Annotated in this window: 36 protein-coding genes, 1 tRNA gene and 1 pseudogene; 4 read left to right on the forward strand and 34 right to left on the reverse strand. The window is 46.4% G+C overall.

The features are described from left to right. Positions 1–175: 175 nt before the first annotated feature. The 14 genes from BUA34_RS11185 to BUA34_RS11250 form a co-directional block, all read right to left on the reverse strand. Positions 176–2,071, reverse strand: coding sequence for a hypothetical protein (locus tag BUA34_RS11185; RefSeq protein WP_072829590.1), 1,896 nt, complete (start codon positions 2,069–2,071; stop codon positions 176–178). Between the two features lie 113 nt (positions 2,072–2,184). Continuing rightward, positions 2,185–2,874 carry a hypothetical protein gene (locus BUA34_RS11190; RefSeq protein ID WP_072829592.1) on the reverse strand — a complete coding sequence of 230 codons (690 nt, stop codon included), beginning with the start codon at positions 2,872–2,874 and terminating at the stop codon, positions 2,185–2,187. A gap of 301 nt (positions 2,875–3,175) precedes the next feature. Then, on the reverse strand, positions 3,176–5,896 hold the full coding sequence (locus BUA34_RS11195; protein ID WP_254794441.1) for a helicase C-terminal domain-containing protein: 2,721 nt from the start codon (positions 5,894–5,896) through the stop codon (positions 3,176–3,178). A 7-nt stretch (positions 5,897–5,903) separates the two neighbouring features. Further along, positions 5,904–7,631 (reverse strand): Ig-like domain-containing domain, encoded by a 1,728-nt coding sequence (locus BUA34_RS11200; protein ID WP_254794442.1) that lies wholly within the window; start codon positions 7,629–7,631, stop codon positions 5,904–5,906. Positions 7,632–7,675: 44 nt separating this feature from the next. Further along, positions 7,676–9,028, reverse strand: coding sequence for a signal peptidase I (gene lepB, locus BUA34_RS11205; protein ID WP_072829596.1), 1,353 nt, complete (start codon positions 9,026–9,028; stop codon positions 7,676–7,678). A gap of 12 nt (positions 9,029–9,040) precedes the next feature. Next, positions 9,041–9,805 carry a LytR/AlgR family response regulator transcription factor gene (locus BUA34_RS11210; RefSeq protein WP_072829598.1) on the reverse strand — a complete coding sequence of 255 codons (765 nt, stop codon included), beginning with the start codon at positions 9,803–9,805 and terminating at the stop codon, positions 9,041–9,043. 12 nt (positions 9,806–9,817) lie between these two features. Continuing rightward, positions 9,818–10,201 carry a copper resistance protein NlpE N-terminal domain-containing protein gene (locus tag BUA34_RS11215; RefSeq protein ID WP_254794443.1) on the reverse strand — a complete coding sequence of 128 codons (384 nt, stop codon included), beginning with the start codon at positions 10,199–10,201 and terminating at the stop codon, positions 9,818–9,820. Positions 10,202–10,292: 91 nt separating this feature from the next. Beyond that, on the reverse strand, positions 10,293–11,192 hold the full coding sequence (locus tag BUA34_RS11220; RefSeq protein ID WP_072829603.1) for a formylglycine-generating enzyme family protein: 900 nt from the start codon (positions 11,190–11,192) through the stop codon (positions 10,293–10,295). Between the two features lie 21 nt (positions 11,193–11,213). Continuing rightward, positions 11,214–14,582 carry a hypothetical protein gene (locus BUA34_RS11225; RefSeq protein WP_254794444.1) on the reverse strand — a complete coding sequence of 1,123 codons (3,369 nt, stop codon included), beginning with the start codon at positions 14,580–14,582 and terminating at the stop codon, positions 11,214–11,216. A gap of 142 nt (positions 14,583–14,724) precedes the next feature. Continuing rightward, positions 14,725–15,504, reverse strand: coding sequence for a hypothetical protein (locus tag BUA34_RS11230; RefSeq protein WP_072829607.1), 780 nt, complete (start codon positions 15,502–15,504; stop codon positions 14,725–14,727). 6 nt (positions 15,505–15,510) lie between these two features. Further along, positions 15,511–17,427 (reverse strand): tetratricopeptide repeat protein, encoded by a 1,917-nt coding sequence (locus tag BUA34_RS11235; protein ID WP_072829609.1) that lies wholly within the window; start codon positions 17,425–17,427, stop codon positions 15,511–15,513. A gap of 20 nt (positions 17,428–17,447) precedes the next feature. Further along, entirely contained in the window at positions 17,448–18,209 is a 762-nt protein-coding gene (locus BUA34_RS11240; protein ID WP_072829611.1) for a PASTA domain-containing protein, read from the reverse strand. A 17-nt stretch (positions 18,210–18,226) separates the two neighbouring features. Next, a complete protein-coding gene (locus BUA34_RS11245; protein WP_072829613.1) occupies positions 18,227–18,937 on the reverse strand; it encodes a Crp/Fnr family transcriptional regulator in 711 nt (236 codons plus the stop codon). A 22-nt stretch (positions 18,938–18,959) separates the two neighbouring features. Further along, entirely contained in the window at positions 18,960–20,243 is a 1,284-nt protein-coding gene (locus BUA34_RS11250; protein ID WP_072829615.1) for an adenylosuccinate synthase, read from the reverse strand. 209 nt (positions 20,244–20,452) lie between these two features. On the opposite strand from BUA34_RS11250, the gene BUA34_RS11255 reads away from it, so the two are divergent. Continuing rightward, positions 20,453–20,887 (forward strand): hypothetical protein, encoded by a 435-nt coding sequence (locus tag BUA34_RS11255; RefSeq protein ID WP_072829617.1) that lies wholly within the window; start codon positions 20,453–20,455, stop codon positions 20,885–20,887. Here the strand turns inward: BUA34_RS11255 and dacB are convergent. From dacB to aroA, 3 genes are read right to left on the reverse strand one after another with little or no spacing between them, the layout of a single operon-like run. Beyond that, on the reverse strand, positions 20,884–23,025 hold the full coding sequence (gene dacB, locus BUA34_RS11260; RefSeq protein WP_072829619.1) for a D-alanyl-D-alanine carboxypeptidase/D-alanyl-D-alanine endopeptidase: 2,142 nt from the start codon (positions 23,023–23,025) through the stop codon (positions 20,884–20,886). The two genes, BUA34_RS11255 and dacB, sit on opposite strands and share 4 nt — an antisense overlap. Continuing rightward, positions 23,025–24,629 (reverse strand): extracellular solute-binding protein, encoded by a 1,605-nt coding sequence (locus tag BUA34_RS11265; protein ID WP_072829621.1) that lies wholly within the window; start codon positions 24,627–24,629, stop codon positions 23,025–23,027. The genes dacB and BUA34_RS11265 overlap by 1 nt, the downstream gene beginning before the upstream one ends. Next, complete coding sequence (aroA, locus tag BUA34_RS11270; RefSeq protein WP_072829691.1) at positions 24,626–25,933, reverse strand: 3-phosphoshikimate 1-carboxyvinyltransferase; 1,308 nt, start codon at positions 25,931–25,933, stop codon at positions 24,626–24,628. The genes BUA34_RS11265 and aroA overlap by 4 nt, the downstream gene beginning before the upstream one ends. An 89-nt stretch (positions 25,934–26,022) precedes the next feature. On the opposite strand from aroA, the gene BUA34_RS11275 reads away from it, so the two are divergent. Then, complete coding sequence (locus tag BUA34_RS11275; RefSeq protein WP_072829623.1) at positions 26,023–26,769, forward strand: acyl-[acyl-carrier-protein] thioesterase; 747 nt, start codon at positions 26,023–26,025, stop codon at positions 26,767–26,769. A gap of 95 nt (positions 26,770–26,864) precedes the next feature. Here BUA34_RS11275 and BUA34_RS11280 read toward each other — a convergent pair whose 3' ends face one another. The 4 genes and pseudogenes from BUA34_RS11280 to BUA34_RS16190 form a co-directional block, all read right to left on the reverse strand. After that, positions 26,865–27,635, reverse strand: a complete 771-nt coding sequence (locus BUA34_RS11280; protein ID WP_072829625.1) for a hypothetical protein — start codon at positions 27,633–27,635, stop codon at positions 26,865–26,867. A 326-nt stretch (positions 27,636–27,961) separates the two neighbouring features. After that, complete coding sequence (locus tag BUA34_RS11290) at positions 27,962–29,701, reverse strand: hypothetical protein (protein WP_072829629.1); 1,740 nt, start codon at positions 29,699–29,701, stop codon at positions 27,962–27,964. A gap of 165 nt (positions 29,702–29,866) precedes the next feature. Then, positions 29,867–30,394: a ComEC/Rec2 family competence protein gene (locus BUA34_RS16095; RefSeq protein WP_254794447.1), complete on the reverse strand. Its 528-nt coding sequence runs from the start codon at positions 30,392–30,394 to the stop codon at positions 29,867–29,869. Between the two features lie 75 nt (positions 30,395–30,469). Next, a pseudogene (locus BUA34_RS16190) lies at positions 30,470–30,772 on the reverse strand (MBL fold metallo-hydrolase); the annotation flags it as partial. A gap of 135 nt (positions 30,773–30,907) precedes the next feature. Here BUA34_RS16190 and BUA34_RS11300 point away from each other — a divergent pair. Together BUA34_RS11300 and BUA34_RS11305 are read left to right on the forward strand one after the other, a co-directional pair. After that, a complete protein-coding gene (locus BUA34_RS11300) occupies positions 30,908–31,264 on the forward strand; it encodes a hypothetical protein (RefSeq protein ID WP_072829633.1) in 357 nt (118 codons plus the stop codon). A 92-nt stretch (positions 31,265–31,356) separates the two neighbouring features. Next, positions 31,357–31,430, forward strand: a tRNA-His gene (locus BUA34_RS11305). 233 nt (positions 31,431–31,663) lie between these two features. Here BUA34_RS11305 and BUA34_RS11310 read toward each other — a convergent pair. From BUA34_RS11310 to BUA34_RS16290, 13 genes are all read right to left on the reverse strand, one after another. Continuing rightward, complete coding sequence (locus tag BUA34_RS11310; protein WP_072829635.1) at positions 31,664–36,808, reverse strand: M26 family metallopeptidase; 5,145 nt, start codon at positions 36,806–36,808, stop codon at positions 31,664–31,666. A gap of 48 nt (positions 36,809–36,856) precedes the next feature. After that, the gene (locus tag BUA34_RS11315; RefSeq protein ID WP_072829637.1) at positions 36,857–38,767 is read right to left on the reverse strand and encodes a hypothetical protein; all 1,911 of its coding nucleotides are present in this window, start codon (positions 38,765–38,767) and stop codon (positions 36,857–36,859) included. A 24-nt stretch (positions 38,768–38,791) separates the two neighbouring features. Continuing rightward, complete coding sequence (locus tag BUA34_RS11320; protein ID WP_175545454.1) at positions 38,792–41,056, reverse strand: fibrobacter succinogenes major paralogous domain-containing protein; 2,265 nt, start codon at positions 41,054–41,056, stop codon at positions 38,792–38,794. A 40-nt stretch (positions 41,057–41,096) separates the two neighbouring features. Further along, positions 41,097–43,433 carry a fibrobacter succinogenes major paralogous domain-containing protein gene (locus BUA34_RS11325; protein ID WP_072829639.1) on the reverse strand — a complete coding sequence of 779 codons (2,337 nt, stop codon included), beginning with the start codon at positions 43,431–43,433 and terminating at the stop codon, positions 41,097–41,099. A 43-nt stretch (positions 43,434–43,476) separates the two neighbouring features. Continuing rightward, positions 43,477–45,897: a fibrobacter succinogenes major paralogous domain-containing protein gene (locus BUA34_RS11330; RefSeq protein ID WP_072829695.1), complete on the reverse strand. Its 2,421-nt coding sequence runs from the start codon at positions 45,895–45,897 to the stop codon at positions 43,477–43,479. A gap of 4 nt (positions 45,898–45,901) precedes the next feature. Then, on the reverse strand, positions 45,902–46,789 hold the full coding sequence (locus BUA34_RS11335; protein WP_072829641.1) for a TIGR02147 family protein: 888 nt from the start codon (positions 46,787–46,789) through the stop codon (positions 45,902–45,904). Positions 46,790–46,975: 186 nt separating this feature from the next. Next, on the reverse strand, positions 46,976–49,390 hold the full coding sequence (locus tag BUA34_RS11340; protein WP_139255931.1) for a hypothetical protein: 2,415 nt from the start codon (positions 49,388–49,390) through the stop codon (positions 46,976–46,978). A 47-nt stretch (positions 49,391–49,437) separates the two neighbouring features. Further along, positions 49,438–51,432, reverse strand: coding sequence for a fibrobacter succinogenes major paralogous domain-containing protein (locus tag BUA34_RS11345; RefSeq protein ID WP_072829644.1), 1,995 nt, complete (start codon positions 51,430–51,432; stop codon positions 49,438–49,440). Next, a complete protein-coding gene (locus BUA34_RS11350; RefSeq protein WP_072829646.1) occupies positions 51,429–52,283 on the reverse strand; it encodes a TIGR02147 family protein in 855 nt (284 codons plus the stop codon). The genes BUA34_RS11345 and BUA34_RS11350 overlap by 4 nt, the downstream gene beginning before the upstream one ends. Positions 52,284–52,521: 238 nt before the next feature. Continuing rightward, positions 52,522–54,888 carry a fibrobacter succinogenes major paralogous domain-containing protein gene (locus tag BUA34_RS11355; RefSeq protein ID WP_254794445.1) on the reverse strand — a complete coding sequence of 789 codons (2,367 nt, stop codon included), beginning with the start codon at positions 54,886–54,888 and terminating at the stop codon, positions 52,522–52,524. Positions 54,889–54,933: 45 nt separating this feature from the next. Then, positions 54,934–55,773 carry a TIGR02147 family protein gene (locus BUA34_RS11360; protein ID WP_072829650.1) on the reverse strand — a complete coding sequence of 280 codons (840 nt, stop codon included), beginning with the start codon at positions 55,771–55,773 and terminating at the stop codon, positions 54,934–54,936. Positions 55,774–55,971: 198 nt separating this feature from the next. Next, positions 55,972–56,685, reverse strand: coding sequence for an FISUMP domain-containing protein (locus BUA34_RS11365; RefSeq protein WP_072829652.1), 714 nt, complete (start codon positions 56,683–56,685; stop codon positions 55,972–55,974). A gap of 101 nt (positions 56,686–56,786) precedes the next feature. Continuing rightward, on the reverse strand, positions 56,787–56,874 hold an 88-nt coding region (locus tag BUA34_RS16290), incomplete at its 5' end, for an IS3 family transposase (RefSeq protein ID WP_139255906.1).

Here is a 56,874-nt window from a genome sequence, read left to right on the forward strand (position 1 = left end):
GACGCCTACGGCGTCAGCGGCTTCACTCGGTTATGCCGGTCTGCAAGCAGCCCGTCGCAACACTCGTTTTGCACGCAACTGCGAAGGAATAGCCTTGGCCGACGCTTTTTTTCAAAATAAAAAAGTCACCCTATTAGAATAGGATGACTGATTTTTTGCATTTAAATCAGGCTAATTACACTTGCGGGGCGGCGGCTTTCTTGCTCAAGACCTTGATTTCTTGAATAAACGAAAGGTCGAGCGAGAACTTTTCTTCCTTGCCGCTTTCCTGGATTTCGACCATCGACGGGGACTTTGCCAAATGGAGCGCATGCACATAGAACATCTTTTCTTCGAGCTTTGCGTTTCGCTTGGACTTGTCCATAATTTTTGCAGCAAGCGGAGTGCCCACCGTCTTTGCATAGCGCAAGACCTTCACAAGATCAAACGTGCTCAGTTTCTGATAAACGCTACCATACTTGGTTGAATCCATCGTTGCCTGGGCAGAAGCTTCGTCAGCCTCGTCTCTCAAATCGTAGTCGATTTTCTTGGATTCCGGCCATGCAATCGAGAATTCGGCCTTCCATTCATCTTGGGCAGCGGGCGTGCGATTTTCGGTCGATTCGCCAGCATACGGGAAGAAGCCGTAGTTCTCGAGAATTTCGAATGCGCGAGATTCCAGTTCAGGATTCAAAATAAAGCCGTAACCCGGGATGTATTCTTCGGTACATTCCATGAACTGCGGGAAGCGAGAAAGTTCGCTAAGCACTTCGGCACTTTCGACCTTGAGGAGTCGAGCCGTGCGCACCTTGGCACCATAGAAAGAAGCATTCCATTCGGCAAGTGTCGAAGAAACGTTCTCAGGCGGCTTGAGCCAGTTGCGAAGATTTTCAACTTCGGATTCGGGGAAACCGCACTTGAGGCCAGCAACGTACGTTTCTTTTTCGAGCGTGAAACAAAGGAACGTTTCGTCGTTCTTGACTTTAGCAAGGCATGCGAGAGAGTAAAGCACGCGCGGAGCCATGCCGGTAGAAACGACCAAGTCAAAGTTCGGAAGCGCCGTAAGGTTTGCTTCGGGTATAGACGCAATAGACGTATCAAGCCAATCCCTACCCGACTTGCTCAGAACAACGGAAGTAATCTTGCCTTGTGCCATGCGGAAATCGACAAGGCCCAAAATCCAAAGTTCGCAAAGCGGACGCGGCATGAATTCCCAAGGCAACACCTTGTTCTTTTCTTGAATGCGGTAAGACGGATCCATCACCCAGAAGAGGAGGGCTGCATCAGCTGCGGAAAGGCCTTCGCCCAAGCCGCTCAGCAAGCGAGCGCAAAGATTACGGTCGCCATGGAAGCGTTCCTTGATCCACCAAGAAATTACATCTTGATGCAAGCGGAACCCGTTCTTATGAATAAAATCAATTGCGGTTGCCGACGGAAGCAAGAAGGAGTTTTCGCGTTCAAGCCAACCGTTCTGCACGAGAAAACTAAAGATAAGCGAAATTTCGTGTTCGCAAGCCTTTTCGGAAACATGACGAGACGAAGTAAACGCTTCGGCGCAAATCTGGCGGCCACGGCGATGGAGCGTCCCGTTCGCGTTGATGCGGAGTTGCTTTTTCTTGGCGTTCGCAAGCACAATGCAAATATGCCAATCCAAAAGGTTCTGGAAAGAAATCAACGGGGATACCGTGTCGATTTCGCCTTCGGGCTTGATGTCAAAGCAACCGACAAAATCGCCAAAGCCCATGTAAATCGGGGTGCCACCTACGAAAGAGCGGTAAATCACGTATTCACGGCACATCGTAAGGAGGAACGTCTGGAGTTCGCGATTTTTGCTTACAGGGACCGTCAGTCGAAGTTCGTTAAATGCAAGTCCTCTAGACCCGCTATTATAAATCAAATTCAGGCAGCGGCGCTGCCACATTTCCATCTTGGAAAAGAGTCCCGCAACGCGTTCCTTGTCGGAATAAAAAGACAGTGTTTCGGACTGGATGAGAGCATTGTTTAAAAGTCCCTTTTTGCCGAACGCCTTAGCATGGGCGTTGCGAAGCAAGGGCTTGGACATACCATCAAAAAAAGCGTTTAAATCAAACATTATGCACCTTAAAGCAGGGTGCCAAATATAATAAAAAATGGGCCGTTAGTTAAGGGGCTACACACGTGAACAGGTATTGAACAATGGGGGAGGGTTCCGCCCTTAGGGGTATGTTAATCATTGTTCAAAGGTCCACAATGCAATTCAGGATTCTTTTCCTTTTTTTCCCAGCATTTTAGCAACTCAATTTTCTTTTTTACCCGAATTTCATCACCTCTGCATCTACCAGCGTACAAATCTTTTAGATACGCATAATAATCTTGTTCAGACCTAGGACTATAGTATATATTGCTGACAATAATGAAATCAAAATGTTTATTTTTCGAGGCCCCGTATTTTCCACGCCATAGCAACAATCTACCCATATATTCTCCTGTTACAGGTTTTTCAGCAGATTCTGCTATTAGTTTTTTCTCTAGGCTATCAATAATTTTTATTTGCTCTTCATTTAATTTTATATACGATTCACAATAATCAGACCATAGTATATCACCACCAATTTTATTTTTCGAATAAATAAACGATTTACTACCATATAAATAAATCAACAAATCATCCTTTAAAGAAAAAACACTATCATTAGCTGCATAAGTATTTAAGAAATCTTCTATTGCCACACCCATATAAAATTTGAAACGTTCTTTTTCATATTTGCAATATTCAGGCAAATCCCCTTTTGTAAAAAAGCCATGTTCCTTGCATTCTTCGTTTAGAACCTCTACATCTTTTTCGCCACATCCAGCAACAAATAGAGAATTAAACAACATAACAATAAAGGCAAAAAGTCTAACTGCATTCTTCATTTTCTATCCACTTTAAATATTCAACTACTTTTTACACATTCATTTTAACAAATCAATATACAAAAATTCGTTTTTCCTACAAAAAAGGCGATGCCGCAACAAGTGCGGCATGACAAAGCAGCAGGAATATGTATGACAAAGTCAGCGCGGTGGCCGGCATGTCAAGTCACTGGATCCTTCGACTTCCCCTATCGCTACGCTCCAGGGTTCGCTCAGGATGACACCTTGCAAAGCATCCTCGATTTACTTCGACAAGCTCAACACAGGTCGCGAGGATAGCTGCTTAGGATAATGTTCGAGATTACTTCACGAATCTTTCGATATCGGAGACGGAGCCTGCGATGCGCTGCTTGAAGTTCCAAATGCGGGAGAAGGTCTTGCCGTAGCGTTCGAGGATAACACGGTTATCCAAAATAAGGACCTTGCCGGAATCGGAATCGTTGCGCAAGAGGCGCCCCATACCCTGACGGAGTTCGATGTAAGCTTCAGGTACAAAGTAATCCTTGAAGAAGTTCTTGTTGGCAGCCTTCATCTCGTTCGTGATACCAGCGACAAGCGGATCTGTCGGGTTCGGGAACGGGAGCTTCGTAATGACGAGCAACTTGAGCGCATCACCCGGGAAATCCACGCCTTCCCAAAGGCTTTGGCAGCCCAAGAGGCAAGCGCCACGTTCCTTGCGGAACATCGCCACGAGACCGTCAAGCGAGCCATCGACATGCTGGCAAAGCAAAAGCTTGTTGCGTTCGGCAAATGCCGGAGCAAGTGCAGCCTGCGCCTTCATCATCGTTGCGACACTTGTGAAGAGCACCATCGTATTTTCTTCGACATTCGGAAGCACCTTCAAAAGCGTATCGTTCAAGGCATCGCCAAATTCCGGAGCCGAAGGCTTCGGGAGGAACTTTGCGACCATCACAGAGCGGCGTTCATTCACATCGGACTGTTCCGTATAAACGCGAACAAACGGCTGTTTTACCCTGAGCGTATCCATACCCATTTTCTGCAAGAAGTACGAAAGGTCTGCCTGCACAGAAAGCGTTGCAGACGTGAACGTCGCAGACTTGATCCACGGGTAGAATTTTTCTTTCCAGACTTTACCGGAGTGGAGCGGAACTGCATGCAGCTTGATGGTATGCGGATTGAACGGCTCTTCCATGTAGAAGACCCAATCATTGCGGCCAGCCTTTGTGACAAATTCAAAGTCCGAAATGAAATGTCCAATTTCGGCCATACGGCCATCGAGATCGCTCACGACACCCTTGAGAGCATCAATGTTCGCAGTCGCGGCAACGAGCTTTTCAGCAAAGCCACGGGCATTGTTGTACTGTTCGAGGAACGTAGCCGGGTCTGCTTCGTATTCAGCGAGAATGCTATTCGTGTACGTAAAGCCGCTACGGCCATTCTTCTGTTTGGCAAGCTTTTTGCCAATCTTCATGAAGAAGCGGTGCAGAGCCTTTTCAGCTTCGGCCAAGGATTCAGAAAGTTTGTCGCAAAGTTCGTGAAGTTCCGGCTGTTCTGCCGGGATACGGCTTGCAATTTCTGCAATGAGGCCATCGCCACCAGCTTTGGAGGGTTCAAGCGTTTTCGCAATATTTCTGAATCCGAAGAACGAGATAGAACGACCAAATATCTGGTTGCTGATTTCGGGCAAGCGGTGCGCTTCGTCAAAGACGATGTGCTCGTAAGACGGGAGCAACGCAAAATCAAGTTGCAAGTCCGAAAGGAAGAGCGAATGGTTCACGAGCACCATGTTCGCATTCATGGCCTTGCGCTTTGCAATGAGCGCTGGGCAGTTTTCGTGACACGAGTGATTTTCGCCATTGCAGCAAGAGGCACTGCACGAAAGCTTGGACCAAAGCACACGATTGCGGCTCTGGCTAAAGGAATTACATTCGTTGATGTCGCCCGTTTCGGTTGTGAGCACCCATGGTATCAGAGCCATGAAGGAATCACGTTCTTCAGCGGAGAGGAGCGTTTGCGGATGCATCAACAATTCTTCGAACTTGCGAAGGCAAAGGTAATTGTCGCGGCCCTTCAAAATTGCGGGGCGGAGCTCGCCATTGTAAATCTTTGCAATCTGCGGGATAGATTGCGTCCAGAGCTGTTCCTGCAAAGTGCGAGTTGCCGTACTGATTAAAACACGTTCGCCAGTAATAGCCTTGTTCGCTGCGGTAATCAAGTACGAGAGTGTCTTGCCAGAACCGGTCGGAGCTTCGAGCACGCAGAGGCCGCCCTTGTACATGTTGCGTTCCATGACCGAGGCAAAATCTTGCTGGTTGTGGCGCGGCTTGTAATCATCGACAACAAACGAAATGAATCCGCCTTCCTTGAAGAACTCACTCACGCGCGGAGCCCTGGACTTGGGCAAAGCTTCCGGAGCAGGAGCGGATGGCAGCTTGTACTTCGGAGCAGCAAGTTTTTCGACTTTTGAAGTGAAAAGCGTCTCGTAGCCAGAGCCCTTGGCAACTTGAGAAAGAGCATCGTAGATCCACGGGTCCATCGTAGAAATCTTTTCAAGAGCCTTTACAAACAAGCGACCGCATGCATCGGCATCGGGCAAAGCGCGGTGAGCACGGCTACGTTCAATATCGAGTTCCTGCACAAGAGTATCAAGGCGATGGTTCGGAACATCCTGGAACGCAATGCGCGAAAGCGTAAGCGAATCCCAGAACACATGGGAATCGTAAGAAATGCCGACCTTTGCAAAAGTCTGCTTGAGGAACTTGGAATCAAAAACGGCATTATGGGCTACAATCGGAAGATCCCCGACAAACGAGCAAATCTGCCCTGCAACCGTTGCAAAATCCGGAGCACTTTCCAAATTTGCCTTGTTAATGCCGGTAAGCGTCTCAATAAAGGGACGAAGTTCTGCAGAAGTCGGCTTCACCAGAAAATCGAGATTTTCCTTCGGTTCGCCATTTTCAAAGCGAACTAAAGCCACCTCGATGATTTCGTCTTTCTCGAAATCAAGTCCGGTCGTTTCCAAGTCTAGCGCCACAAATGCGGGAATTTTTTCCATCTTCATCCATCCTTTAAGGCAATGCCGGCAAGTTCGGCATCAGTTGTTCTAAATCGTTTGCACCACTCTTGATTTTCAACGTATCAATCGGGGATCGCCATGCAGAGCCAAAGCTAAAGGGATTCAAAGAACCGCCATTGGGAAGTCCAGTCCCTTTATCTGCATAATAATAATCAATAATGTAACCACCTTCAACAAGGTCGTTAAAGGAAAATACTCCATAAGGAGAGCACTTTGCATATTCAAACTTGCCAGTTTCTACAGACTTGAGACGAACAACAGCACCCGTCTTTGCACCAGGAATTCTGCCTGCCATAGAAGCAAGCTTCAATTTGGAAACGGATTCAAACGTAAGTTTGTTTTCGTACTTTGTCTTGATTACTGTATCACGGACGCCATTGCTATCGGCCTTGGCCAAAGTCGTATCGGCATAGCCACGCAACAAGTTGAACTTGGAATCTGTCGGCCACGGGGCATCGCGCTTTACAAGGTAGCGGACCGGATCGAGCTTTTTCGCAGCAACTTGAACGGTATCCTTATTTTCGACAATAAAGAACATATCCTTCAAGGAATCGACAACAGGCTTGTTGTAAATAACAATCAAGGAATCTTTCGGGAATGCATTTTTAGCCTTTCCTGTAAGCTGAACAGTCTGGATTTTCGGAGCAAGCGTATCGCCCTCCATTTCCTTCCATTCAATTTCAGCATAATTTCGAGCGGTATCCAGCACATGATTCAAAGAATCCTTGCCATTGGAGCAAACAAACTTGTACAAAACCTCGTCTTTCGGCTTCGGGTCAAAGTAAAAGCGCGGAGCGCTAGATGTGCTGAGATAAACAAGTCGAGGATAAAGCGTATCGCCATCCTTCGAAGACAAATAGCAATTGGACGTATCCGCAAAAGCAGAATCAAAATAAACACGGCGCGTGAAATTCGCTTCGAGCACATCCTTAAAAGGCTGCGTTACGTTGTCCAGTTCCATTAAAGACGTATCTTGGTTCGCAAGCGCAATCCACAAAGTATCATGCACCGTTTCATTCAACTGCAAGTCCGAGACCCAAACACCGGCAAGTTCTGACGAAGGTTCAATCTTGTGGTTGCCATTCCCATCGACAAATGCGACTACGCGATAATGCCCAGCTTTAAGCCCCGTAAACGTAAAGTTTCCAATGCTATCAGCCGCCGTGATGTAAAGCGGTTCTTCTTTTGTAAGCATCGGGAGCGAATCTAGCACATGCGTGACCGTATCGCGGTACTTTTCAAGATAGCGCTTGGATTCACGTTCAGCACCCATCAAATAAAGCCCTACGCTCGGGTAATTCTTTTTGCGGACAAGAGAATCCGGCACCATCACTCGGCCCGAAAGCGTCAGGGAGTCAATGATAGCTCCTGTCGAAAAAACAACCTGGAAGGGCTTTGCAAGTGCATTACCGCGCAAGTCCTTGATGCCACCCGCAAAAGTAACCGTATAAGTCGTACCGGTATCGAGTTCCGCACGCGAATAAACTTCGAGCATTTTGCCATGAACTTCGTAGCGCAACTTCTTTTCAATCGGAGGCGAAATCGAAATTGCACCACGCGGAATCGAAGCGTTAATCCATTCGTCGAATTCCAACTTCACCGACAGTTCATTCGGATGGTTCGTAGTCATTGGCGCCGGAGACACCGCCGCGACACGCGGCGGGAGCTTGTCTTCGGGTCCACCCGAAGGAGCCACCTGCGTTGCGCAAGCAGCTATCATCAGGCATGACGCCAATAAATATGTAACCTTCGAGAACTTCATTCTCACTTAATCAAATCAATAATCTTGCCAATGCGGGTGAATCGAACACGGAACGGAATGCGCCACCAAGTAAGCGGATTGCCGAGAGCAAACTTTCCATCATCATTTTCAAACGAGAAGTAAATGATAAATGCCTTTGCACGAATATTGCGCAGCGAAACAAGTCCCCAATAACGGCTATCGGCGGAATTATCGCGATTATCGCCCATCATAAAGAATTGCGGATACTTAACAACATAGCGGTCAATTTTTTCGGAACCCAGATAAAGGTTGCGCTGGATTTCAAAATGGTTCTTTTCTTCAACTTCAGTAGAATCCGTAGAATCAACCGGTGCCGGAGGCACCATGTTAAGGCGCTTCACGTTACCATCGAGATCCTGAAGAATAGAGCCTTCAAAGGACACGTAGCTTACAGGGCGCGTAAAGCCGCGGTTCAAATCAGGATCATGCGGGTCGAGCATCGGCAAAAAGCCAATCTTCGCAAGTTCCCTGAAATAGTTGAACGGCATCGCTCCGGACAAAGAATCGCCAAGAGTGAGACGCTGCTGGAGCACGGTCTGGTTTCTCGAAAGCATCGCATTCAGCAAGAGAGAGCGATCGTTCTCGACCGGGAATTTGAAATCATTGAACACGTAATTGTTGTTTTCACGGCCATTACGCAAAAGCGAAAGTTCCAGGCGCACAGAAGAATCCGGATTTTCCTGAGCCACAAGCGAACGTAGCCACCAGAGTTTAATCATCGGGAGAGAATCTACGTACAGCGTATCGCCAACGGAGGGCACCACAAATTCTTCGACTTCGTCTCTCGGCGAAAGCGTGCGAACGCTAGCGGTCCACTTTCCGAATGCGGGGAGCGAATCCTGACGCTTGCCGTTCAAGAAAAGTCTGCCGCCATGAACAGCAACGGTATCGCCACTTACAGCAACACAACGCTTGATGTAATCCTTCGGACCATCGGCGTAATGCACCAAGTGCGGCTGTCCATTTTCGGGGGCATGGTCCCAATAGTAATTGCCCAGCATAAGTGCGTTGAACAAATGCGTGTAGCGCTTGGGATTGTTATCGGGATATTCCGGTTCGCCCGGATAGCGGAAGATGACGACATCGCCATGTTTAGGCACTGCGTATCCCGGGAAATTCTGGTTCGAGAACGGAATCGGCGAACCATAAGTAAACTTGAGGCCAAGCAAAAAGTCGCCAGTCTTGAGCGAATCTTCCATGGAGCCGCTCGGAATCTGGAAAGCCTGGATAACGTACTGGATAACAATCAGTGCAAGGATAACCGGTACAATAACTTCACGTGTAAATGATTTAAGAAACTTCTTTACGTTCTTTTTTGGAGATGTCTGTTCCATCAATACTCCCAATTACAAACTCTTGACCGTCTTTACAAAGTTACGGCTAACGGTAATCTGTGTTTTATTCTTGTCTCGAAGCACAACGCAAAGGCGGCCACTGTCCGTCTTACGTATTTCGGAGATATAGTCAATTGCCACCAAATGCGCACGATGCACGCGAACAAACTGGCGCGGGTCAAGCCGCTTTTCCAATTCCACAAGCGTAAGGTCAATAATGTACTGCGATGTGGTCGTGTATGCGGTCGTGTACTTTTCTTCGCTCTGGAAACGGATTACTTCGTCCATGTTCACAAGCAAAATGCGGTCAGGTTGCTTGACCTGCAAGCGCTGCATGTAGAGTCCGCTCGCGCTCATCATTTCCTTGAACTTGTCCCACGAGAAATCTGCCGGAACGCCTTGTCCGCTTTCGTGCGGCATGCGCTTATGGAGTTTCGCCATTGTCGCCTGCAAACGCTCGGGATCAATCGGCTTCAAAAGGTAATCAACGACATTTTCTTCGTATGCACGGAGCGCAAAGTTGTCGTAGGCCGTCGTAAACACGATGAGCGGAATATCATCTTCGTTCAGAGACTTCAATACTTCGAAAGCATCCATATCCGGCATCTGGATATCAAGGAAAATGACATCCGGATCGAGTTCATGAATCTTTTCAATCGTCTGCGCGCCAGAAGCCGCTTCGCCCAGGATTTCAATTTCGCCCGAATAAGCTTCGAGCAGGGAACGCATGCGTACGCGTGCTAGAGGTTCGTCATCGGCAATTAAGGCAGTAAACATATCGATAAGCTCTTACTTTTTAAGTTTTTTATAAAAACGAATTAGCACAGCCTTCATGCCATCAGAATCACGATAGACATCGCCAAGCTTCATAAAGGCAAGATTCCCTACCCTATCACGCTTGAACGCCCAATTTATCGAATTCTCCGACAAGCTGACCTTAACAATACTATCGGCATACACGAACGTTCCGCGGAGCGTATCGACTTTCGCGGAATCTTTGAGGATAGTCTCGACAGCAACAACCTTGCCGTCATTGAACAAGTCCATATCTACAACACGCTGCCTGCAATCATCACAAGGCATTTTTCCTGAATAAAAGCCAAAAACATCCGCAGGAATTTCTACGGGCGGCAAATCAGGAAGCGGCTCCGTTTTTTGTTCGGAACATCCCAAAAAAAGTCCACACAGCATTACAGTTAGCGCATAGGCATACTTCATGCATAATAATCTAAAAAAATTCAATCAAGACAAAAGGAAGGCTGCTTTAAAAACCGGTAGAATAGACCAGTCTAAAGCCAATCGTCACTTTGGATTGCACAGGATTTAGCTTTTCACGTTCCTTTGGTGCAAGTGCGGTTACCTTGTCCGACCAGCCGCCACCGCGGATAACGCGAAAATCACCAGTTTTGGGGCCCACGTAATTATTGCTCCCGTTTTTCGGATAAGTGTCATACCAGTCATTTACCCATTCAGCAACATTACCGGCCATATCGTAGAGACCAAAAGCATTCGGCAACTTTTGAGCCACTTCATCAGGACCCGTAGTTTGTCCATAATATGCATACTTTGTTGCAACGTCGGTATCCCAATAATACGTCGTCGAGGTACCACCGCGAGCAGCCACTTCCCATTCATTTTCAGTCGGGAGGCGGATGGATGCAACGGAGTAATTGATGGTCAAATCTACTAAAGAAGAATCACCGGCAATGGACTTGTAAACATAGGCCGTATCAAGCCCAACAAGCTTTGAGAACGCATTGCAGAAGAGTGCTGCACGGAACCAGTCCACATCCGAAACGGCGCGATTTTCGCCACTCTTAAGCTGTTTCGGCAAACTGTTCATGACAAATTCATAAGTCTTTTGAGTCACTTCCGTTGTTGCAATTGCAAACGAATTGACACCAAAAGAATTCACACCACGGGTAATCGTCGCCTTGGGAATAGTCGACCATTCGAACATGGTAAAGACCGTGGAGTCCACTTGCGGCGAACCTTTACTCGAAGACGACTGATTCACTGGGGACGAACGGCCATTATCACTAGGGATAATAGCTTCGCCTTCGACAGACTCACCACTAGCCGTGCAGGCTCCAAGCGCAAAGCACATTCCAAGCGATAAAACCGCTACCGACACGCCATGCGATAAAATCTGTTCCAGACGCATAGTTCACCCTCCGTTTATCGACTAACGAACGACACCCACGCGGTAAAGTTTCTGCTTCGTCTTGCCGCTTTCGAACTTGACCTTCAGTCGAGCGGTATAGATATCGCTACCGAGATTATGCAAGTCGAGGTTAGCTTGGTTCATGCCAGCAACGCCATCCGGGATATCCTTCTTGAACACGCACAAACCCGTAATGTCATAAAGTTCAAGCTTTATCGAGCGCGGCTTAGCACCAAGTCCCATGCGGACCTTCGCTTCGCCACCGCGAACCGGGTTCGGGAAAATGAAGAATTCCGAAATTTCATCCTGCGATTTTACAGCATCGACATCGCCAAGCTTGGATGCATCGAAGAATCCCGTGCGTTCATTGCCTGCAGCCGGGAGTGACCATGCCGACGCAGCCTTTTCGGCGCCATCGGCGGCCTTATCCAAGCGGAACGCAGTCACGCGATTCCTGTGGAATGCGTAAAGTTCAGGGCCTTTGGAATTCTTGACCGCATCTGTTACAAAAATGCTCATCGGCGCAATCTGCGATACAGAATCGATTATTTCAAAACCGCCTGCAGCAATCGGGAAACGGTCAGAAACGCGCTTGCCCTTGCCCATGTATGCGTAAACAAGGCCATCGTTTGACGGCACCAGAATTTCAGGAATCTTATCACCAGTCACATCGACCACAAGCGGGTCACTATGGAATCCGTAAATCGGAGTACCACGATTAATCGTTACCGGGAATCCATCAATCGGGAGGCCAAAGCGATCAAGAGCATAGACCAGATTGTCGCCCAGGAATACAATTTCCGGATAAGCATCGCCATTCAAATCGCCAAAGGCAATTCCAGAATTTTCATCATAGAGACCACTTGTACCGGAAGCCCCGCGCTTATAGACATGCGTCCATTCGGCAGACTGCTTACCACCTTCACCAAGTTTAAAGCTAGCCACCGTACCGCGACTGCCAAGCATCACCGCTTCAACAGTTCCATCGCGATTCAAGTCCGTACATGCCACATGGAACTTTTCATTCTTGGATGCATTCACCTGCGCAATTCCGGCATTTTGCTTGCTAAAGCTCGGCTTTGCATCGGCCTTGTTTTCGAGCGAGAACTTGCGCATAAAGATTTTGCCATCTTCACCAACAACAACCGCGAAGTAATCTTGCTTGTCCACCTTGCAAAGAGCCATGTCTTGCGGGTGAGCGATATTTTCGGTCGAGGTAAATGAGCGAGTCATTTCGTCAGTCAAATTCACAGTCCAGAATCCCGAATCTGAAGCAAAGAACAAGTGCGAACTTGCAACAATCGGGCCAACCAATGCGGACTGAATTGAAGGAGCGCCCGAAACGGATTTTTGCAAATCCATCACGTCTTGCATCGGAACGCCAGAATTAAACGATGTACGCACCAAATGCTTTTTGTGCAAGGAATAAACGCGTTCGCCATCGCCTGCAAGCCCGACAAGAGGGCCATAGCTCGGGCCCAAGCGGTACAGCGGCACATCTACAGTCTTATTCTTTTGCGAGACCTGCTTTTGCACCACAGACGTATCCGAAACAAAAAGCGTATCGCCAAGTGCGTTCAACGCCTGGAGCGTTCCATCTTCAGAAGCAAACACAATAGCCTTGCCCGTCGATTCATCTTCGTAATTGACGAACACGGCTCCGCGCACAGCACTTGCAAGCCCGACATTCTTCGGGAACTTCGAATTTTCGATGCTGCCGTCATCAACGCTAATCGTCACACGAATAACAGGCGCCGCAAAGTTAATGACACTATCGCCCATGAACGCATTTGCTGTCTTTTCGATGCGAGCGTCCTTCGGAATTTCTACAGAAATCTTGAAACCGGTATAACCACCCTGCGTTGTCGCTGTATTGGCATAACCTGTCGGCAGAATCGTCTTGACCGTATCAAACTTCTTGTCCTTAGCGTAGCGCAAATGCGGGAGCAAGTCCGCACCACTACCATAATCCTGAGTATCTTCGCCAATTGCATTCTTGAACATTTTTCCAATGCTCAAAACATTGTCCGATTCCACAAGCGTAAGTCCAAACTGGTGATCGCGATTGAACTCGCCACCCCACTGGTTTGCAGACCCATAGCGCAACGATTCGCGCAAATACCAGTCATTCACCTTCCATACGGCAATCCCGCTCGCCGGGAGGCCCGCATCAAAGCTGTTCACGCCAAGCACAAGGCCACTAGCCTTTTTCTCATTGCGCTTGCATTTGCCATCGTTGCAAATACTATCCTCGAACACCGTATAGAGGCTATCTACAAGAATAGACTTAAAAGTCGTATCGTTATTTTGCTTTGCCTCGCCAAGATAAACCTTTATCGAGCCATCCTTATTCCAGGAACGCTGGCGGTTTTCTATCAAGATGTATTCGCTTGCACTCAAAGGGACCTTCACAATTTCGGTCCCGAGACCGCTACCTGCAGCAGCAATATCGACCGTTACCGGATGCCCCGCCGTCGGGCGGACTTCCTTGACGTTGGACCAGCCCATGTATGCGCGTTCCCAAGCCGCAGGCAACACTGGGAAGAATCCGTTACCCGCATTGTAGCCCGCAAAGTCCATAATATCAAAATAGCCGAGACGCGATGTTCCCTTGACATCGTCGAACGTATTGGGCAATCCGAGCTCGCGACCGATCTGGTTCACTACGATACCGTTGATACCCCAGTTAAGTCCATCCTGCGAAGCCGTTTCGCTCACCACCATCATGGACTTGATGGTATCAACCGCAGCACCTTTCAGTACAATACCGTTATTTACGGAATCCTTTGCAATTACGACACCCGGGAGAGTGTCCGGCAAAAAGACCCATTCGTTACGTGAAATATAGACGTCAAAAAAATCGCCCGGCGTATTCGCACCCTTCGTACCCATACTGCCGCCATCCAGCAAGCTACTGGAACCGGCATGTGCAATCATGAACGCACGCTTGGTATTCGGATTCTTGGAAAGCGGAATATTGAACGGAGAACCGTTTTCGGACTTGTGCGCCGCCATCACGGCATCATAGACAAAGCGCAAGTAATCGCAACTGCGAGCAGAATCGTACTCGGCCGTTTTTTCGCCCTTCATCTTTTGCGTGCGGTTATAGTCAATCATCTGCTTGTCGAGCGTGTAGACCGTAGGAAGGATGCTATCCTTGATGATAAGCTCGCCACCGCTTGCCGCCTTGTAATAAGCGCTAGCAAAATTCAAATGTTTTTGCCAATAGTATTTATTGCCGCGGCTTTCGGACGGATCCAGGTTGTAAGTCCCGGTATCGGAGCCAAAAACACCCGTACCCGTAGTAAGCGAGTTGTCGGGAGATTCTTTCTTGAACTGCACGCGCAGCACGAAAACTTCAAGCGTGTCAGCGGCATGCGCCAACGACATTAGGGAGAATACACCTAAAAACAATGCGAAAAACTTGGCATTCAACTTCATGATTATAATTTACAAAAGTAGGCCGTAAGCAGTAGGCTGTAGGCAGAAAAAAGTTACTCGTTAATTGTTATTAACTAATAATTTTTAGGATTTACTCACCGATGAGCTTATAACTTCTCGGGATATTGAGGCGCCAGGTACCTGAGCCAAAAGGTTTTCCGCGATTGACTCTTCTCACATCCAAGTCGAGGAAAGTCGTCGTATCACGAACAAAAGAAATTTTCGACGGAGTTTTGACGCCCTTGAATTCCTTGTATTCCCCGATAATAATCCGTTCGCGACTCCCATCGCGGCCAGGCATTTCGAGCCACTGCACTTCGCCATTCTTTTCGGCATACGCAAAATGGCGGCCCGACATTTCACGGGCTTCAACAATTTTCATAGCGACAGAATCGGCACCAACGGTATCGCGCGACGATTTGACTTCGAACTTTTCAGGCAAAACCTTTCCGTCAAATAGCCCCGCCACCTGATGAATATGTACCAGCGGAAGCGACGGATCGTTCAAAAGCCCGACCATGTAGCCGGCGCCCTTCGTGTACATCTTTTCTATGGGGAACACCATCTGCCAGCCATCCTCAAGCCACAAGAGCGAGGCAACGCCTATGCCAAGCGTGCCAGTCAATTCCATGCGATAACGCTTTTTCGGCACAGAAAAGAGTACGGCATCCAAATCTTGAGTCTTGCCATCCGGCAAATAAATCGTGAGCGAGAAAAAAGCCTTCAAGCTGTCAGCAGGGGCCTCGGCACCGGGAACAGCAGGAGCAGTCGATTGCTTTCCGCCAACGCACCCAGTCAATAAAAGCGACAGCAATAGCAGTAAAAACAATCCCCGCACAAGGGCAGAACATTTCGCCACATTGAAGGTCATACGAACCTACTTCTTTTTGCCAAAGAACTTCAATACAGCGGGGTGCTTTGGATTCAGCTTTTGCAATTTCTTATAAGACTTGCGAGCGTCTTTTTTCAGACCAAGAGCTTCCTGAATGGCGCCCATGTGTTCCCAGAACACATCGTCGCGGCTCATCTTTTTACTGTCGATGAGTTGCATCGTCTGGTAAGCTTCGTCAAAGCGGCCCATGCGGTACAAGCCCCAAGCCTTGGAATCCAAATAAGCGTCCTTGCCTTCGCCATCTTTTTCAAGCGTGAGCGCTTCAAGCACAAGCTTATATCCCTTCTCGACTTCGGCAGGAGTGCGGTTGATTTCGATCAACGAATAGCCGTAATAGTTCAAGGTCGAAGCCATTTCGTGCGGCGAGAATTCAGGCAGTTTCAATAACGCTTCAAAATGGCGGAACGATTCGTCATAGCGCTTGAGGCGTTCCAAGTTCATCGCCATCGAAAGGCGCACGCGGCTGTACGAGGAATCCTTTGCGAAGAACTTTTCGAGCATGGATTCTGCTCTTGTGCGATTGTCGACTGCACGAGCCTTTTTCGCAGAATCGGCACGCAAATCCTTTTCAATGTCCAAAGCTTCACCGATAAGCGCTCTCGAATAGATGTCCAAAACCTGCAAGTACTTGATTTGCGCTTCGTTCTTCATCTGTACGAGATTTGCAGAATCCACAACGCCAGGGAGCGGTTTCCACGTTTCCCAAAATGTCATGAGAGAATCGAGCAGCGGGAAAGCCTTTTCGTATTTATCGGCAAGAGCATACACGGAAGCAAGCAACATTCTGGTATCGCCGTTCGATACGGAGTCGGACTTTTCGGCATACTTGATAGCCTCTGCATAATTCTGCTCGCTTGCGAAAATATTCACAAGTCCAAGGTAAGCGCGGTTTGCATATTTCGGCTGCCCTTGCAGTTTATCGACAGATGCGAGCAAATGCACCTTTGCGCTGTCGCGCATGTCGATATCGTATTCGTACTGGCCAATAAAGCACAAAACCGCAGGCGTACGCACGCCATCTTCGTAATACTTCTTTTTGGCAAAGGCATAGGCGCTGTCCCCAGGAATCGAAGAAAGTACCATAATCGTCATTTCTTCATCTTCGGGTTTTGCACTTGTGAGCGTATCGACAACAGCAACAGCTTCCTTAAAGCGCTTCATTGCCATGAGACCGCGAACTTTCTGCAAGAGCATTTGCTTGTCGCCGGTAGCATCATGAGCCTTTCCGAAAAGGTCAACAACAGCGGAATCGCGACCCATGTCCAAAAGGAGCGAAAGCTGACGCTGGAACAATGTGGAAATGTAATTGACCTTGGGCAAAAGCAAGTCGTAAACGCGAACAAGTTCCTTTTCATCGCGAACCATTTCAAGGAACAAGCTATAATCATAAAGGAGGCCCATGTCCTGATAGCGCGAGGAATCAAGGCCCATCACAAAATACTTGCGGCAAGAATCAACTTCGCCCGCCTTTACATAAAGACGCGCAAGCAAAGCATACTGAGCAGCGGTGCGTTTACCCTTGAGCTTGGAAGCCTTTTTTGCTTCGACGAGGGCAAGCGAATCTTCGCCCGCGGCAACTAGACGTTCGGCAACGCCAAATCCCAAATAGCGGCTCGTCGGATCGGCCTTGTAGGCCTGTTTCCAAAAGAAATCCGCCTGGCGATGTTCACCGCGCATTTCCATGGTTTTTGCAAGGAAGAAAAACTCATGGGCGGCTTCGAGATCCACCTCGACCTTGGGCTGCTTGGAATCGACATCCTCAGCGACTTTTTTCACCAAGGCTGAATCAGCTGCGGTTAGAGTTTTTGTATCAACGTCACTCTTTTTGGCAGGAGCAGAGCTACAGGCGCACAAAGCCGCCATTCCCAAAGAAAGCACCCACGAAAAAAGTACATGACGCATTACAAACTCCCAAAAATATCTTAGTCAGCAATAATAAAGTTCACGCGAGTACCCGGCTTCAGATAGTCACCGTATTTCGGAGACGTTTCAATAACAGAACCAGGACGTGCGCCTTCTTCATTCTTTTGACGCTTTACAGAACCAACCTTAAAACCAAGCCTATCCATTTGCGGATAAACTTCATCCATGAGAATTCCTTCGAAATTGGGGAGCAAAATTCGACCTGTCGTAACACCGGCAGAAATCACAACCTTCACCGTATCGCCAACACGAACAGTATCGCCAGCAATCGGGATTGTACGAATCACGACACCGCGCGGAATACTCTGGTGGGCGCCCTTCACAATTTCACCTTGAATAAGGCCAGCTCGGGCAAGCGAAATATCGGCTTGCTTTTGGCTCTTGCCGCGCAAATCAGGAATAACGACCTTGCGGAGCCCGAGGCTTTTCGTGAGCTTTACCGTGCGTCCAATTTTTGCAGTGCGGCCAGCTTTGGGCATTTGCACAAGCACCATACCTGCAGGCACCTGCGTGCTGTAGCGGCCTTCTTTTATCCATTCGTACTTAAAGCCAGCCGAAGTCAAAGCCGCTTCTGCAGCTTTTTCGGAAAGGCCTTCCAAATTCGGAACTTCACCTGTACGGGCGAATGCACCTGCAAATGCAGGCATCAAAAGCTTATCGACCATAAAGACAAGCGCGACAACAACAACAATCCAAATGACGAAAGCCTTGAAGAAAGCTGTTTGCCTTATCTTATTCCAAATCGATTTTATTTTATTCATAACAATTCTTGTCGGGCTTAGCCCTTAGTAGCTTTTTCTTGGAGCGCATCTTCGTCAAAGATGACAATATCCTTGCCGGTCATCGCAATGGCGTTCGCCCTGACAAGCAAGGAACAAATGCGGCTTACCGTTTCGCGAGTCGTTCCCGACATATCGGCAAGTTGCTGCTGCGTCGGACGGTTATGGATAACAGTCACCATGTTTCCGTTGTCCGTATGGATGCGCACGCCACGTTCCTGCATCAAGTTCAGGAGCGTTCCTGCCACACGGCCAGACACAGACATTGTCGAAAGCGAGCCAATCTGCTTGTTCGCCTTGCGGAGCCTCTTGCAAAGTTCGCTCATGAGCGCCATTGCAATTTCGGGAGTCTTGCGAATCAAGCTAAGGAAAGATTCACGGTGAATGACAAGCAAAGTTGCATCAGTCACCGTACGGACGGAGGCAGACCGGGGTTCGCCGTCAATGAGCGACATCTCCCCGAAAAAGTCTCCACGTTCAAGGAAAGACAAAATGGTTTCGCGGCCATCGATGCCCGTCATGTAGACTTGCACGGAGCCGGTGGCGATTAAGTACAAAGCCTGCACGGAATCGTCACCTTCCAAGACCACAGTCTCATCGCGATTGAAGTTTTTAACGATTACCAGGTTGGCAATCATTCCCAACTGTTCTTCGTTGAGCTCCGAGAAGAGTTCAACTCCCTTCAACAAATCAACTGCGGTCGTATCCATTTTATTTTCCCCTTTTTTTGTTTTAGTCCAGATCAACGACGATGCTCTGGTCGCGCTTAGCACCGATAGAAATCATACCGATCTTCACGCCAACAAGTTCAGCCATGCGATCGAGATACTTGCGAGCGTTAGCCGGCAATTCTTCGAGCTTACGGCACTTGGTAGTATCGCACTTCCAGCCCGGCATTTCTTCGTAAACCGGCACGCAACGTCCGACCTTGGAAAGCTGGTTCGGGAAGTTTTCGATCTTTTCGCCATCACATTCGTAGTGAGTGCAAATCTTGATGGTATCGAACGTATCGAGCACGTCAAGCTTGGTAATTGCGAGGTGCGTGAGGCCATTCACCATGGCAGCCTTGCGAACCACCGGAGCGTCGAACCAACCGCAGCGGCGGTTACGACCGGTCGTTGCACCGTATTCGTTACCGATCTTGCGGAGCGTGTCGCCCGTTTCGTCCAAAAGTTCCGTCGGGAACGGACCGTTACCCACGCGGGTCGTGTAAGCCTTGACGACACCGACAACCTGGTTGATAGCCGTAGGGCCAATGCCTGCACCGCAGCTTGCATAACCGGCAACAGTGTTGCTGGAGGTCACGAACGGGTAAGTGCCCTGGTCGACGTCGAGGATTGTACCCTGAGCACCTTCGAACACGAGGCGCTTGTTTTCCTTCAAAGCCTTGTAAAGCATTTCGCTCACGTCGGCAACGAACGGCTTGATTTTCTGGCCGAGTTCGAGGTAGTCCTTGATGACCACTTCCGGATCAATTTCCGGAACATCGTACATCACCTTGAATTCTTCGTTGTGAACCTTGGCCATAGCTTCGACACGCGGACGGAGTTCGCGTTCGTCCATGAGGTCACCCACGCGCACGCCAATGCGGTTCACCTTGTCGCTATAGCACGGACCGATACCGCGACCCGTAGTACCGATAGCAGCCTTGCCGGCCTTCTTTTCCTTGGCCTTATCCAAGGTGGAGTGGTACGGGAGCACGACGTGTGCGTTGTTAGCGATAAACAGACGACCTTCCGGGTTGATGCCCTTCGTGTGGAGGTCTGCAATTTCGTTCAATGTCTGGATCGGATCGAGCACAACGCCGTTACCGATGACGCAAATCTTGTCCGGGTGCATAATGCCCGAGGGAATCAAGTGGAATACGAACTTCTTGTCGCCTACTTCCACGGTATGGCCGGCATTAGCGCCGCCCTGGAAACGCACGATAATATCTGCATCGAGCGTTAAGAAATCAACAACCTTGGCTTTTCCTTCGTCACCCCACTGGGAGCCGATAACAACACGATTTGCCATAAATCCTTCGTTTTATTCTTTGACAATCGAAACGGTTGCCCCAAGGTACTTCCCTGGAGCCCTTTTTCGCCATAAAGATAAAAAAGTGACTAGTAAATAGTGGTTAGCAGTCAGGACATATACCTTAAAAATGCATCCAAAACAAGCATAATTTAAGACTCTCCGTTCCGCGTCACGTCTGTAAAATACAAATTTCTTATTTTTGGACCATGGCTGAAGAAATAAAAACGCTTATCAAAAAACTCGCACCGCTTCTCGATGAAGATTCGGATGTTTTCCGCGAACTCACGACATTCTTTAGCAAAAGTGCAAAAATCGACATGCACCATGGCGACCTTGTAAAATTTCTTAAGGACAACAGAACATACCAAGTCATCCGCGTGAACGGAAAGAGCTACAAAGACTGCGTTTACGAACTCATAGACAACTATCCCGAAATGATGGACAGCAATGGCATGCTGCGCTACTACAAGGCGCCCGCCGGAAACATCAAGTGGGAAGAAGTCGAAGCCGCCGAAATCGCAATGGGCAATGAACTCACGATGAATGCCTACGGTTGGGAACCGGACGCATGGACGATTTTTGAATCGGACGAAAGCGAGCACAGCCTCGTCGCCATCGTCGCGCTCGATTCACTGCTCTAGTGCTGTATAAACTTGAAGTAAGTAACGCCGGGGATTTTGCGGGTTTGGAGGTATTCGGCGAGCGGAACTTCTACGACCTGCTTCTTTTGCGATGAGGCGTGACGCAGCACCGGCTTTTGTCCCGGATAGAAAATCACAAAGCCCGTATGCGTCAAGTCAATCTTGTCGGACGTCCCCACAATTCCAACGCCGAGAACTTTCATTGTTCCTTTGTATGTTTTCTTCGCCATTTCAATCGCCTTGTCCAACGGCATATAGCGAATCTTGAGCGGAGTTTCCTTGCCCGAGTACGTGATATTGTGATTCTTGAAAAATTCCTTCTTGGGCATGGTGCGCGTCACCGAGACTTCACCTTCCATCGGGATGACCTTGGCATACTTGCCTTCGCCAACCCAATCTTCGAGCAAGTAATGCTTGCGTGTCAAGAAGCTCACCTTGCTTCCTTTATAACGGAGGCGCTGCAGCTGTCTGTACAAGGACTTTTCACTTTTTGCCATCGCAAGGGCAACAACATGTTCCAAGTACGTCACGCAATCGACTGAGTCAAGATAAACTAACGGTTTATCTTCAACAGTATCTAAATGGCCTTCACCCATCGGGCCAAGCTTGTAAGGAGTTCCAATCAAACGCTTCGAGAAATAATCCAAACGCTTGTTGAGTCCGCTAACACCTTGGGCATCCAGCCACAAGTTTTTCATTTGCAAAAGGGAATTGTAATTATTATTGGTATAACTAATCAACCGCATCCAAAGCGTATCGAGGACATCCTTGCTCTTGGCATCTGGATTGGTGTTCGTGCCGTTCAGGTACATGGATGCGGTAAGCGTATCGCCATCTACCGTATAGATATAACCAACCAACGCATGGACTTCGGCAATGTAGCCCGTCTTGAATCGCGTGAGCCATGGAGCTTCAAGATTCAGCATGCGCTTTGCACCGGAGCCCACGCCAGGACTTGCAAAACTATTGATATAATAATTGCCCTTCGGATGGCGAGCCATTTTCGCAAGCATCTTCGAAACGGTAGAAGGCTTTACCTTGTTTTCCGGAGAAAGGCCGCTTCCATCCCAGACATCAAAATCGGTCGGGTTGAGATCCATATCCAAAAGGAACTTGCGTTCGGCCTTGCGGCCACCTTCGACACTGCCTTCGCCAGAAATTTGCGCACCAAGATTTCTGAGCAACGTTTCGGCATGGAAATTCTGACTACGCTGATTGATTTCATCCAGAATACTCAACAAAGGAGCAGACGAGAACGAGAACTTTTTCAATTCCGTATTCGACTTCGATTTGCCTTCCTTGAAAACGATTCCGCGATTTTTGAGCGCGTACATGAATGCGGCCCTAAAATAGCCAATCGGGTTGCGGATCGGGAGCACCATGCTTGCCGAATCCAAATCTTCGCCCATCGTTCCGCCAAGCGTAATGATAGACTTGTCGGGGTCAATTCCATAGACCCATTTCTTTTTCTTGCCCTTGACCGTTTTTAAGTTGTTTATAACCTTGACGTAGCCTACATCGGGCTGGATAGAAACAACCGCCGTATCGCCACGGAAATACCCCGGCCAAAAACGAATCGTCACACAGTTGTCATTGAACCCGAGCGGACCAATTTCAGCTCCATACCAAGAATCATAAAAGTTGCGGCGCCAGTTTTCAGCTTTCCACGGGCCCTTATAATAACTCGTATCCAAATCAATTTGGCCTACGATGGTATCTATATCCATTGCACGAACGGAATCCACCATGGCATTCAGCATGTAGAACGGGTCATCGTAATAGCGCGCCGAAATGTTCGGGTCACCTTCGCCACGAATCTTGAGCGAGCCGGTCAACGTGCGTTTTTTAATGTCGCCAAATACCGTTATTTCGGTTTTCGGTTCGTAATTGAGCGGTAAAAAATGAATTGCAGCGGCAGTCGTCAAAGTCTTGAGCGTACTTGCCGGCGTGAACATTTCATCGCCATTAATGTTGCCGATTTCTTTGCCCATTTTCACAGAGCGCAAAGACATGCCAAATGTAGTCCCCGGAAGAAGCGAGTCCACATAGGTCTTAAACGAAGCCACGTTCACATGAGCAAACAGCGGTGCAACCAAGAACGGCAGCAACCCAAAAGCAATTTTAAGCACCTTATTCATCAGCGAGATTTATTTTTCCTTCGTCTTACAACGCAAACAACAATTACACAAAGTACTAAAAATCCCGCACCAATAGAAGCAAACAAGAATTTAGACGAAACGAATTTATACTTAATTTCATCGGCCGTAGGCATTTCATTTCGTCCAATCAAGTTCGCCGCATTTTTAGGATAAGTTTCTTTGTAATCTTCCAAGAAGAAACGCTGGGTCCAATGGAGTTTTTCGGCATAATTCAAGCTATCGGAATAAGCAAGTATTTCATTAATCCGGGCATTTGCATCATAAACTATCTGGGCTAGAGCCGCACTGCGTTTTTTCTTATGCTTTGTACTTGCAAACAAGGCACCCATTTTATTTGAAAGGTCAATCAAGACATTTTCAATCTCGCCCCATTCCGGAATATTCGGGAAACTGCGGCTATGTTCCAATTCTGCAACAAGCTTAGAATAGCGGGAATCGCGGTTCCAAATGTGGAGGATACTTCTGTCTGCAGGCAAGAATCCAACCTGGCGAGAGAAGGCATCTATGTTATCTGCACGGAGCATGTAGGCAAGCAGCTGTTCTGCAAGCGCGTACTTTGACGAATCCTTTTTATGGCCAAGCGCCAAATGGCTACCGCCCATGAACGAGAATCGACCATGCGTGCCCGACGGCAAATTCAAAACCTTGATACCATCTTTTGCAATTGCAGAATTAGCAAGGCCTCCGACTTCTACCGGATAATCCAATTGCTTAATCAGTTCCGATGTACCATAATGAATGACGCGTTCCGCACGCACAAAGCCATCGGCATTGTCCGAGGAATTTTCATACAAGCTATGGGGCGCCATCTGGGCATCGCCCATAATCGTTGCATAAAGAGCAAGCCCGACAAGCGTATTCGAATCCAAGAGAGCACTGCGATAGCCCTTGCCCGCCGGTACCACGAAATCGCCACCATGACTCCACACAAACGGAGCCATGCACTGCTGCCCCGCCCAGTCATTCTTGCCCGGGAGCGCAAAAGGCGTGACCTTGACACCAGCTTCAGTGGTCAAGTCGGTATTTGCAATCGTCTTCAGAACGCCAAGGAAATGCGAGTACGATTCAAAATCAGAATCATCGAAACCCAGTTCCTGCCAAATGCGTTCATTCACAAAAAAGCCGCGAACATCAATGAACCACGGCACCGCGTACGTTCCGGGGCGCCCTGAAATATGCGAACTGCGAAGGCCTTCGCCCAGGAATCGAGCCGAATCAATTTTCGACATCATGAAATCGATAGGACGGATGTGACCAATCGATGCAAAATGCGGAACCCATGTGGAACCCAGCTGAATGACGTCAGGAGCAATCTCGTTCGAATCCGCAAACGTGCGCGTAATTCTACTGAACGCCTCGCCCCAACTCAAAGAAGTCAACTTGACCGGAATACCCGTCTCGCGATAGAACTTTTTCACAAGCCGGTTCATTGCATTTTTCGACCCGAGCCCATTGTCCATGACCCAAATCGAAAGCGTATCTGCAGCCGCGGCCTCGGTCGTGAAAGCTCCAAGCATCAAGCCCACACAAAGTGCAAGCCGTGCAAAACCAGCATGTCCTATCTTCTTGACGAGTCCAATCATTGAGCGAGTCTTCCGAAGTCTTCAAAGAAATGGGGATAAGTCTTATTCACACACGCGGGGTCGAGAATCTTCATGGGCACACCACCGAGCGATACAAGGCTAAAGCACATGGCCATGCGGTGGTCGTTGTAAGTTTCAATCGTTGCCGGTTGCAACGTTTCGGGCGGTTCAATCGTAATCGTATCCATGTCGGCCACTACGTGCGCGCCAACCTTCTGCAGTTCAGCCGAAATAGCGGCAATGCGGTCGGTCTCTTTCACGCGCCAGCTGCCAATGCCACGAATCGTAGTCGTACCCTTTGCAAATAGCGCAAGCACAGAAACCGTCATCGCCGCATCAGGAATGTCGTTCAAGTTCATGTCGAGGCCCTTGAGTTCACAACCGCGACCGTCACATTCAATCCAGTCCGGACCAATTTCAATCTTTGCACCCATCTTTTCGAGAACTTTCGCAAAGCCGACATCGCCCTGATGACTCTGGCTACCCACGCCAAGCACGCGAACCTTACCTTTGGCAATCGCGGCTGCAGCGAGCGGATAACTTGCAGAACTGGCATCGCCTTCGACAAAGAATTCGCCAGGAGACTTGTAACAACCTTGCGGCACATAAAAATCTCTCAAGTCATCGTGACGGACAACAATGCCAAAGCGCTTCATCACATCCATCGTAAGTTCGATATACGGAGCGGAAATGAGTTCGCCCTCCACATGAATGTGGAGCGGAGTCTTGCAGTACGGGGCACAAATCAAAAGCGCCGTAAGATACTGACTCGAGATGTTTCCGCGGACACTTACATCGCCACCTTCAAGACCATCGGCCTTGATACGTACCGGCGGATATCCTTCGGATTCCAGATACTTGACATCGGCACCAAGCGTGCGGAGTGCATCCACGAGATCGCGAATCGGGCGTTCGCTCATACGTTCTTCACCACGCAAAATGAACTTGCCCCAACCGAGCGAAAGCGCTGCCGTCAACGAGCGCATTGCAGTACCGGCATTCCCGAGGAAAAGTTCAATTGCCGGGCTCGGACCGTCAAACGGACCACCATGGCCTTCGACAACGGCATCCTTGTAATCATCCGTAAAATCAATTTTCACGCCCAGACGCTGCAAAGCCTCACCCATATAGCGGGTATCATCGCTCTTGAGTAAATTTTTAAGATGGGTTGTCCCCTCGGCAAGTGCAGAAATCAAAAAAACGCGATTGGTGATGCTCTTGGAGCCGGGCAGGCAAAGAGACCCCTCAAAAGAATGGTAAGCTGGGAGCTGGATAAAACTAGGGCGAAATTGAAAATCGTTCATACGAGAAAAATTATACATTTTTATCATACACTGTTTTTTCGGATGCATCCAAAGCGGAGCGAAAAACAAACAACAACGTGAGGAACAACATGGAACCGGAAGTCACAACCAAAAATTTTGAAGTACGTTTCTCGGACTGCGACCACCACAGCCGACTCAAACTTTCAAATCTCTTCCTGTTCATGGAAGAAACCGCTATCGCCGACGCTGAACAGAACGGCTTTGGCATTTGGAAAATGATGAAAGCGGGCTACACCACGGTCATCACGCGTATGAAAATTCGATTGCTCCACCACCCGGTCTGGGGCGAAAAGCTCTCTATTTCGACATGGGCAAAAGAAATCATCAAGGATAAAGTTTGTCTTAAAGACTATTCTATTCTCGATGCACAAGGACATTCCATTGCACAGGCCACCTCTTCGTGGCTCTTGGTAAACATGAAAACTGGCAAGGCCGAAAATCCAGCCAACTCGCCATACCCCATTCCACTGATTCCGGGCAAGAACGCACTCCCCGAAATGATGGATATTCTTGATCCGCAAGTGGAACCAAAGGTTATCGCCCAGGAAACGGCAAAATACAGCGACCTGGACATGAACAAGCATGTGAACCACTGCCGCTATGTAGAATGGGTGATGGACTCACTCGATCCGGATGAACTCAGAACAAGAAGAATCCGTTCGATACAGATAAATTACATCACACAAATTCCGCTCGGTGGAAAAGTAAATATCGTGAGGTTCAAGAATACGAACCACCACGCCTACTTTTTCGGGATGAACGCCGACGACATGGCACAATGTCATTTCCAAGCGAGAATCGGATTTGCGGATTAAGAGTTAGGGATTAAAGGCTAAAGATTAAAGGCTAGAGACTAGAGATGTCATCCTGGAGCCGGAGGCGATAGGATCCAATGCTATTTTTTACGACATCAATTCTCTTTGAGTTGAAGTGTGGGTTGGTTGCTCTTGATGATAATGTTTGACGAGCCTTGCGATGCTGGGGTGCCGTTGATTTTATAAGAAGGCTGATTTGCAAAAAAATTCTTTAACGGCTTACGGACAGGAAGCATTTTTTGATAATACATTTCACAAAAATTTTCGGGAACAGCTCTAAAATCTGGTAATTTGTCAAAATTTAGTGTTCCATCATCTTGAAATTCACATTGGATAGCATACGATTTATCCCCTGTCAGCATATTGCACAAAGCATTGTATTCAAACCTATCGCTGTATTTTTTATAAATAAAATATATTCCCTCATCTCCATTATAACAAAAATTATCTAAAGAATACAGCAACGCAAAGTCATTGATTGAAAAATTTTCAAATGAAAATTCCTTTTTCACAACCTTATGTTCTAATGAATCATATACTAAAGAATCGTTTAAACAACTTATAAAAAAATAAATAGAATCTCTTGTTGGAGGGTAATAATTTAATTGCAAGAAATTCAACATTTCACATGTTAAACAGAGCCCAAGTACATCAAAATTAAATTCAAATCCAGAATTTTCAAAGTCCTGAAGTTTCCCCATATAAGGGAACGGTTTTATCCATGGATCGCCTTTATCGGTCCACTTATGGTCCGGGAACCAGAAACCTTCTGTAACACCATGACATACTTGTAAATCACCTTCCCAAGTTTTAGCAAAAGCGGTGAAACATAAAAGAATCAACAAAGTAATTATAATCTTTCTCACATTTCACTCCTTTTTCTGGTACGGCGGAAAAAGAACTTGCAGCACCCTCTTATTAACCAATTCAAGCCCTGTACCGTCCAACGCCTTTGTACGCCATTGTATATATTGAATTCCCAGAATTTATCAAAAGTTTTCGAGTCTGAATCATAGCCGTCAATCATATCTAAAGCAGCCTTGGCATCAATACGCCCCCATCCCGTCGCAAAATCCGGCCCTTGCGTGTAGGGAGTACTTTGTCTTTTTTGGAATTTTTGAAACATTTCACGGCACACAAAAAAAATATGATAATTCAGGGGTGAAAGGAACATCAAATCGCAAAAATAGCTTTACATTTTTAAAGTTACTGATTTCAAAATTTTTTCTTCGACCTCAAATGCGCTTGGTTTGTCTTTGGGAGTCAACCGCGGACCGGTACCGTAGAGATGACGCATCATTTCGAACAGCGTATATTCGCGGTCAAAATAGCCAATGTCTGGATTCGGGCAAATGGTGACCGGTTCGCGAGTGCGAGCGGGCTGCGAGCCACGAGCGACGGCGACACATTCCGGCTGGTAATGGAGCGAGGGATTTTTCTCACGAATTTCTTCGCGGCCGGCATTTCCGAGGAATCGGCAGATGCACTCGCGAGAAAGAGTCTCGCGACGGAGCGCATTGTACTTTTCGTGAATTGTATGGATTCTATCGGTCGCGACGCTCCCTCCAGAATGACAATCCTTTTGATCGTCAATTCCGCACGTCATCCTGGAGCCGGAGGCGATAGGATCCAATGCAGAATGACATGCTGCGAGAAGTTCTTCCTTTTCCAAGCGGTCAATTTCCGCGAGGCGCCACACAACATACTCACGGGAAGCTCTGCACACGGGATGGTCAAAACCCGGAATCTTTTGACAAAGGTAATGTTGACGACACGGGAATCCCGGTTTCAATTCCGGCGCATTCGACTTTTCGTTTTCAGATGCAAAGAACTCCGTAACCTTTTCCTGACAAAGTTTTGCTGCTGTCGAAGTACGCAAATTCACAAACGGAATCCCGAGCGGGGAGGCATGGCTGATGTACACATCTTCCGGCGTCGCGGCCGCAAGCATGCGGCGGGTGGCTTTGTCCATGCTTGTCGCTTGGGGTACAAGCAAGAACGGAGTACCCACGCCCACGCCATCAATCCCAAGCGACATGATTTTTTCAATGTCTTCGGGGGTACAAAGCCCACCCTGCGCGGTAATCCGCGCCGGCGCCGCCGGCGGAACAATTCCCGCCTTTTCAATCATCGAGCGCGTGGTTTCAAAAAGTTCCTTGCGCTTTTCAACAAATTCTTGAACAACATCAAGCAACAACTTCTTGGACTCAAAAAACGCATGACCACCGCAGTTCACGCCCGATTCAATGCGGTATTCGTAAACTTCCAAGCCCTTCTTCGCCAAATAGCGCCCTTGCACTAGTGCCGAGCGATAATCCGAGACTTTCAGAATAATCTTTTTCGTTGGAGCCTTGTCACGAGTTCTATAAAAATCCTTATACTTTGCAATTTCTTCGAACACAGCCAAGTTCACGCCCGCACTCAGAACAAGCGAGCCCTTCACCTTCGAAACCGCAAAACCGCGAACCGCATCGAATGCAGCCTCGTCATGATTGAGGCCGACCATGATGTTCGCCTGGATTTCACCCGGTTCCATTTTTTCGGTAAGTGCCGCCTCGGCCGCAATGCGGGCAAGCCCCGTCTTTGCAAAGATGCCATCATACTCTACGCGGAGCCTTGAATCTAACGGGAGCATCAAAAAATAAAGGTCCTTGTCGCTACCGCCATCAAAACGTTCCGCACAAAGTCTCGTAAACTTGCGATCCACTTCGTCCGCCACAAAATCCAAATACGAACGAATGCGCCCAATGCGGGTTGTCTGCGGGGAGCCCAAATCAAGCCCGAGCCGTTCTGCATAAGCCATGCGGTATTCTTCGAGGAGGCCATCATCCACAAGCGAAATCACGGAGGTAATGCCCAAATGCGCCACGCGAACAGGCGTATCGGCCGTGTAGCAAATGCCCATCACCGGAATGTGAATCTTGTGAACCATAACCCTCGAAAATCTCGCGAATACCCAAAATGCGGTGAAACAATATAAAAAATAACTAGATCCTTCAGTCACTTCGTTCCTTCAGGATGACGAATGCGGAATGACATGCTCATTCAGGATGACGAGATGGCGATTCCCGCTCGGTGGCGGGAATGACATGTACCCCTACGGCACAAACACACCCATGCTAGGCGAGAGCTCGAAGCGGATGGAACCTTGCAAATCAGTGCGATAAAGCCTTGCAGAATCCCCGAGCACCAAGTTCAGTTTACGAACAACAGATGGCACCGGATGTCCATAGCGATTCCCTGCCCCGACGCTCACAAACGCATATTCCGGTGACACCCGCGATAAAAATTCTAATGTATTGCTCCCCGCCGACCCGTGATGCCCCACCTGCAAAAGTTCCGCCGAAAGCGTCGGATTCATCTCGAGCAGTTGCCGTTCCCCCACCGAATCCAGGTCACCCGTCAAAAGCAACTTGCCTACGCCCAACCGTCCAAGCAACACCACGCTCGCCCGATTCTCGCCAACATGCGTGTACCGTGTTGGCCACAGCACATCAAACCGCGGGCATTCATCAAACGCACATTCCGCCCCTGCAACAACATTCCCGCCAGCAGTCAAGCCATTAACCCCCTCCCCAAAACTTACGCTCTCGCCTCGCAATAGCGTATCTATCAAGCTCCCCATCGAACGCGCCACCCGCAACACACTGTCGCAAAAGAAACTGCAAGACGTGTCGGCCCCCACGTAAAGCCGCCGCACAAATACGCCCCGCCCCGGAAGCTCCATAAAACCCCCAATATGGTCGCGATGGAAATGACTCAGCACTACCCAGTCAAGCGTATCGACCCCTCGTGCCACAAGCGAATCCACCACGCCAACCGAATCGGGCCCGAAATCGTACATGGCGTAGCGACCGTCCCATTCCAGAAGCACCGCAAGCCCCTGCCCTACATCGATTGCCGTAACATTCAAGGTCGACTCCCTCTCCGCCGATTCACTCACGTACATGCAGCCGCCGAGAACCATCGATACCGCCACAACCAAAGTCCAAAAAAGATTCATAAACGCTCCTTTTTACCGTTTCTACTTATATAACACGCTTTTTTCGCAAATTTGGACTAAAACACCCCTCACAAAAACGAACTTTTTTACAAAGCCCCCATTTTTTTATTATCTTTACAGCTAATTGAGGTCACTATGCAATTACCTAAGTACAAAAAGAAGAAACGCATCAAGCTCAAAGTCTGTCAGGAACCCGGTTGCGGCCGCGAATTCTGGGGACACCCGATTGCGAAGTATTGCGAACTGCACCGCGACATCAAGCAGCGCCAGAAGCAAAAGAAGGACATCGAGAACATCGAATCCAAGAACATCATCTTCCGCCACAACTATACGGAAGCCATGGACCTCGAATTCAAGTGCTGCCTCGATGGTTGCGATAACACCTTCACCATCCGCATTTTCCCGAAGCAGTACGTTTACCCGCGCTTCTGCATGGAACACAGGAACGACTTCAAGCGTGCCAACTTCCTCAGAATCATGCAGAAAAAGTAACTTTTGCACCTAAAAACAAGTTTTTTGGAAAAAAAGTTGTCGCCATCCCTTGAAATTTGGGATGGCTTTTTTATATTTGGTCTCGCTACATGGTGGATGTAGCTCAATTGGTTAGAGTCCCAGATTGTGATTCTGGATGTTGCCGGTTCGAGTCCGGTCATCCACCCGCAAAAGACCCCGCTTCGGCGAGGTCTTTTTTTTGTTTTTGATATTGCCCACGCTCCAAATCGCAGGAACATCTCAAAAAAAAACAAAACCGGCCACAAGGACCGGCATTTAATTCACTAAAATGAGTTTGATTACTCAATTTGACCTCACTTTGCAATATCTTGAAAAAAAAGACCCGCAGGCTATTTAACCCACGGGTCTATTGTAATCGTCAATCAAAAAATTAGAGAACTATTTTTTCAGGAGCATCACTTTTTCGGTCGCCTTGCCGCCCACCTGCAAAATTCCGACATAACGCCCGCGAGCAATTTTCGCAGCATCGAGCGTTTCGAAATGCGAGCCAGTCGCACGACGGCCAAGGTCGAATGCCCGCACAACACGCCCCTGCATATCGACGAGCGAGAACTTTACGGAACCCGATTTCGGCAATTCGTAGCGAAGCGACACAAGATTTCCATTGAGAGCAACATTAAAACGACCGCGAGATTTCTGTGCAATCATTTTTACGGAGCCATTCAAAGTAAGCTTTGTCTGCGCAGCATCACTCCAAATAGTATCGCCCGCAAATACAATCCCCACGCGATAATCAATATTGAAGTTCCCTGAAGCGACAGCCCCTGCCTTTTCCAGCGAATCAAGGCATTTTTCGCTCGTTGAGTCGAACTTGACAACCAAAGTATAAGATGGATCGAAGACAATCGCATTTTTCTGCAAATCAGTACGAACCGCACTAACCTTAAACTTATCTGCATCGTACTTCAAGTCAACTTTACCTGCATAAAACACGTTTGGCAAACCGCGCAACATCGGATAAGTAATTCCTTCCTTAATATCCCAAATTGACTCAAAGTCAAACCCAGTAAAATTATTTTTCGTTCTTATTCCGATAGAATCAAGAGCTTGGCCATAATATTTTTCATCTTCGATATAACAAAATTTTGAAGATGTTTCGAAAAATACGTTTTCAAACGTTTTTGAATCATTCAGGGCGTGATAATTAAATTGACAGGAATTGCTAGCAATAAAGCTATTCTTGATACCATCCTTCTCATTTTCAGGTCTATTGGTATAAACAAAATATTGCAACCCTATAGCATAGCAATTTTCAATGGATTTATTGTTTTGATTGACAAAAACATCGTTTTCATGTCCAATGATATAAGCTCTATCAATAGTCCCATAGTTTTCGTAAACCAAAGCATCTGTTGAATCAATCATAGCGAACGATTTTATAATAGTCCCCTTGTTGGTATCCACTAAGCCGCTTCTTCTCCCTCCATGGAAAATAAAGGCTCCCGTAGTATGGCAGTTTTCTATAACGCCGTTATTTTCGTAAACAAGGGCTGCACCACTTATGGAGCCTTTAACAACAGTAGTCGAACTGTTCACGATAGTTCCATTATTCTCGAAAATAAGACCCGCTCTTTCTATAGGACCTTTTACATGGACCGCATTAACAAGGCCATAATTTTTTTGAGCAAGTATCCCAAATACGCGAGAACTGTCCGTAAGCACAATGCTCAAGCTGTCAACTTTCGCTTCTTCGCCAATCGTTCTGAACAGTCCCACATTACCCATATGCAAATTCTTTATCGAATAGCCATTTCCATGGAACACGCCCGTAAAAGTCGATTCCCCATCACGATCGTACAAAGCTCCAAACAGCTTACGACAATTATCTCGATAAGTACCAATAGTCGCAAATCCATGCCACACAGAGCACCGAGAAGACCCATCTGCATAATGTATATAATACTCTTCATTTAGCGATGCAGACGCATCAATGTCATTTGCAAGGCTATAGATTGCAGACATTTTATATTTTCCATAACCTATAACCTTTAAATCATCGTATGTTTTAACAAGGAATGGATCCTTTTCTGTACCAGAGCCTTTCATTTCATATTTTAATTCACGCTCACCATCTCGTACAGGACGGACATCTGTACCAGCCCAAATAAGTCGTGGATAATAATCTGCATCTTTTTTTGTCCATACATTTTCAAAATCCCAGTCCTTATACGAGGAAACATCCAGCATTTCTGCGGTAGTCAAAGCTTTACCAACAGAACTTTGATTATACTGCCAAACTTCCTTATCGTAATAAACAGAAGTAAAAGTTGAACCCGAACTAGAACCAACTAGATTTCCCGTTTTAGAATTCCCCTGTACATGACTAATAGCATAAAGGTTTTTATATGTAGATGCAGAATCTATTCCAGAAAAACCTCCAACATAAGATTCGCCTGTCACCGTTGCCATAGCAATATCATTCATATATGAAGCTTTTTGAGATTCTCCAGCAACTGCCCCTACATATTTTTCGCCTATAGCATTTCCATCCGCAATAACTAGACTTGCGGAGCCACCCTTTTTGGAACCAAAAAGCATCCCAACATAACTATTTCCTTGAATTGTAGAATTAAAAATCCACACACGTTCAATCGAGGCTCCCTTGTCAACGCCAGCCAAACCGCCCGCATAGTTTTTGCCCTTGATAACCAAAGAATCCAACATCAAGCCCGTTACCTTGGCCTTCGGCGAAAGCGAACGGAAAAGTCCCACAGATTCTTCATCTGGACGATTGATATATAGGCCTGTAATCATTTTATTATTGCCTATAAAGACACCACTAAATTCAGGAATCGGTTCAAAGCCCTTGCATTCCGTTCCGTCACTGTTGCAGTCTTCTCTTTCATTTTCCCATACATAAATATTATCTGTAAGTTTGTAATAAAGGTCTGTTTTGTACTCATACTTGCCAATATACTTGAGGTCATCGTAACTAGAAATAAGATACGGACTTTCTTCTGTACCTTCACCAAGCAAGAAATTTACAGAACCATCATCCTTAATCATGCTCGGCAGCATCGGGTCCATTCCCTTGAAGTACGGGTAAGATTTTCCTTCCTGGATTTCCCACACAGTCTCGAAATCATAGTCCTTGAATGTCGCCTGCTTGAGCATTTCTGCAGTCGAAAGGCCGTTCATATTTGCGCCGCCATCGGCATCAACGTGTCCAACAACAGTGCTATCAAAGAAGCAGTTTGTCGAATCCGCAGCTCCAGTCCACATATTGGCAAAGCCATAGCCTTCGTATTCACCACTATTATCTTCAGGAGTCTTTACGATACTTGCAGAATAAGAACGATGAATTGCAGGGTCTTCGACATAATACCTCAAAGCAACAAAACCGAGAAGTCCACCAACAACCTCACGCCCCTTTACAATGTTAATCGAGAATGCATCATGCAAAACAGAATAATGGAAGTTACCAACAACGCCACCCACATTTTTACCACCCTTGACATTTCCAGTAGCGGCAATCACGTCAAGGCTATCCTCATAAGACAAACCAATCAGGCCACCCACATTTCTTATTCCATGCGCATCGCCGTTTAACGAAACAACATTGGTCACTACGGAACCATACATTTTGCCAGCCAAGACACCGACATTCCAAGCCCCAGAAACTTTTGCATTCTCGAACCTTAAGTTCTTAATCGTTGCGCCCTGCACATAACCGAATAACCCCACCGAGCCATAGCTCGATTCTATCGTCAAGTTCTTGATGGTGTGATTCTTTCCGTCAAACGTTCCTAAAAACACCGCAGTCTCGGAGCCAATAGGTACAAAGTCTGATGCAGAAGCATCAATATCATCCGCGAGTTCGTAATTAGCCCATAACGGGTGACTAGCTTCATTGCCAATTTTCTTCAAATCATCTAAAGACGCAATTTTGATGATATTCGGAACAGCCATGTAGCTTGTCGTACCCCACACCGTATCGGAGCCATCGACATAGCCAATTCTATAACCATAGTAGATAGAATCTTTCTTATCATTCAATCGGTTCCAACGCAACCACGTTCCAACCAGTTCATGCCCCACATCGTTTTTTGCAGCCACAACCGGTTTTTCCGTCCAGCAATCAGCACTAGTGGGGATTGCAATTACACCAGTACCAAAATTGCCAGCAACATGTTTCAAGTAAGGGTATGATTTGCCTTCATCGATACCCCAGACTAGCGTATCCCAGCCAACAAAACTCGCAAACTTCATCATCGCAGAATCAGAAAGCCCTACACCACCAGCGCAAGATTCCAGACCCGACAAATCAATATTCCAATAAGAAGCACTATCGGCATCTCCATCACCAACCAAGCCACCGACCCTTTTCAAGGAACCATTCGAATTAACTTCAATCTTTCCAACAGCATAGCTAGTAAAAACATTTCCGCCACTTCCGAGCAAACCACCAATGTCAAAATAATCCACATCTGACGCTAATCTCGATTTCACCATTCCTATTGCATAAGAATTGATGATGCCCCCACCATTGTTGCGTCCAACCAATCCACCTAAATCCGTCTTTCCTGCAACACTACCCGTTGCAAAAGATTCTTCAATGTGTGATTTATTTATTCCAACCAAGCCTCCGATTTCATCACTAAACGCACAATTTCCGTTTGGAGATTCACCAATATCTACCGAAGCATAACTTCGCCAAATGGCCGAGCTATTATACCCAACAAGTCCACCAACTTGACTAATACTCAAACATTCCATCGGTACAATAATCCCGGTCGCATGGCATTCTTGTAAAGTTCCGCGACTTTCACCAACAAGTCCACCTATTTTTTCGCCATAACGAGAACGATCTAGACTTTCCGTATATGCATAAATCTCGACATCAGCAAAACTTTGGGAAATAAGCGCCGACGAATATCCGACCAAGCCCCCCACCTTTCTTTTACCCTTGATTGCGCCTTGATACGAAGAATGACGGATGTCAGTATGGTCTCCATCATCAATTTCGCCAACAAGCCCGCCCACATAGCTTTGTCCCTGAACTTGAGCACGTGTAATATGGACATTGGCAATAGTACTATGCGAAGCCTGGCCCGCCAAGCCACCAACATAATACGAAGTCGGGTCATGATCATCATCGGCACCACCAAGAACACTCAAACCATCAAAATTCAAGTTCGATACAGTTCCTTTCAAGACCGAAATAAAACCGATTTTATGTACGCAAGGGAGCCAAATCCTTAAGTCACGAATGTTATGTTCCTTACCATCAATGCTTCCGGTAAATTCCGAATTACCAGCAGCATCAGCGTTCAAGCCAATGGAAATAAAACCATTGCAACCATCCTGATTGCACATTTCTTTCTTCGAAGCAGACGCATCAATATCCTTCGTCACGATGTAATTTGACGAATAAAGATAATCGCCCTTGCCAATCGCCTTGAGGTCTTCGTAGTCTTCAATTTGAAAAGGTTTTTCCGCAGAGCCGTCACCTTTCATGGTGCCGTTTGCGGCAAATGCCTGAACAGCAAACAAAGCTAATGCAGTTCCAAAAATCAATCTCATATTTTTACCATTCCTTCTCATTTTATCTTATTTAAAATATAAAAACCTTTAATGTTTATTTAGTGTTGTTTTTTCGACAGTCTTACCGCCGACCTGCAAAATTCCGACATAACGCCCGCGAGCAATTTCCGCAGCATCGATCGTTTCGAAATGCGAGCCAGTCGCACAACGGCCAAGGTCGAATGCCCGCACAACACGCCCTTGCATATCGACGAGCGAGAATTTCACGGAACCCGCAGTTGGAATTTCAAAGCGAAGAGCAACAAACTGGCCTTGGAACTTGGCTCCGAATGTTTGCGTTTTAGCAACAGTTTTTCTACGAACAGCCACACTTTCTTCAAAGACATATATAAAGTAATCTAAGTAATCTTCAAACTTTACGTTTTCGTTAAAATACGGGTAAGATTTTCCTTCATCAAACGCCCATACATTTATAAATTTATCTGTTTTGCATAAACATTCTTCTAATGTATAGAGGTTTAGTGCTTCACAGCTTTTCTTTTCGCACGGTGCGTACGCATAAAACCCAACAGTATCCCAATCTACAAAAGAAGACATCGTCATCATTTCGCTAGTGGAGAGCCCTTTGCCTGCACTGCCGACACTTAATCCAAAAATTTCCATGTCCCAGTAAGAATTCTCAACTAATTCTTCATTTTTTCCAACTAGGCCTCCGACATCTTCATTTCCTTTGATTGTCGTTGCCGCGTAGCTATTCAAAATGCTTCCATGTATCGTCCCGCCTAAATAGTTGCTGCCATTTAGACCGACAAGGCCACCAACATTTTTTACCCCTTCCACGGAACCTTGAGCGTAAATATTCTGAACATCGCCCGCATTAAATCCAACGGCACCGCCTACAGCATCAACACCCTTAACACTCCCATTTGCATAAGAATAAATGATTTTTCCATTATTACAGCCAACGATTCCTCCGACATCTTCATCGCCCTCTATATTTCCCGTAGCATGGGAGAGAAAAACTACACCATGAATATTTTCGCCGACAATGCCACCCACCGATTCTACTTCAATTTCCGAAACATCCATTCTAGAGCAAACAGGTTTCAAAATGTCCATCGATGAAACACAATTAATACATTTTTTATAAAAAAATCCATCATAACCATAAAATTCACCGATAACACCTCCAAACGACTCCATCTTTGAAGTAGTCCATCTAGAACACATTGGCGTAATTGTTCCGCTAGAACGACTGTTGATCACTTCCCCATGCCCCATATATCCAACAATACCTCCGGCGTCATCACTTGCAACAATATTTGCATCAACAGAGGCATTAACAATCGAACCTACATCAATATTAGAAACAATTCCACCAACATACACACCCCCTGTAACATCACCTTGATAAGACACGTCTTGAAATGTTAAACCGCAATCATCAAACCTATATGCACCAACAAGACCGCCCACATCACGACCACCTTGAACAAAACCATTCGTCACATGAACATTATTTACTGTTCCACATGCAGCACCAGCCAAACCACCCACTAGCCTTCCATTCCCAATCACTGTGAGCTTATCGAATTTTAAATTGGAGATTACCGCTCTTACACTTGAGAAAAGCCCTAAAGAATCACCACGTACTGTATCGCGAATATCCAAGTTGCTGATTGTATGATTTTGTCCTTCAAAGGTTCCGTCAAAAAGAATGTTCCCCGCAGCATCCTTGTTACGCCCAATCGGCGTAAAGCCCTTGCATACATCGCCATTGCAGTTTTCACTCTTCGAAGCAGATGCATCAATATTCTTCGTCAAGATGTAATTGGACGAATAAAGATAATCGCCCTTACCTATCGCCTTGAGGTCTTCGTAATCCTCAATCTGGAAAGGATTTTCAGCAGAGCCATCGCCCTTCATGGAGCCATTTGCGGCAAACGCAGGCACCGCAAGCACGGTCAACAAAACTCGAACAACATTTTTTAAATTCATATTATTTCTCATCCAACTTTAAATTTAATCCTTGATACAACGGATGGAGTATCCGTTATCCTTATAACCATCGACAAATGAATTTATCCTATTATTTCCTATATGGATGCTATAAACCTGAGCCGTATTTTCCGATGTTTTTTCAGTAGAAGCCCAAAAATAAGTGCTACCATCAATAGCTTCAAAATCTTTATTATGATGTCTTATACCTCCAGCAAGAGCCGAAAAACCGTAATCATCAGAGCCCTTAAAATAAGGCCAGCCTACTTGTGACTTTAGGACCTTACCTGCATTATTCCAGCCACCTACCGCAGCCACCAAGGTGCTCCATTCGGTCGTATCGGGTAAATGGTAGCCTTCAGGACAGATTCCTTGCACACGCCCCCAAAGGAAGCATCGTTTCCCGTATCCACAATCAAGTGGATCATCTGGATCTTGTGAAAGTTTTACAGAATCTATTGCTGCAGTCCATGAGTAAAGGCGTCCATAAGTCTTGCAATTTTCTGGATTATTACCATAGCACCAATTTCGATTCAAAAGGCTCGGCGTTTGAGTACTATCCGCATAATTCAAATTCTCCGCCATCCAAGTTTGTTCTCCAATTTTCACAGTCCTATAAGTTTGTCCATCACGAGCATCCGTCAATGAACCGTATTCACAATTATCTTCTGTTGCAGTTTTACAAACGGGCAAAGACGATTGAGTTTGAGGAACAATTTCATTCTTGACGCAACGGACATACTTACCGCAATCCTTGAACGAACTTGTAATAGCCACCATATTATACGTATGGGCTAGGGCGCCATCATTCCCTTGATATTGTTCAGCAGTCCAAAAATCAGATGACATTCTGCCATAAGAATAAGTTCCATCTCTGTATCTATCACCAGCATAAATCACAGAAAAGCCATATTCATCAGCATACTCTCCATAATCCCATCCAATCTGCGATTTAAGCAAATCACCATAATGATTTTTTTCACCAATCGAAGCAAGCAAAATACTCCACTCCGTTGTATCCGGTAAATGATACCCATCAGGACAAATCCCCTGCAATTGATAAGGAAGCGTACACTGCTTAAACATGCCACATTCTTGCGGTGCGTCAGCCTTAGTATCGTTCGATGCAAGCTTTACAGAATCAATCGCGGCAGTCCACGAATACAAACGCCCCACAACTTTGCACTTTTGGGGATCATCTTCATAACACCAGTTATTACCTAAAAGACTCGGTGTTTGAGTACTATCCGCATAGTTCAAATTCTCCGCCATCCATGTCTGATTTCCAATTTTCACAGTTTTGTAAACATTTCCATCACGAGCATCAACAATAGAATCATACTTTACACTTTGATTCAAATAAGCTTCTTTGGAAAGGCTCCAGTCAAAGCCGCTACTACTGGATTTTTTTACACTGCTAGACGATGAACGGGGATTCTCGACCGAGTCGGGAATGACAGCGGAAACATACGTCTCAAAAGCGGCTACTTTATTACCGCCGTTCATGCTTTCAACGTTTTTGCGGATTGTATCAAGCTTGCCGTTTTCCGTTGCAGTTGCAGCCCACTCGGCAATTTCTTTCTTTGCCTTGCCATCGTTCCATTCGCCGTCTTCTGCAAAATCATAAGCGAACTTTTCCAGACGTTTCGCAAGTTCTTCTGTACTTTCGTCGCCTTGCATTATCACGCTTACCGCCAAGAGTGCCGCGCCACCCTCGCTCTTTTCAAACATATTCAAATCCTCGAATGTTTGAACTTTGTACGCCGCACCGTCATCAATGCCAAACGTGGCAAGCGCCTCTTTTTCGGCCTGTTTTTTCGCATCAGCCAAAAGCATCTTGTTCACGGTAACCAAGTACATCACGCGGTCATATTCCAAATGAGTGAGCACGTTGACGTTTACGTTCTTGCGGTCTTTGAGGTTTGTAATCGTCCGAAGTGTTATCTTATCCGCAGATTTCACTCCTGTAACTTCGTTGAGGTAGTATCCGGAAACTTCAAAAACGGCACATGGCGAAGACAAGTTTATACTTGAAACATCATAGTCGCCCTTGTCACTCTTGACCGTACTTTCAAAACGTTCGCCTGTCAGTTCCATCGTCTTACAGTCAATCCCCTGCACAGTCACGGCAGAACCTTTAACAAACGGCCCTTTTTGTGCAACGCCCGCTACGTTCAAATCCGCGATAATTCCCGCATCTTCTGTGGTGCCGCCTGCAGTTTTATCGTCATCGGAACAAGCCCAGAACAGGGAGACGAATATAAGAGTAAACAGTTTATTCCATTTCATACGCATTTCCATCTAATGACCATTGAGCAACCACTACTTACTAATTCTTTATGCAACGGATTGAAAAACCGCTATCCTTGAAGTCACCCGTGTAACCGGTACCACCATAAAAAATTCTGAACGTATAGCCCAATTGCTTGTCACGCGTATTCTCAGTAATGCTCCAAAAAAAGGCAGTCCGGTCATCAGGAGCGAATTCTGAAAAATCATAATCACGATACTTATCCCCAACAGGATACGCCGAAAAACCATAATCATCGGTGCCGTTAGCTTCTTCAAACCAACCGACACGAGAAGCGAGCTTATAGCCAGCTACACTCGCATCATCCGAAACTTGGAAAATCAACGTACGCCATTCCGTTGTATCGGGCAAATGCCAACCTTCAGGGCAAATGCCTTGATACTTCGCGGGGAAATTACAATTCGTCCGGTATCCACAGAATTGCGGATTTTCGGCATCGTTTGCGAGCTTTATAGAATCAACCGCAGCAGCCCAAGTATAAAGGCGGCCACCAAACTCACAATTTTCAGGCTTATCACCATAGCACCAATTTCGCTTCAAAAGGCTCGGAGTATTTACACTATCCGCATAATTCAAATTCTGGGCCATCCAAACCTGAGTGCCGATTTTGATGGTCTTGTAAACTTGTCCATCTCGTTTATCCACAATTGAATCGTATTTAATGTTCGGATTCAAGTGATCTTCTTTAGGAATGCTCCAGTCAATTTCATACGGAGACACAAACGCTTCACCACTGCTACTACTCAAATCAGCATTGCTAGAAGAACTTGATAACGACACAGCAGCCGGTTCATCTCTAACGCAACGAACAGAATGGCCATTGTCCTTAAAGCCACATGAAAACCAAACAGAAGCATAAAAGAAGTCTGCGGAACAAGAAGAACGATCATCTTTCGATTCTTCAGAAGCTGTCCAAAAATGAACATCTCGGCTATCTTCAAAGAAAGATTGATCTCGATACTTTTCGCCAGCAGGGAACGCCGAGAAACCAAAATCATCAGTACCAGAATCTTCATACATTCCAATATGCGATTTCAGTCTTTCTCCGGCAATATCATCACCGCCGGCAAAAGAAATCAGGGTTTTCCACTCGGTCGTATCCGGCAAATGCCAACCTTCAGGACAAATGCCACGCATCTTTTCTGTAAACACACAAGATTCCCCAAAGCCACATTTCTGAGGCTTTTCGGAATCTGTTGCAAGCTTCACCGAATCAATAATAGCAGCCCATGTGTACAAACGTCCTGCGACATCACAATTTTCAGATTTGTATGCAAAGCACCAGCTACGTTTCAAAAGACTTGGAGTTTTCACACTATCGGCATAATTCAGATTTTGAGCCATCCATACTTGAGAGCCAATCGTCACCGTCTTGTAAACTTGTCCGTCACGGCTATCCACAATGGAGTCATACTTTATTTCAGGATTTAAGTACGCCTCCTTAGGAATACTCCAGTCAATATAGAAACCACTATAATTTACTGAAGGATACTTAACAAGCGCCGTTTCACCGAAGTTCTTTATGAATGATTCAAATGAAGGAATTTCACTTGCAATGCCCCAGCTTTCAATATTCTTTCGAATCGAATCAAGTTTACCATCGGCAGCGGCATCTTGAGCCCATTTCGCGATTTCAAGTTTTGCATAGGAATCATACCATACGCCATTCTTTGCAAAAAAATCGTTGAATCTTTCAAAGCGTTCTTCAAGAGGCACGTCATCAAATTCCGCCTGCATCATCACACTTATAGCCAACAATGCCGCATTTCCGTCACCCGCTTCAAAGATGTTCAGGTCTTCGGCTTCTTCAAAATCACCCTTGATATTGAACGCAGCAAATATTTCTTTTTCAGTCTGTTTTTTCGCATCAGCCAAAGACATCTTGTTCACAGTAACCAAGTACATCACGCGTTCGTATTCCAAATGCGTAAGCACGTTGATATTCACGCGATCTCGATTCTTGAGATTCGTCACCGCACGGAGTGTTAACTTTTCGGAAGAAACCGCTCCAGTAATTTCGCTCAAGTAATAACCAGAGACCTCGAACACGGCGCATACCGAGGACAAGTTAATATCATCGACCTCATAGTCACCACCATTACTCTTGATAGTGGTTTCATAAGATTCGCCTGTAAGCTCGAATGTTCTGCAATTAATACCTTGCACACTCACGACAGAACCCTTGACAAATGGGCCCTTTTGGGCAACGCCTGCCACGTTCAACTCGGCGATGATTCCCGCATCTTCCGTAGTGCCGCCTGCCATGCCCTTATCATCAGAGCATGCCCAAAACATGGCGAGAACCATTAGGAATTCAATAATCCGAAACCATTTTTCAAGTAACAGTTTATTCATTCTTACCCTTCTTTTTTCCCAACACGAATATTTTTAACATTTCCTAATTTTTGATACAGCGAACGGAAAGTCCATCATTCTTGTTGTTGCTATATAAAATTCTTATACTATTGAGGGTGTAAGTCAAACTCGTCGCATACGAAGATTCAGCATCTTCCTCATCATCAGCCCAGAAATGCATGTAGCCACCCGCTTCTAAATATTTTCCAGTATGACTTCTATAACCTACAGGAATAGCAGAAAAACCATAAGTATCCGTATTTCTCGAATTATTATACCAACCAATTTGTGATTTTAACGCAGAGCCCCCAGTGCCATTACTTTCTGCAGTAGCAGATAACGTGAACAGCTCACTTTTATTAGGTAAATGCCAACCTTCAGGACAAATACCCTGCACGACACTCGGAATCGCACATTCATGACCATAACCGCAATCCCTAGCTGCTAATTGCACAGAATCGATAGCAGCACTCCAAGTATACAAACGACCTGCAACTTTACATTTTTCAGATTGATCTCCATAGCACCAACTCCGCCCTTTTAAACTTGGAGTTTTTACGCTGTCGGCATAGTTAAGGTTTTGAGCCATCCAAACTTGATTGCTGATTTTTACGGTTTTGTAAACTTGTCCGTCACGACTATCAACAAAAGAACCATATTCAATATTTGAATTTAAATATTTTTCTTTAGAAATACTCCAGTTAAATGTCTCACAGGATTCACGTTCTTCGCTACACAACAAAGAGATTGATGAAGCAACCGGTTCATTTCTGACACAACGGACAGCAACAGCATCATCCTTACCACCGTATTCCAGGTGAGCCTCATCGTATTCAGAGCGCAACATCAATACATATGCATAACCATCTTCAATATCTGTCGAACTCCAAAAATCAACATATTTGTTCATGTTTTTAAAAACGCCCTCGTAATTCTTGTAACCTACGGGTACAGCACTAAAGCCAAGAGCATCTGTAGTATTTTCATTACTAGGCCAGCCACCCTGTGACTTAAGAGCCTCTCCAGCCAAACTAACATATCCTCCACCTGCAATTATTAACATTTCATTCCATTCAGCATTACTTGGCAAATGCCAACCATCAGGACAAACCCCTTGTACCGGATATGCCGGAGAACACACCAAGCCATTTCCACATCCAATTTTAACAGAATCCATCGCAGCAGCCCAAGTATAAAGGCGACCATATTTTTCGCAATAAATCGTACTATCATTATAACAGTAACTATTCTTCGCTTCATAATTCAAGTTCTGAGCCATCCACACTTGAGAGCCAATCTTTACAGTTTTGTAAACTTGTCCGTCACGGGAGTCGGTCATTTCACCGTAATTGATGTTTGGATTCAAGTAAGAGTTTGTCACACTGCTACTGGATTGCTTCGCTTCGCTCGCAATGACGGAGGAGCTACTACTAGATTCCGGGTCAAGCCCGGAATGACGAGATGAACTGCTGCTAGAAGAGGGGCGATCCCCGCTCGAGGCGGGAATGACAGAACTGCTACTAGATTGCTTCGCTTCGCTCGCAATGACGTTACTAGAAGAGGATCGGCTTTCACTGCTCAGGATAACACTGTCGCCATCCGCAAGTGCCTTCACGTACGTTTCAAATGCAGGTACAGAATCGGTGAGGTTCCAGCTTTCGATGTTCTTGCGGATTGTATCGAGTTTACCGGTAGCTGTAGCGTTTGTAGCCCAATTTGCAATTTCCGTTTTTACTTTATCATCCAATGAACCATTCTGTGAAATTGCAACAGAATATTCATCCAAGCGTTCTGCAAGTTTTGCCTCATTCGCATTTGCCTGCACCATCACACTCACTGCCAAGAGCGCGGCATTGCCATCGCCCTTTTCAAGAATATTCAAGTCTTCGGATTTCGCGACATCGCCATTGATGTTAAACGACGCAAGCACTTCTTTTTCAGCCTGCTTTTTCGCTTCCGCAAACGTCTCGCCCTTTTCAGTCACCAAGTTCATCACGCGCTCGTATTCCAATTCCGTAAGCACGTTGATGTTCACGTTCTTGCGATCCTTGAGGTTTGTCAGCGCATGGAGCGTCAACTTTTCCGAGGACTTCTTTCCAGTGAGTTCGTTGAGGTAATAACCCGAAACTTCGAACATAGCGCATGTAGACGACAAAGTAACACTATTAACAACAAATTCACCTTTATCGTTCTTGACAGAGCCTTCAAAAGTCTCATCTGTAAACTTGAGTGTTTTGCAATCGATCCCCTGCACGGTCACAGCGGAACCCTTTGCAAACGGGCCCTTCTGCGTAAGGCCGGCCACATTCAAATCCGCGATGATTCCCGCATCTTCCGTGGTACCGCCCGCAAAGCCGCCATCATCATTAGAACCGGTGCAAGCCACAACAAAAGCCGAAGCCATTGCAAACGCGATTGTCTGAGCGAGCACGCCCATACTCTTTCCGAACACACTCTTTTTCATTTTATCAATCCTCATCCCTAACATTTTTATTTGAATTCAAAAAAACTTCCGCATTTTCACTGCGGTCAACGCGGTTATCAATCCGTTCACTTACAGGAAATAATTGCAAATTCAATCGATAAACTTGTTCTGTTTCGTCATCTTCACTTGCAATTGCCACAATGCGGCGGCGACAATCTGCAAGTTCCTTTTTTATACGTTCGTAGGCACGGCGCGTAATACCCATCGTAAGCCCCGACATATCGCGTTCCGATAGCGGCAAGTCTAACGCCTTAACCGCAAATTCCCCCATTTGGCGTTGCATATCACGAGCCGCCACCGGAACTGCATCAACGTTTCCCATCGAAATAGATTTATCTGTCTGGTAATAGTTACCGCTCTTGTCCTTCTTCAAGAGATTCGCCTTTACCAAAAAGTCCAACGTTTCAGAAACTTCTGCCGCTGAAATATTCGGTTTGCAGGCTCGCGCTATTTCGAGAGGTTTGGCACCCGGCATGTGGGCAGCAAGCTCACGAATCACCGGATTTTTCCACGATTTGAAGTAATCGAATTCCTCGTTCCCCAACACTCGAACCTTATGCGCCATAGCAAGCGCACAACGTTCTTCGAACGCCGATCTCTTCGCCTCGTCGTTTTTTGCATGGGCATAAGAAACCATCAGGACAAAATAATCGTACTCAAAGCCGACGAGTCCCATGGCACCGGCAACCGACCCTGCGGAGCCAATGCTCAAATTCTTCTTGCCCTCGCAAACGTATTTCAGGTAAATCGGCGACGTAAAACCAGCCTTTCGAGCGAACTCACGCCACGTAAATGCCGAACAGCGCTTACGTTCATCGTAATAATCCTGGATGAACTTGCGATAATCGGTATATTCTACGATCTCCTTCATGTTTACAAATATAGATACTTTTGCACATTTTAGAATACAGATTTGGCGATTTTAGTCAAATTTTACCACTTTTGACGTTTTTACAAAAATTTATGCAATTTAGAATACAAACATGTATTCCAAGAATACAAGAAAACCCCGCCAGTGACCCAGCGAGGCTTCTTTTCTCCCTTTTCCTAACAACAATTACTTGTCGTAGATGGTAATATTTATTCTGGCCCGGAACAGGTAGCCTTCCGCGCCGAGATCGCGGTAATAATCAACAACCGCAAAGACCTCTGCCTCATAGCGGAATTTTTCGACTTCTTTCTCGAACCGGTAGAATGTCAGTTCGCCGTCATAATCCGATTTTGTATATTCCGTATATCGCATAGACTCAAGATCGTCTATGGTGAGCGTTTCCTGGCTCTTCAAGGTAAAGCCGTGCGTTTCCATCATCAAGGCGTATTCATCGGCCTTGGCCTTGGCTTCATCGAAATAGTCATCATTACTAGCGCCGACACTAGAACCGAGTCGGGTATAAGCATTCCAAGACGTCCACTTCTGGTCATTCGAATAGTACCTATAATGGTACTGCGTCGAATCTAAGACAAACTTCAGGTCTTCGGGGATTTCCCTGTACTTGGGAGAATCATAGTCCTTTTTAGTTTCCGTCGGAATCTCGTCAACCCCTTCATCGCGAACGACGAGCTTTACGTAGAACATCTTCGATGGCATGGTTATGCCCATCGGCGTCCAAACACGGACCTCGCCCTTCGTAATCACAAGCGTATAGACTTTGCCGCCAGACGTTTTCGTGTAAACATACGAATCCTCGGTATAATCGTTATCCAGTGAATCATTGGAATACGTCCCCTCATATTCGAAGCCCTTTCCCCCGGCTTTGTTTATCAGTTCCGTCGCAATGGAATCACACCCGCTTCCAAGCGCAGGACTCTGGCCCCGCCACATAATCTGGGCACCATCCGCATATTCCTTGTACTCCGTTTTCTTTTCAAGGAAATCCTCGACGAAGGCCAATTCTTCGGGCAAATCCGGCAGGGTGTCCTTTTTAACTTCCACGGAACTTGAAGACGAAGAAACAAACGGGCTATAGATGGAACTCGAAGAAGCAACACTCGATGATGAAATATGTATCGGCAAATCTTCGAATCCTTCCTTCATCACGAATATGGCGACATCGAACATGAAGGCTCCATAGCCAGCCCCTGCCGGAGAGAGAGTCTTCGTCATCGCAATTTTATAAACGAGATCACCCTTCTTCGCAGAATAGATATAAGACAAACTATCATAGAACGAATGCAAATAGAACGATTTCAACGAATCACTCAACATCGTCTTTTCAAAAACAAATCCTTTCGCGCCCAAAGCATCCACCAATGCGCTCGCGGCAGAATCTCTTGTCGCGGTATCATGGACATTTGCCCAAGATGTACACGTCCACACCCTCTGTTCGCCATCGCCATAAATCACCGGCCCGCGGGCACTGCAGAACTCCTCAAAGAACTGAAGTTCTGGAGGGAGCACAGAAAGCGAATCCTGCGAAGCCGATGAATTAAACGGGTTATAGACGGAACTCGACGAGGCAATACTCGAGGAAGATTCGTCCTTGCCGCTACTCGAACTCGATTCAGGCTCGTCGCCCGGAACATGCCAGCGGCCTTTTTCGCACACAAAGTATTCATCGTACAGTTTACTCAACTTGTTTACATTGCGCCTGGTTTCGTTTTCACGCTTGTCATTGCAAACACCGAGACCGTAATTGTTCCACCAGAAGTTCGTCACGAACTTTTCAAATGCAGGCGCGGAATCTGCATACTTCCAGTTTTCGACATTCTTGCGCACATTCGCAATCGTCCCCTTCAAATCCACATCGCTCGCCCAGTCCGCAATTGCAGTCTTTGTATCGGCATCATCCCAAGAGCCGCCTTCTGCAAGCGAAATGCTGAATTCGCCCATGCGTTCGGTAAGCCCAGCCACATCGACATCGCTTTGCATCAACACGCTTACCGCGAGGAGTGCTGCGTTGCCATCACCTGATTCGAAGATGTTCAAGTCTTCGGATTCTGCAAAATCGCCTTCAATGCCAAACGTTGCAAGGATTTCTTTTTCGGCCTGTTCCTTCGCCTCCGCAATCGATTTTTTCTTTTCGGTCACCAAGTACATCACGCGTTCGTATTCCAAATGCGTGAGCAAGTTGATGTTCACCGTCTTGCGGTTCGAAAGATCCGTAAGCGCGCGAAGAGTCACCGTTCCCGACGACTTCTTGCCAGAGATTTCATCGCGATAATAGCCATTTGCCTCAAGAATCGCGTACTGCGATTGCAAATTGATATCCTTGATGGCAAAATCGCCTTTGTCGCTCTTGATGGTTCCCTTGAAACTTTTGCCTGTTTGCTTGAGCGTAATGCCGTCCAGTTCCTGCACGGTCACCGCAGAACCAGTTACAAACGGGCCCTTCTGCGACACGCCTGCCACATCCAAATCCTTGATGGCGTAAACGCCCGCATCACCTGAAGCGCCACCCGCAACATCATTATCGGAACACGCCCAGAACAAAATTCCAAATGCAAAAACTGGTAAAATTTTATTCAGCGTCATATTCATTTATCCTTATCATAAAATTAATTTAAGTATTTTCTAAAATTCTAATCCTTAACGCAACGGACTGCATAAGCATATCTTTTATTAAAAGTCGTACTCAAAGCAGCATCGTCATCCATATAAAACAAATGTATATGGGCAGCGTATCTTTCATTCACTTCTGTCGAAGTCCAAAAACCTGCAAAGCGACCTTCATTTTCATAATCATTAAACTCATCTCTATCACCAACCGGAAGGGCAGAGAAGCCAAAACTATCCGTACCGGCGCCATCATCATTCCAACCATTGACAGATTTGAGCATTTTTGCAGCAGAGTCGAGACCTCCTACAGAATAGAACAATGTCAAGCCCTCGTTTTGCGAAGGCAGATGCCAGCCAGTAGGGCACGCATTCAACGCCGCAGACCACGTATAAAGGCGGCCATACTTTGTACAGTATTCGGCGGAATCATTATAACAATAACTTTCATCCGTTTCATAGTTCAAGTTCTCCGCCATCCACACTTGCTTTCCAATTTTCACGGTCTTGTATTCTTGACCATTACGCTCATCCGTCAACATTCCGTATTCGCAATCATCTGTACTTTCCGTCTTGCAGGCAGCCACAGCCGAATCTTCCACAAGAATATAAGATCTCAACGAATCATTTTCACCCTGGACACAACGGACAGAAAACGCATTGTACTTTCCTTCGTCCATATCCAATGATACTGTATTGAAGTTAGCGCCCACATGCATCACATACGCAAATTCGACTTTACTCTCTGTAGAACTCCAGAAATCCGCAAGCCACTCCTTGTTTATGTATTCTCCACTTGCAGACCTACCACCAATGGGAAGCACCGTAAAACCGTAATCATCTGTACCATTGAGATCGTTTAACCAACCACTCGTGGACTTGAGTTTACTTCCTGCCATCGCAGAGTCTCCTAATGCATCCACTAAAGTTTTAAAATCAGCCAGAAGAGGCAAATGCCAACCTTCAGGACAAGCTCTCATCGCAGCATTCCACTCGTAAAAACGTCCATACGTTGCGCAATATTCCACGGAATCATTATAGCAATAACTTTTTTCGGTTTCGTAGTTCAAGTTTTCCGCCATCCAGACTTGATTGCCAATCTTAACAGTCCTATATGTTTTTCCATCACGAGAATCCGTCATCGTATTTTGCACAGCATCCGGCGAATCGGCGCCAAACTTTTCCACATACTTTTCAAAAGCAGGCACTTCGGCAGCAATTCCCCAGCCTTCGACATTTTTGCGGATTGAATCCAGCAGTCCGTCAGCAGCAGCAGAAACCCATTCCATAATCGCAGTCTTCGTACTGGAATCGCTCCACACGCCTTTTTCAGCAAACGAGTCATCGAACTTGTCCATACGTTCCACGAGAGCATCAACATCGGCACCGCCCTGCATCATCACGCTCACAGCAAGCAAGGCTGCGTTACCATCGCCCGATTCAAAAATATTCAGGTTCTCAAACGCTTCAAAACTGCCCACAATGTCAAACGCAGCAAGCACTTCTTTTTCAGCTTGTTTTTTTGCCTCAGCAAACGACTTTCCCTTTTGAGTCACGAGGTACACAATGCGCTCATATTCTAGGTTTGTGAGAATGTTGACATTCACTTTTTCGCGATTTTCAAGGTCTGTCAATGCGCGAAGAGTCAGCTCGCCATCCGTTTCCTTTCCAGAAAATTCGCTACGATACTTACCCGTCGCCTCGAACACCGCGCACGAAGACTTGAGCGAAACACCTTCTACAGTAAAGTCGCCCTTGTCACTCTTGACCGTACCTTCAAAACGCTCGTCTGAAAGTTTCATCGTCTTGCAGTCAATTCCGCGTACCATCACCGCAGAGCCCTTGACGAACGGCCCTTTCTGCGAAACGCCTGCCACATCCAAATCCTTGATGGCGTAAACTCCCGAATCACCCGAAGCGCCGCCAGCAACGTCATCGTTCGAACACCCCGCCAAAAACGATACCGCCACAAAAGCCGAAGCCACAAATCCGTTCTTGAAAAATTCGCACACGTTTCTCATTTTCTCTCATCCTTATTCAAAACTGTTCCACTTTTATTCAACCATTCGCTCATCGGGAACAGTTGCACATTCAAGCGATAAACACGCTCCGTTTCATCTTCTTCCGTCGCAATCGCGACAATGCGCCGATAAAACTCATCCACTTCCTTTTTTATCCGTTCGTAAGCGCGATGCGTAAGGCCGAGCGTATAGCCCGACATTACGCGTTCCGAAAGAGGCAACTCAAGTGACTGTATTGCAAACTCCCCCATTTGGCGCTGCAAATCGCGAGCCGCCAAAGGCACCGCCTCCACGGGAGCCATCTTAATTGCCTTATCCGTTTGTTGGTAGTTTCCGTTCTTGTCCTTCTTCAAGAGCTTCGCCTTCATCAAAAAATCAAGCGTTTCTGAAACTTCCGTCGCAGAAATCTTTTGTTTGCAAGCACGCGCAATTTCGAGAGGCTTTGCACCAGGCATGTGCGGAGCCAATTCTCGAATCACAGAATTTTTCCACGATTTAAAGTAATTGAATTCTTCATCACCGAGAACACGCATCTTGTGGGCAAGCGCCAACGCACAACGTTCCTCGAACGCGGCACGTTTTGTCTTGTCATCCTTTGCATGAGCGTACGAAACCATCAAAACGAAATAAGTCTGTTCGAAGCCGACAAGGCCCATGGCGTTCGCGACAGAACCCGCAGAGCCGACACTCAAGTTTTTCTTCCCCTCGCAAACATACTTCAAATAAACATCCGACGAGAAGCCCGCCTTTTGCGCAAACGCATGCCAAGAAAACGCCGAAGTGCGTTTACGTTCGTCGTAGTAATCTTGAATGTACTTGCGGTAATCCGTATATTCAACGATATCCTTCATGGTATCAAATATAGGTTTGTTTTTGCAATTCAGAACATAAAATTTGCGTTTTTGGTTAAATTTTACCACTTTTTGAGTTTTTGTTAAAAAATCGCAAATTTAGAACATGAAAGGTATATTCCTGGAACATGGAGATTCCCGCCTTCGCGGGAATGACAAATAAAAAAAACGCGGGAATGACAAAAATTCCCCGCGGCATATTGGCCACGGGGCATTCCTCTTTACTTAAAAGTTTTATTTACTCATCGCTTTTGCTAGAACTTGAAGAAGGTCTTACCGATGCAGTCGAAGGATCCCCTTTGACGCAACGGACACTTTGTCCATAATACTTGTAATTTTGATACGTATAAGTTTGAGTATAAATGTTGTTTATATTGAAATATCGACCATCATCGGCACTGTATTCGGTGGCGCTCCAGTAATAAACATCCGAACCCACCTTTTCCCAACTAGTTGCAGAAAGCCTTCTTCCGGTCGGAAGTGATGCAAAGCCATATTTATCAGTACCGTTATTGTCAGGCGTTCCGGCATAGTCCCACCCGCTCAAAGCCTTGAGAGGCTTTCCACACGTACTGTAATCCCCTATAGCCTCACACAACAAACTCCATTCACGGAGTGTCGGCAAATGCCAACCATCCGGGCAAATTCCCTGAACACTATGATTGAGTCCGCACGTCTTGCCATAACCGCAATCCAACGGTTCCTTCGGATCGTTCGCCAAAGCGACAGAATCGATTGCTGCTGCCCAGGTGTAATAGCGGCCACCCACATTGCAATTCTTTTCATCATTGTTGTAGCACCAGTTGCGGCCCTTCAAGCTCGGAGTCTTGACGCTATCGGCATAGTTCAAGTTTTCTGCCATCCACACCTGCGAATAATTCGTGTCTGGCACTTCAATTTTCACGACCTTGTAAACTTTCTTGTCGCGCGGGTCAATCATCGAATCGTATTTGATTTTCGGATTCAGGCGTGCTTCCTTAGGCACATCCCAGCTCCATCCTTCGGTATCACTAGAACTTGAAGAAGGTCTTACCGGAGCTGTCGAAGGATCCCCCTTGACACAACGGACACTTTGTCCATAAGACTTGCTATTCTGATACGTATAAGAATTGGTATAAATGTTGTTTATATTTAAATACCGGCCTTGATCGGCACTGTATTCGGTGGCGCTCCAGTAATAAACATCCGAGCCCACCTTTTCCCAACTAGTTGCAGAAAGCCTTCTTCCGGTCGGGAGTGCGGCAAAGCCATATTTATCAGTACCGTTATTGTTAGGCGTTCCGGCATAGTCCCACCCGCTCAAAGCCTTGAGAGGCTCGCCAGCTACGCCGCCAGTTCCTAACGCCACGCTCAACAACCCCCATTCATAGATTGACGGCAAATGCCAGCCATCAGGACAAATTCCCTGCACAGCGCGATCAAGTCCGCACTTTTTACCATAGCCGCAAACCAACGGTTCCTTCGAATCATTCGCCAAGGCAACAGAGTCAATTGCCGCCGCCCAGCTGTAATAACGACCGCCCACCTTGCAATTTTTTTCATCATTATTGTAGCACCAGTTGCGGCCCTTCAAGCTCGGTGTCTTGACGCTATCAGCATAGTTCAAGTTTTCAGCCATCCACACCTGCGAATAATTCGAGTCTGGCACTTCAATTTTCACGACCTTGTAAACTTTCTTGTCGCGCGGGTCGACCATCGTGTCATATTTGATATTCGGATTAAAGCGGGCTTCCTTAGGCACATCCCAGCTCCATCCTTCAGGGATTTTCTGAGCGGTCCCAAACTCTTCAACAACCTCTTCAAACGCAGGAATTTCATCGGACCCGCTCCACTTCTCTAGATTGTCGCGGACTGTTTCAAATTTACCATCGTCCTTAGCAGCGCTTGCCCAATCCGCCATTTTCGTTTTTGTCTTTTCGTCGTTCCATTCGCCAGTCTTCGTGATAGACGAAGCAATAGCATCTATACGATCTGTCAATTCTTCGGCATTCAAATCCGATTGCAACAACACACTCGTTGCAAGGAGAGTCGAGTTTCCATCGCCCTTTTCATAAATGCTCATGCCTTCAAACGACTCAAAAAGGTCCATTATGCCCAACGAAGCAAGGACTTCTTTTTCGGCCTGCATTTTCGCATCGGCAAAGGACATTTTCTCTTTAGAGACCAAGTTCATCACACGCTCGTATTCCAATTCCGTGAGCACGTTGATGTTCACAGACTTTCTGTCGCTCAAATCCGAGATTGCATGAAGCGTCAACTTATTCGAAGACTTCTCACCAGTAAATTCATTGAGGTAATAGCCGGAGACCTCGAATAAAGCACAAGACGCCGAGAGGTTCACATCGTCAATGCCAAAGTCACCCTTGTTGCTCTTGACTTTTCCCGTGAACTTTTCGTCCGTGAATTCCATCGTCTTACAGTCAACACCCTGCGCTGTCACCTCAGACCCTTTCACGAACGGCCCCTTTTGCGCCAAGCCGGCCACATCTAGGTCCTTTACAGCGTAAGAGCCTTCGACCTGTTCGTCCGTGCCGGCAGACTTGCCATCGGAACAAGCCCAAAAAGACGCCCCACATACGAGGGCCGCCAAAAGATTCCATTTCATTATTGATTTCGCAAGCATATTCCAGCCTCTCTCCTTTATTCTTAATTATACATCCTTATCGCCATATTCAATCTTTTCCGTCAGCGGGAAAAGTTGCATATTCAAGCGGCAAACTTTTTCAACTTTTTTGTCGGCAGAGACAATCGACACAATGCGCTTGCGGCACACCGCCAATTCTTCCACCACCTTCTTGTAGCTTTCGGCTGTCATGCCCATCGTGATGCCGCTAAAGTGGCGTTCCGAAATAGGCAATTTATCCAAAGCGTCAAGCGCAAACTCGCCCATCTGGCGCAACAGCGAATGCACCGCCACGGCCACCACATTCAAATTTCCCGTCGAAAGCGAAGCATTAGTCTGATGGTAATTCCCTTTGATATCGCGAGTCAAAAGCCCAGCCTTGAGCAAAAAGCGCAAGCTATCACTGACATCCGCAGCAGAAATCGCAGGCTTGCACATTTTGGCAATTTCGTTCGGCTTTGCGCCCGGCATAGCCACAGCCAATTCACGAACAACAGAATGCTTCCAAGTCTCGTAGTAAGTGTACATCTCGCTGCCGAGAATTTTCACGCGATTCGCTTCACCAAGCGCCTGCATTTCCTCAAAGCACTTCTTCTTTTCCTGTTCCGTCTTTGCTCCCTCATAACGTACCAGCAAAACGAAGTAATCCAGTTCATAGCCAAGCAAGCCCATTGCAAGCGCAGTCTTTTTCGCTCCTTCTTCGCGAAGACGCGTCTTGCCATCACATACAAGTTTCAGGTACGAACCCGACGCAAATCCAGCCACCTTCGCAAATTCTCGCCACGTAAACGCAGAACAACGCTTGCGTTCCTTGTAGTAGTCGAGAATATACTCGCGATAGTTTTTGTATTCCGTAACCGTTTTCATGATATTAAAAATAGAAACACTGGATTAAGTACGCAATAGCATTTAATATTTTTTCAAAAACAAAAATGGCGATTTTAAGCAAATTTCAGCACTTTTCAAAAGTGTTTAAAGAAAATTCAAAAACATAAAACAAAAATCAAATTCTATAAAACAAAAAAAAATCCCCGCCGAAGCAAGGAGAAAAAAATTTATCCAATTTTACTTATCCGATTTGTACACACAACGAACATAATAAGCATCCTTACGATTACCTTCATAAATACCAGCACCATCTTTCATTATGAACAAGTAATAAGAATAATACGCACTAGTGGGATTCTGCGAAGAACTCCAAAACGCAATTCCAACCATACCATATTTACCTTCCTCTGCTGCAAAACCAAGAATATCCTTACCATTAGACCATTCAGTAGATCTTAAATTAACAGACCGCTCTTCTTTATTTTCGCCAGCGGCTTCCAATAATTGTTCAAACTCATTTCTGCTAGGAATTCTAAAACCATTATTAAAAGAACATCCTCTTGAAGCTATATTAAAATCATATAAGGTACCATATTTCTCACAATTTTCCTCATTATCTTGATAACAGGTGCCACCATTCTTCCTCATTCTAGAATTTTTAGTGGTCCACCATAAATCACCTATTTTTACAACTGGATAAACATTTCCTTCAGTATCCACAATAACAGAATCTTTTTCATTGAAACGCACAAAAGAAGAACGGGAACTAGAGCTGCTCTGCACTTTTTTTTCAGCAATACTAGAACTAGAATTATTCAACTCAAGATTATCTTCACTAGATGATGAATTTGCCAAACTTTCAGGGGTATAGTTAGATACACTATTGTCGGATCCGCAAGAACAAAGAAAAACAAACAAAAAAGCAACCGCTATGCAACCTTTTTTCGTCATAATAGAATCTCCTTTTTTTCGTTATGAACACAAACTAACCAAATATAAAAAGTGACCCACCGGCGTAGTGAACCGAACCCCGAAAGTTGGACAATTTAAAGTTAGGATAAAATTGAGTTATGAGTCCGGTATTGTACCGGGCTCATTCCTTTTAGGCGCAGTTTTATCCGGTCGTTGTTGTAGTATTCG

The sequence above is a fragment of the Fibrobacter sp. UWB12 genome (assembly GCF_900142485.1).
Lineage (GTDB): Bacteria > Fibrobacterota > Fibrobacteria > Fibrobacterales > Fibrobacteraceae > Fibrobacter.

What these genes read in the sequence shown, in the direction of transcription:
- BUA34_RS11185 (WP_072829590.1), bottom strand. Translation starts at nt 2,071, where the DNA reads ATGTTTGATTTAAACGCTTTTTTTGATGGTATGTCCAAGCCCTTGCTT.
- BUA34_RS11190 (WP_072829592.1), bottom strand. Translation starts at nt 2,874, where the DNA reads ATGAAGAATGCAGTTAGACTTTTTGCCTTTATTGTTATGTTGTTTAAT.
- BUA34_RS11195 (WP_254794441.1), bottom strand. Translation starts at nt 5,896, where the DNA reads ATGAAGATGGAAAAAATTCCCGCATTTGTGGCGCTAGACTTGGAAACG.
- BUA34_RS11200 (WP_254794442.1), bottom strand. Translation starts at nt 7,631, where the DNA reads ATGATAGCTGCTTGCGCAACGCAGGTGGCTCCTTCGGGTGGACCCGAA.
- lepB (WP_072829596.1), bottom strand. Translation starts at nt 9,028, where the DNA reads ATGGAACAGACATCTCCAAAAAAGAACGTAAAGAAGTTTCTTAAATCA.
- BUA34_RS11210 (WP_072829598.1), bottom strand. Translation starts at nt 9,805, where the DNA reads ATGTTTACTGCCTTAATTGCCGATGACGAACCTCTAGCACGCGTACGC.
- BUA34_RS11220 (WP_072829603.1), bottom strand. Translation starts at nt 11,192, where the DNA reads ATGCGTCTGGAACAGATTTTATCGCATGGCGTGTCGGTAGCGGTTTTA.
- BUA34_RS11225 (WP_254794444.1), bottom strand. Translation starts at nt 14,582, where the DNA reads ATGTCGTTGGCGCATGCCGCTGACACGCTTGAAGTTTTCGTGCTGCGC.
- BUA34_RS11230 (WP_072829607.1), bottom strand. Translation starts at nt 15,504, where the DNA reads ATGACCTTCAATGTGGCGAAATGTTCTGCCCTTGTGCGGGGATTGTTT.
- BUA34_RS11235 (WP_072829609.1), bottom strand. Translation starts at nt 17,427, where the DNA reads ATGCGTCATGTACTTTTTTCGTGGGTGCTTTCTTTGGGAATGGCGGCT.
- BUA34_RS11240 (WP_072829611.1), bottom strand. Translation starts at nt 18,209, where the DNA reads ATGAATAAAATAAAATCGATTTGGAATAAGATAAGGCAAACAGCTTTC.
- BUA34_RS11245 (WP_072829613.1), bottom strand. Translation starts at nt 18,937, where the DNA reads ATGGATACGACCGCAGTTGATTTGTTGAAGGGAGTTGAACTCTTCTCG.
- BUA34_RS11250 (WP_072829615.1), bottom strand. Translation starts at nt 20,243, where the DNA reads ATGGCAAATCGTGTTGTTATCGGCTCCCAGTGGGGTGACGAAGGAAAA.
- BUA34_RS11255 (WP_072829617.1), top strand. Translation starts at nt 20,453, where the DNA reads ATGGCTGAAGAAATAAAAACGCTTATCAAAAAACTCGCACCGCTTCTC.
- dacB (WP_072829619.1), bottom strand. Translation starts at nt 23,025, where the DNA reads ATGAATAAGGTGCTTAAAATTGCTTTTGGGTTGCTGCCGTTCTTGGTT.
- BUA34_RS11265 (WP_072829621.1), bottom strand. Translation starts at nt 24,629, where the DNA reads ATGATTGGACTCGTCAAGAAGATAGGACATGCTGGTTTTGCACGGCTT.
- aroA (WP_072829691.1), bottom strand. Translation starts at nt 25,933, where the DNA reads ATGAACGATTTTCAATTTCGCCCTAGTTTTATCCAGCTCCCAGCTTAC.
- BUA34_RS11275 (WP_072829623.1), top strand. Translation starts at nt 26,023, where the DNA reads ATGGAACCGGAAGTCACAACCAAAAATTTTGAAGTACGTTTCTCGGAC.
- BUA34_RS11290 (WP_072829629.1), bottom strand. Translation starts at nt 29,701, where the DNA reads ATGGTTCACAAGATTCACATTCCGGTGATGGGCATTTGCTACACGGCC.
- BUA34_RS16095 (WP_254794447.1), bottom strand. Translation starts at nt 30,394, where the DNA reads ATGGGGAGCTTGATAGATACGCTATTGCGAGGCGAGAGCGTAAGTTTT.
- BUA34_RS11300 (WP_072829633.1), top strand. Translation starts at nt 30,908, where the DNA reads ATGCAATTACCTAAGTACAAAAAGAAGAAACGCATCAAGCTCAAAGTC.
- BUA34_RS11310 (WP_072829635.1), bottom strand. Translation starts at nt 36,808, where the DNA reads ATGAGATTGATTTTTGGAACTGCATTAGCTTTGTTTGCTGTTCAGGCA.
- BUA34_RS11315 (WP_072829637.1), bottom strand. Translation starts at nt 38,767, where the DNA reads ATGAATTTAAAAAATGTTGTTCGAGTTTTGTTGACCGTGCTTGCGGTG.
- BUA34_RS11320 (WP_175545454.1), bottom strand. Translation starts at nt 41,056, where the DNA reads ATGAAATGGAATAAACTGTTTACTCTTATATTCGTCTCCCTGTTCTGG.
- BUA34_RS11325 (WP_072829639.1), bottom strand. Translation starts at nt 43,433, where the DNA reads ATGAATAAACTGTTACTTGAAAAATGGTTTCGGATTATTGAATTCCTA.
- BUA34_RS11330 (WP_072829695.1), bottom strand. Translation starts at nt 45,897, where the DNA reads ATGAAAAAGAGTGTGTTCGGAAAGAGTATGGGCGTGCTCGCTCAGACA.
- BUA34_RS11335 (WP_072829641.1), bottom strand. Translation starts at nt 46,789, where the DNA reads ATGAAGGAGATCGTAGAATATACCGATTATCGCAAGTTCATCCAGGAT.
- BUA34_RS11340 (WP_139255931.1), bottom strand. Translation starts at nt 49,390, where the DNA reads ATGACGCTGAATAAAATTTTACCAGTTTTTGCATTTGGAATTTTGTTC.
- BUA34_RS11345 (WP_072829644.1), bottom strand. Translation starts at nt 51,432, where the DNA reads ATGAGAAACGTGTGCGAATTTTTCAAGAACGGATTTGTGGCTTCGGCT.
- BUA34_RS11350 (WP_072829646.1), bottom strand. Translation starts at nt 52,283, where the DNA reads ATGAAGGATATCGTTGAATATACGGATTACCGCAAGTACATTCAAGAT.
- BUA34_RS11355 (WP_254794445.1), bottom strand. Translation starts at nt 54,888, where the DNA reads ATGAAATGGAATCTTTTGGCGGCCCTCGTATGTGGGGCGTCTTTTTGG.
- BUA34_RS11360 (WP_072829650.1), bottom strand. Translation starts at nt 55,773, where the DNA reads ATGAAAACGGTTACGGAATACAAAAACTATCGCGAGTATATTCTCGAC.
- BUA34_RS11365 (WP_072829652.1), bottom strand. Translation starts at nt 56,685, where the DNA reads ATGACGAAAAAAGGTTGCATAGCGGTTGCTTTTTTGTTTGTTTTTCTT.